We start from the raw sequence: 56,320 nt of genomic DNA, 5'->3' as shown, positions 1-56,320 counted from the left end.
TAGCGTAATACTATCGATTACGCTCTGGAGTCAGGAAATGAGCAGGAAAATTATGGTGGTCACCGCCGCGTATGGTGCGGATCAGGTGCGACAGGCAGGCGGTCAACGGGCAATGCTTCCCGTTATTGCCGGCGCAGGAGCTGATGGCGTTGAAATCCGCCGAGAGCTCTTCAGCCACGACGAGTTAATGGCCCTGCCTGCGCTGGGCGAGTCCATTGAACTGCTGGGTTTACTGGCGTGCTACTCCGCCCCGGCCCCCCTGTTTATGCCCGATGGAACCCTCAACCCGGATCTTCCACGCTACCTTAGCGAAGCCAGCGCACTGAACGCGCTGTGGCTTAAAGTCTCGCTGGGTCATTTCAGCGACAAACAACCGCTTGAAGCCCTGCGCGCACTGCTGGATGAAAGCGGCATGACGCTGGTGGTGGAAAACGACCAGACCGACTGCGGGCAGCTCGCGCCGATGCAGCGCTTCAAAGCCGCCTGCCGGGTAATGGCGCTGCCGGTCACACTGACGTTCGATATGGGCAACTGGCTGTGGGTTGGCGACTCCCCGGAAGAGGCTGCACGTCAGCTGGCTCCCGCCGTGAGCTATATTCATGTGAAGGCCGCAGTCCCGCATAAGGCGCAGTTCCGCGCCGTCGCGCCGGATCAGACCGATTCTCGCTGGCGGGATCTGCTTAATCAACTGCCTGCCGACGCGCCGCGCGGTATCGAATTTCCGCTCGAAGGGACGGATCTCACCGCCGTCACCCGCCATTACGTCAACCTGCTGCGCGAGGAGTAAACCATGCACAAGACGCTGGACGTTATCACTATCGGCGAGGCCATGGCGATGTTTGTCGCCACCGAAACGGGCGAGCTGAGCGCAGTGGAGCACTTTATCAAACGCGTGGCAGGCGCCGAATTGAATGTCGCTACCGGCCTTGCGCGGCTGGGGCTGAATGTCGGCTGGGTGAGCCGCGTGGGCAATGACAGCTTTGGCCATTTCGTTCTCGACTCGCTGAAAAAAGAGGGCATTGATGCCGCAGGCGTCACGCTCGACGGACGCTTCCCGACGGGCTTTCAGCTGAAATCTAAAGTTGAAAATGGAACCGATCCCATCGTGGAGTATTTCCGCAAAGGCTCAGCGGCAAGCCATCTCTCCGTGGATGATTATCACGCCGCGTATTTCTCCTCCGCGCGCCACCTGCACCTGAGCGGCGTGGCGGCGGCGCTCTCGGCCAGCTCGTACGATTTACTCGATCACGCGGCTTCGGCAATGAAAGCGCAGGGCAAAACGATCTCCTTTGATCCGAACCTGCGCCCGGTACTGTGGAAAAGCGAAGCAGAGATGGCTGAGAAACTCAACCGACTGGCGTTTCAGGCGGACTGGGTTCTGCCGGGCATAAAAGAGGGAATGATCCTCACTGGCGAAAGCACGCCCGAAGGCATTGCTGATTTTTACCTCAACAGAGGGGTAAAAGCCGTGGTGCTGAAAACCGGTGCCGACGGCGCATGGTTTAAAACTGCCGACGGTGAGCAAGGCGCTGTCGCTGCGGTAAAAGTCGACAACGTGATCGATACCGTGGGCGCGGGCGATGGGTTTGCCGTCGGGGTCATCAGCGCCCTGCTGGAGGGCAAACCGCTGTCGCAGGCCGTGGCGCGAGGCAACAAAATTGGTTCGCTGGCGATTCAGGTGCAGGGCGACAGCGAAGGATTACCAACACGAGCAGAGCTCGGCGTCTAAATTCCCTCTCCCCGTGAGAGAGGACCAGGGTGAGGGCAGCAATCCGCACCAGATAATTAAGCCACCGTGTACCCTACAGACAACGGCGGCAACAACCTCAACAACAGAGGCAAGCCTATGAACAGTTCGACCAATGCAGTAAAACGCTGGTGGTACATCATGCCAATCGTGTTTATCACGTACAGCCTGGCGTACCTGGATCGTGCCAACTTCAGTTTCGCATCCGCCGCCGGGATCAACGAAGACCTCGGGATCACCAAAGGGGTCTCGTCCCTGCTGGGCGCCCTCTTCTTCCTGGGGTATTTCTTCTTCCAGATCCCCGGCGCGATTTACGCTGAACGCCGCAGCGTGCGAAAGCTCATTTTCATCTGCCTGATCTTATGGGGTGCCTGTGCGTCGCTTACTGGCGTGGTGAATAACATTCCTGCTCTGGCGGCTATTCGCTTTATTCTCGGCGTGGTTGAGGCGGCCGTCATGCCAGCAATGCTGATTTACATCAGCAACTGGTTCACAAAATCGGAGCGTTCACGTGCTAATACGTTCCTGATACTCGGTAACCCGGTCACCGTGCTGTGGATGTCGGTGGTTTCCGGCTATCTGATCCAGTCCTTCGGCTGGCGCGAGATGTTCATCATCGAAGGGGTTCCCGCGATTATCTGGGCCTTCTGCTGGTGGGTGTTGGTGAAAGATAAGCCAGCCCAGGCGAAATGGCTTTCTGAAGACGAAAAAGCCGCACTCCAGGCGCAGCTGGATAAAGAGCAGCAGGGGCTTAAAGCGGTGCGTAACTACGGCGAAGCCTTCCGCTCCCGGAACGTTATTCTGCTGTGTGCACAGTATTTTACCTGGAGTATTGGCGTGTACGGTTTTGTGCTGTGGCTGCCGTCGATTATCCGCAGCGGCGGTGAAAACCTTGGCATGGTGGAAGTGGGCTGGCTGTCATCGGTGCCTTACCTGGCTGCGACCATCGCGATGATTATCGTCTCTTGGGCATCGGACAAGCTGCAAAACCGTAAGCTGTTCGTCTGGCCACTGCTGCTGATCGCTGCTTTTGCCTTCATTGGCTCCTGGGCCGTAGGCGCGAACCACTTCTGGGTCTCGTACACTCTGCTGGTGATTGCGGGTGCGGCCATGTATGCCCCGTATGGTCCGTTCTTTGCCATCATCCCGGAAATGCTGCCGCGTAACGTCGCAGGGGGCGCGATGGCGTTGATCAACAGTATGGGTGCGCTGGGTTCGTTCTTTGGCTCGTGGTTTGTGGGCTATCTTAACGGTGCCACCGGCAGCCCGTCGGCCTCTTACATCTTTATGGGGGTGGCGCTTTTTGCCTCGGTATGGCTTACTCTGATTGTTAAGCCTGCTAATAATCAACAGCTACCCGTCGGCGCACGCCACGCCTGAATCCTTTTAAAATCAACGGAGATTAGCATGAAGCCGTCCGTCATTTTGTACAAAGCACTGCCTGAAGATCTGCAAAAACGCCTGGAGGAACACTTTACCGTTACCCGGGTAAAGAACCTCAGCCCGGAAACCGTGGCACAGCACGCCGACGCGTTTGCCAGCGCCGAGGGCCTGCTGGGTTCGAGCGAAAAGGTGGATGCAGCGCTGCTGGAGAAAATGCCGAAGCTTCGTGCTACCTCAACCGTTTCGGTGGGATACGACAATTTCGACGTGGATGCGCTAAACGCGCGCAACATCCTGCTGATGCACACGCCCCATGCCCTGACGGAGACCGTCGCCGACACGCTGATGGCGCTGGTGCTTAGCACCGCCCGTCGTGTAGTGGAAGTGGCCGAGCGCGTAAAAGCGGGCGAATGGACCAAAAGCATTGGCCCGGACTGGTTCGGCGTGGACGTTCATGGCAAAACGCTGGGGATTGTTGGGATGGGCCGTATCGGTCTGGCGCTGGCACAGCGCGCGCATTTTGGCTTCAACATGCCCATTCTGTATAACGCGCGCCGTCACCACAGTGAAGCTGAAGAACGTTTCAACGCCCTTTATTGCGAGCTTGATACGCTGTTGCGGGAAGCCGACTTTGTCTGCCTGATCCTGCCGCTGACGGATGAAACGCGTCATCTCATCGGCAAAGCGGCGTTTGAAAAGATGAAGAAATCGGCCATTTTCATCAACGCGGGTCGTGGTCCGGTGGTCGATGAGAAGGCGCTGATTGAGGCACTGCAAAACGGTGAGATCCACGCCGCTGGTCTGGACGTGTTTGAACAAGAGCCGCTGCCGGTGGATTCTCCGCTACTGACCATGCCGAACGTCGTCGCCCTGCCTCACATCGGCTCTGCAACTCATGAAACACGCTACAACATGGCGGCGACCGCCGTGGATAACCTGATTGCCGCGCTCGGCGGTAAAGTGGATAAGAACTGCGTTAACCCGCAGATACAACAGTAGAAACGAAAAAACCCGCCAGAAGGCGGGTTTTTGAATTTAGTGCTACTGGGCTGGAAGCTTACAGGCTTACAACGTTACCAGCTGCTGGGCCTTTAGCGCCGCTTTCGATGGTGAAGGAAACTTTCTGACCTTCATCCAGAGATTTGTAGCCATCGTTCTGGATAGCAGAGAAGTGTACGAACACGTCTTTAGAGCCATCGTCAGGAGTGATGAAGCCGAAACCTTTATCAGCGTTGAACCATTTTACCAGACCAGTCATTTTAGCAGACATAGAAATTACCTTATTAACAAATATATTGTGCCTTCCGGCTTGATGGATTGCGTTACAGATTTTTAAGCGATGAAGGAAGGGTCACTACGAAGGGTATCTATGGATAACAATCTGGACTGCTTTACTAAACTGCTTTAGGTCTGTGTAACAAACCGACGAACATAGTTATACCGATGTGGTAGATGAATGACAAGCGTTATTTTCATCAAGCATAAAAAAACCCCGCCGAAGCGGGGGTTTTTCTTATTCCGTAGCAGCGACCGCTGCGCTCCAGGCCTGGCTAAAGGCCTGATGCTGGGACGCGAGCGGACCGATCAGCGCGTTATACTGGCTCGCCTGCTGGGAGGTCGGGAACTGGATACCGTTAGAGACAAAGCTCACCTGCGTACCTTGTTCACTAATAAAGTCACCCACCTGGACCAACTGCTGAGTAAAGACCTGCGCCGCCGGGATCAGCGGTTGCAAAGCGTTTGACGGCTTGGTCACGACTTTCTCATACACCTGGTCATAGACCGGTTTAAGATCCTCGCCCTGCTTCAACGCGGAACGCGACGCATCAGCCTGCATTTTGGCATTTTGCAGCTGCTGGCTCAGTACCCCAAGCGCGCCATTTGACTGGCGTAGCGGTTCGCGCTGGGTCATATAATCCTGTGGAACACGGATGGCATTCACGCTATCCACTACCGGGCGAAGACCGGAATCCATCGCCTGGCTTACCTGCTGTGAATAGCCATACAGAATGGCGTAATCCGACACGAATGGACCAAACTGTTTTTTCTGATCCGCAGTCAGCGTTGGTAAACGCTCGCCGCTACGCATCACTGTATTCTGTAGAAAATCGATAAACGCTTTGCGCTGATCGCCTTCTTTATCGAAACACCCACTCAGGCTAACAACCATCAATAACGCCGCAATAGGCGCAAACCAGCGAGAGCAGGACTTTCCTGTCGCCATTTTATTACTCCTTTCACCCAAAAAGCGCACACCGGCACACGCGTGCCCAACGCTGACAAGGATAGTCCAGGTCAGCCTTGCAAGATAGAGTTTTCATGCAAAACGGGTATTCCCGTTTTTGTACTGACTATTTACAAAAAAATACCTGTGCATCCCTACATATGACTAATCAGGTAATTAGCATAACTATCCATATAGCTGAAACGTGTAAAGCGATCGTTATCGCACAATTAATCACAGCCGTGACGATCCTGTGTCTGGTTTAGGGACTATTCTTAACAGGCTCTCTGATGTTCATGATCCCGATGTGTGATTTATGAGGAGTTCTCAATGGAATTAAAAGATCCTGAGTTTGAGCTGCTGAGCAGCCTGGAACAGATTATTTTTAAAGATGTACCGCCGACGGTTACCCTGAATCAAAAGTCCAATCCTTTTAGTGAATTTGAGCGTTTACGCAAAGGATCGGGCCTGAAAACAGATGAATTCGCAAGAGCGATGGGTGTCAGCGTAGCAATGGTGCTGGAGTGGGAGTCAAAACGTGAAAAACCTACCCCAGCCGAGCTAAAGCTGATGCGCCTGATCCAGGCAAACCCTGACCTTCGCAAGCAGTTAGCCTGATGAAGTTTGTTTGCCCCCGCCCTTGCGGGGGCTTGTGTTTACAGGCTTTCACATCGCCATCCCGTCTCTTCCCACACCAGTTCATGCGTCAGCTTCAGCCCTGCCAGAAAAGCTTCATCGTGCGACACCACCAGCAGCGCTCCGGGGTAATCGGCTAAGGCCGCTTCAATGGCCTGAACAGAGGCCAGATCAAGATGGTTGGTCGGCTCATCCAGAAGCAACAGCTGCGTTGCCGCTTCACGCCACAATACGCAGGCCAGCGCGGCCTTCAGGCGCTCGCCGCCACTCAGTTCGGCCAGTGGTAGTGTCACTTTCTCTGCGCCCAGTTGAAGCTGCGCTAAACGGGTACGCAGCGCCCCCTCTTCGAGCGGCGTATTGCCCAGGCTAAGGTGAGTCATCACCGACTGCGACAGATCCAGCCGGGAAAGATGCTGATCGAGATAAGCACACCTGACAGAGACCTTACAGGTTCCCGTAACAGGGGCGGTTTCGCCCAATATCACTTTCAACAGCGTGGATTTTCCACAGCCGTTCGGCCCGCGTAGCGCCACGCGCATCGGGCCATCCATTCGCCAGTTTATCGGTGGGACAGGCACGTGCGGAAGCACCAGTTCTTCCAGCACCAGCACCTGTTTCCCTTCCGGGATTTCACTGCCCGGCAGGGTAAACATCACCGCATTATCCTCTTCAACCCGCTCGCGTGCCTGGTTGACCGCAGCGTTCAAAGCATGGTTTTGATCGCTATGCTGTTTTTTCCAGGAACCAATACGCTCTTTCGCCGCCCCTTTGTATTTGACCCGTTCAAACGAGGCGATGTTAAGGCTGTCGACCGTGCGAAGCGTTTTGGCTGAACGCCGCAGGCTGTCGTCATGCTCTTTATGCATACCGGCGCGGGTACGCTTGCGCTCGGTGGCAGCATGCTCCAGCGCGGCGCGGGCAGCCAGCTGTTCAGCATCACGCTGGGTTCGATAGTCAGCATAATTCCCACCGTAGCTGCGCAAGCCCAACGCGCTCAGTTCAAGGATTCGCGGTACCTGGGCCAGCAACTCACGGTCGTGAGAGGCCACCAGCACCCCGCCCTGATACCTGGAAAGCTGCTCGTAGAACCACTTGCGGCCTTGCCTGTCGAGGTGGTTGGTCGGTTCGTCCAGCAGCAGGTAGTGAGCATCCGCGGTGAATGCGCTGCACAGCAAGGCACGAATGCGCTCGCCACCGCTCAACTCTGCCGCGCGTTTACTCGGGTCAAAAGGGGGAAGTTTTGCAGCGATAAAAGCCTGGCTCAGCCGTTCAGCCAGATCCCAATAACCGTCGAGCGTGTCGAGATCGTCGGGTTCATAATGACCGCTGTCGATGCGCGTGCGCGCCGCAAAGATCGCGTCGTAACCAAGCAGTTCGGCAAACGTGGTATCCGCAGAAATATCCTGCTGCTGCGCCACGTAGACGTGTGTACCAAAGCGTTCAATATGACCGCTGGCGGGTTCATCAACTCCTGCCAGCAACCGGAGAAGGCGTGTTTTACCGCTGCCGTTGCGGCCAACCAGCGCGCACACTGACGCATCCAGAGAAAGATTCAGTGGACCAAAAAGGATATCGCCCGTCGCAAACTGACAGGTGACCTGATGCAAAATAAAAGAGGGGGACTGCGCAAAATGAGCCATAAGCACTCCTGAATGAAATCAAAACATCCCCTGCCGACGCGATGCGTTGAGCAAGGATCGAAATTCATCAGTCGTGTTTGTTCATTTTTGGGGGGCGCTCCTGAGGGCGAAATTTAACGGGAACAAGAATAACGGCAATGCGCCGCCCATTTCAAGGTTAAATTTTCACCAGGCTATTGCCCGAGCATAAAAAACCCGCCGAAGCGGGTCTCTCAATCAGATAAACGCAAACGCATCGCCAAACAGACGATCTTCCCGCGCGTCACGCTCGTTGCAGAACAGGTCGCGGGCAATTTTTGCCATTTCAAAGCGACCGGCAATGTAGATATCGTGCCCGGCCAGCGTCCCGTGATCCTGCAATACCGCAGTCAGCACCGTACCGCTGCGCCCGCGCCAGCCCTCTTCCGGCTGCTCGACAACCGGCTCAATGCGCAGGTTTGGATGATTTACGCTCAGCGCCTCCAGCTCAGACAGATCGTAAAGGTGCTTCTCTTCACGGCCGCCCCAGTAGATGGTGATATCGCGATTTGGATTACGCGCCAGCGCCGTCAGCAGAATAGAGCGGACATAGGAGAAGCCCGTGCCACCGGCAATCAGGATCAGCGGACGGTCTTCGTCTTCACGCAGCCAGGCCTCGCCATGAGGAATATCGACCACGATTTCACGCTCTTTCAGGATGCGGTCCATCACGGCCATCGCGTACAGGTTAAGCTCAGACGCACCAATATGCAGCTCAATAAATTCCTTCTCTGCTGGCGTTGAGGCCATAGAGAAAGGACGCTTATCACGCTCGTCCATCACGACCATCAGGTACTGACCGGCACGGAATGAGAATGCCGCTTCAGGAACCAAACGGACGCGATATACGGTGTCGGTAATAGCATCTACCGACGTCACTTTACAGCTTAAGGTTGTCATTCGCTCTCTCTGTCGGGAAGTCTATAGGGCTAAACGGTTTTATTCTGCCTTACCGTTATTCATTATGGCCAGCTCGTCCCAGATCGCGTCAATTCGCGCGGTCACGGCAGGATCTTTTTCGATCGGGCGACCCCATTCACGGTCGGTTTCGCCAGGCCATTTGTTCGTGGCATCCAGTCCCATTTTTGAGCCAAGTCCGGAAACCGGCGAGGCAAAATCCAGGTAATCAATCGGCGTGTTTTCCACTAACACCGTATCACGCGCCGGATCCATACGCGTGGTGATGGCCCAGATAACGTCATTCCAGTCGCGGGCATTGACGTCATCATCGCAGACAATCACAAACTTGGTATACATAAACTGGCGCAGGAAAGACCATACGCCCATCATCACGCGCTTAGCGTGACCGGCATACTGCTTCTTCATCGTCACCACCGCCAGGCGATACGAACACCCTTCCGGCGGCAGATAAAAATCAACGATTTCCGGGAACTGCTTTTGCAGGATCGGCACGAACACTTCGTTCAGCGCCACGCCCAGTACCGCCGGTTCGTCGGGTGGACGGCCGGTATAGGTGGAGTGATAGATGGCATCTTCACGCTGGGTAATGTGGGTGACGGTGAACACCGGAAAGTTATCCACTTCGTTGTAATAGCCGGTGTGGTCGCCGTACGGCCCTTCGGGTGCCAGCTCGCCCTGTTCAATGTAACCTTCCAGCACAATCTCTGCGCTGGCCGGTACTTCCAGGTCATTGGAGATGCACTTCACCACTTCGGTTTTGGTGCCGCGCAGCAGTCCTGCAAAGGCATATTCAGACAGCGTATCAGGAACAGGCGTCACCGCGCCCAGGATGGTTGCCGGATCGGCACCCAGCGCGACGGAAACCGGGAAACGTTCGCCCGGATGGGCCGCGCACCACTCCTGGAAATCCAGCGCCCCGCCGCGATGGGACAACCAGCGCATGATGAGCTTATTTTTGCCAATCAGCTGCTGGCGGTAAATGCCGAGGTTTTGACGCTCTTTATGCGGCCCACGCGTCACGGTGAGGCCCCAGGTGATCAGCGGTGCGGCATCTTCAGGCCAGCACTGCATGATGGGAATTTTGGTCAGATCCACCGCATCGCCTTCCAGCACTTTTTGCTGGCACGGCGCACCGCGCAGGCGTTTGGTGGGCATATTCAACACCTGCTTAAACTGCGGCAGTTTGTCGAACAGGTCGCGGAACCCTTTTGGCGGCTCCGGCTCTTTCAGAAAGGCCAGCAGTTTGCCCACTTCACGTAACGCCGTGACATCTTCCTGCCCCATCCCCAGCGCCACGCGGCGAGGTGTGCCAAACAGGTTGCACAGCACCGGCATGGTGTAGCCTTTTGGGTTTTCAAACAGCAACGCCGGGCCGCCCGCGCGCAGGGTGCGGTCAGCGATTTCTGTCATTTCCAGATACGGATCAACAGGAAGCGTAATGCGTTTGAGTTCGCCCTGCTTTTCCAGCAGCGCCAGGAAGTCGCGTAGATCGTGGTATTTCATGCAGTTAATCATGGCCTCTCTGTAAGCGCTTCATTATACGGCGTAAGACCGCGTGATGCTGTAATTTTGTTAAATTAGCGTGAACTTCCACGACTTACTCTCTTTTTCGCCATTATAATCACCTTAGCGATCCCGCCAGGGTTTTGGTATGCTTGCGCCCCGAACAATGGGAAGAGTGATTATGCAGGCCTGGTATTTACTGTATTGCAAACGCGGGCAACTTCAGCGCGCGCAGGAACATCTTGAACGTCAGTCTGTGAACTGCCTGACACCCGTGATCACGCTTGAAAAAATGCAGCGTGGAAGACGCACGACCGTCAGTGAGCCTCTGTTCCCGAATTACCTGTTCGTCGAATTCGACCCCGAAGTGATCCACACCACGACGATCAGTGCCACACGCGGCGTCAGCCATTTTGTGCGTTTTGGCGCCCATCCGGCAAGAGTACCGTCATCGGTTATTCATCAGCTTTCTGTCTACCAGCAGCCTGAAGATATTACCGATCCGGAAACCCCTTATGCTGGCGACAGCGTGGTGATCACCGAAGGCGCCTTTGAAGGCTTACAGGCCATCTTCGCTGAGCCGGACGGTGAAGCGCGCTCCATGCTGCTGCTCAACCTGCTGAACAAAGAGGTGTTGCAGAGCGTGAAAAACACCGATTTCCGCAAAGTTTAGAACTGCACGCCGAACAGACGACGCACGTTATCATCGGTTTGTGCTGCCAGCCACTGCGCATCTTCTCCCCGCCAGTGCGCCACTCGCTCAGCAATATGCCCCAGGTAGGCCGGTTCATTACGTCGTGATGGCGGTTTGGGCTGCATATCACGGGGCAACAGATACGGCGCATCCGTTTCCAGCAGCAAACGATCGGCCGGGATAACGGGTAACAGCTCACGCAGTTCCAGCCCACGACGCTCATCGCAGACCCAGCCCGTGATACCCAAATAAAGCCCGCGGTTCAGGCAATCCAGCGCTTCCTGACGGGAGCCCGTAAAGCAGTGCAACACCGCACCGGGCAGCTTCTCCAGCCAGGGTTCCAGCAGCGCCAGAAAACGTTCATGCGCATCGCGACAGTGCATAAACACCGGCATCTCCAGCTCTGCTGCCAGCGCAAGCTGGGCGGTAAATGCCTTCTCCTGCTCTTCAGGCGTCGAGAAGTTACGGTTGAAATCAAGCCCGCATTCGCCAATGGCAACCACTTCTGGCGTTTGTGCCAGACGATGAAGCGCCTCAGCGCTTTCATGCGTCCACTGGCTGCTGTCATGAGGATGCACGCCTGCGGTGGACCAGCAGTGTTGATAGCGTTGCGCCAGCTGCCGTGCCTGCTCACTCTCATGCAGATTTGTTCCCGTCAGTAACAGCCCGTTCACGCCGGCGGCAAAGGCGCGCGCCACCACCTCATCGTGGTCTTTCGCAAACTGGGCGCTGGTGAGGTTAAGCCCGATATCAAACATACGTATCCCCATATGACAACCGCCCTGACGGGCGGTTGGTTTTATTCTTTAGTAGTCTCTTCAGACGGCTCGTCTTCTTCGTCCCGGGTACGCCCCTTTCCGACGTAGAAACGAGCGAAGAACACGCCGACTTCAAACAGGCAGTACATCGGTATCGCCAGTAAGGTTTGCGAGAAGACGTCCGGTGGCGTTAACAGCATACCTACAACAAATGCCCCCACCAGGATGTACGGGCGCTTCTTACGCAGATCGTCAGGCGTGGTCACCCCTACCCAGCAGAGCAGGACAATCGCTACGGGCACCTCGAAGGCGACACCAAAGGCCATAAACAGCGCCATCACGAAGCTGAGGTAGCTGGCGATGTCCGTCGAAACCTGTACCCCTTCCGGCGCGGTATGCGTCAGGAAGCCAAAGGCCAGCGGGAAGACAACGAAGTAGGCGAACGCCATGCCGATGTAAAACAGCAGCGAACTGGACACCAGCAGCGGAATAACCAGCTTGCGTTCATGCCTGTACAGCGCGGGCGCCACAAATGCCCAGACCTGATACAAAATGACCGGTGCAGATGCAATCAACGATACCCAGAAGGTCAGCTTGATGGGGGTAAAGAACGGTGAAGCAACGTCCGTTGCAATCATCGTCGCGCCCAGCGGCATCTGTTTAATCAGCGGCGCGGAAACCACCTGATAGATATCGTTGGCGAAATAGACCAGACATAAAAAAATGAGGAAAACCGCAATAATGCAGTTTAACAGGCGCTTACGCAGCTCAATGAGGTGCGCAATCAGCGGTTGAGTATCATCTACTGCCATGTTTACGCTTTATCACTCGACGAGGGGGATGATTCGGAAACAGGCGCGGCGGGTTTTACCTCAGCCGTTTTGACCACGAGCTCTTCCGGCGGCACCTGCTTTTTCACTTCGGGCTCCTGCGGCGATTGCTCTGGCGAAGCGGCCTGATGCTCCGCGCTGGAAGGCGTCACACCCTCGCGCTGCTCTTCGCTGCCCTTCACCACCGGATTATGGATGGTGTTTGCTTCATCGCTCGCCTTCTCAGGATCGTTAATGCTGTATGAGCGCTTCATGGATTCAGCCGCTTCGCGTAACTCATCCATTGATGCTTTCAGCTCCGGCGTCAGGTTATCCATGCTCGCCTTTTCAACCTTTTTCAGGCTGTCCTGAAATTCCTGAAGCTTCAGCTCCTGTGCCAGCTCGTTCTGCACGGTAGTTGCCAGCGAGCGAAGTGCCCGCACCCAGCCCACGACGGTTTTCACCGCAACGGGTAAACGCTGCGGCCCCAACACAATCAGACCAATCACAAAGACCAGCAGTAACTCACCAAAACCAATGTCGAACACGAATTACACCTGCTCTTTATCGTGACGTTTAGCCTCTTCCTTTTTGGCTTCGTCCTGCTTATCGGCGATGGATTTAGCGGTAAAATCAGCATCCTGACTGGTTTTTTCCTGCTTATTCTCATCATCGCTCATGGCTTTCTTGAAGCCTTTGATTGACGCGCCCAGGTCGGAACCAATCGATCCGAGTTTTTTCGTGCCAAACAGCAGCACAACGATGACGGCAATGATCACTAACTGCCAGATACTGATACCACCCATGCGTGTTCCCCAGTGATAGATGATTAATTAGTCAGATCGCATTATACGTATGCAATCTCTCGATAGCGACGCTAATTCAGCGCGTTTTTCGCCAGCCAGCAAGCCAGACAACCACACCGGCAGCCATAATCCAGGCTGGCATCATTTCCCAGTCCGGACGATTGATCAACAGCAACGTGCCGCTTATCAGCAGCGTCGCGCCAATTCCGAAGAGATAGCGGGACTGCCCCTGACGCACGCGACTGGATTGAAGCTCGTGCGCGATTTTATCCATGCTGTGCTGAAGGTTCTTGCTCTGACGCAAACTGTCGTAAACCAGTTCAGGAATTTCAGGCATTTTTTCAATCCAGAACGGGCCTTTCTCTTTAAGCGAGCGAACCAGGGCTGGAATACCGACCTGATCCTTAATCCAGGATTCGAGGAACGGTTTCGCGGTTTTCCACAAGTCTAACTGAGGATAGAGCTGGCGGCCTACGCCCTCAACGTAAAGTAATGTTTTCTGAAGTAAAACTAATTGTGGCTGCACTTCCATATTGAAACGGCGTGCGGTGTTGAACAGGTTGAGCAGGACGTGTCCGAAAGAGATCTCCGAGAGCGGCTTTTCAAAAATCGGCTCACAGACGGTGCGGATCGCAAATTCAAACTCTTCCACGTTGGTATCTGGCGGAACCCAGCCTGAATCCACGTGCAGCTCGGCCACCTTACGGTAGTCGCGATTGAAGAAAGCGATAAAGTTCTCGGCGAGATAACGCTTATCCTCTTTATTCAGCGAGCCGACAATACCGCAGTCGATGCCGATGTATTTAGGATCTTCCGGGTGCTCATAGCTGACAAAAATGTTGCCCGGATGCATGTCAGCATGGAAGAAGCTGTCGCGGAAAACCTGAGTAAAGAAGACCTGCACGCCACGTTCGGCCAGCAACTTCATGTTGGTGCCCTGTTTTTCCAGCGCCGTCACGTCCGAGACCGGAATACCGTAGATACGTTCCATCACCATCATGTTCTGACTGCAATAGTCAGAATAGACTTCAGGAACATACAGCATCGGGCTGTCTTCAAAGTTTCGACGCAGCTGAATGGCGTTCGCCGATTCACGCAGCAGGTTAAGCTCATCAATCAGCGTTTTTTCGTATTCCCGTACCACTTCCAGCGGACGCAGACGGCGGCCATCCGGCAACAGACGCGGCACCCAGCGAGCCAGGCGATAAATCAGCTTCATGTCTGCTTTGATAACCGGCAGGATATCCGGACGAATCACTTTAATGACCACCTCTTTGCCATTTTCCTTCAGGCGCGCAGTATGAACCTGCGCAATAGAGGCAGAGGCCAGAGGCTGAATATCGAAATCATCAAACCAGGTCTCGATGGGGATATTGCCCATCGCTTCTTCGATTTGTTTCTTCGCTCTCTCTCCGTCAAACGGAGCGACGCGATCCTGCAATAGTGCGAGCTGATCGGCAATCTGCGGTGGAAAAAGGTCGCGACGTGTTGAGAGCATCTGCCCAAACTTGATCCAGACCGGTCCCAGCTCCTGCAACGCAAGACGCAGGCGTGCGCCCAGCTCCTGATCCTTATGGCGATTCGGCATCCAGAACAGCGTGCGACGCCAAAGCCGAAGCGGCAGAGTGATACGCATTCTGGGGATAAGCTCGTCGAGCCCGTAGCTCAAAAAGGTGCGAACGATAAAATAGAGGCGCCGAATTTCACCAGGCGTCATTTGCCCTCCAGTTTTTCCAGCCGTTTGGTTAACGCATCAACTGCGCGCTCAACTGCCGCGGTCTCTTCTGCAAACCAGGCGACTTCTAAAGGCCCCGGCGCCATACGCCACTCTTCGGTCAGCACCTCGGCAGCATAGCGCTGTTGACGGAGCAGACCTTTACGCAGGAAAGCGGAACCCGTGCGCAGCGTTTTGCTTATCCCTTCAGCCGCGATGTCGCCGATATAGGGCGCCAGCAGTTCCGCCGGGTCGAATTCAGCCTGATCGCTGAGTGCAACGAAGTTCTGTACCACCTGAATATCGCCTTCGACCTCCAGCTCACCGCTGCGAATAAGCGCCGTCATCTGCTGACGGTCACGCAGTTTTGGTAAGACGCTCATGTGCGTAATTACCGAGCAATCAGCTTCGCCTTCCCACTCCCCCAGAACGTCAAGCTGACGTTCGCTGAAGACCAGCACAAGCGGCGTCGAGAACTCCTTTAACACGATGCGCAGCACCTTTCCGTTAAGCCGCTGACGTGCGGTTTTCAGCGCCGGAGCGCGATACAGAAAGGCATTCAGTACATTCTCGATGCCTGCGGTGACTAAGGGTTTAATGGGCACGGGAAACCTCCACTCAGAACTTGTAACCACGATGCAGCGCGACGACACCCGCCGTCATATTGAAGTATTCCACGTTTTCAAACTCGGCATCCTGCATCATCGCTTTCAGCGTGTCCTGATCCGGGTGCATTCGGATGGATTCGGCCAGATAACGGTAACTTTCTGCATCGTTTGCCACCAGCTCGCCGATGCGCGGCAAAACGTGGAAGGAATAGGCATCGTAAGCTTTGCTCAGCGGGTCGATAATCGGTTTAGAAAACTCGAGAACCAGCAGTCGGCCGCCCGGTTTCAGCACGCGGTACATGGAGCGCAGCGCTTTATCTTTATCGGTCACGTTACGCAGACCGAAAGAGATGGTGATGCAGTCGAACGTATTATCCGGGAACGGCAGCGCTTCGGCGTTGGCCTGAACATATTCAACGTTGCCTACCACGCCGATGTTACGCAGCTTTTCGCGTCCCATTTTCAGCATGGAGTCGTTGATATCCGCCAGCACCACGCGGCCGGTTTCGCCAACCAGACGGGAGAATTTAGCGGTCAGATCCCCTGTGCCTCCGGCTAAATCCAGCACCGTTTGTCCACGGCGCACGCCGCTGCAATCAATAGTGAAGCGCTTCCACAAGCGATGAATGCCGAATGACATCAAATCATTCATCACATCGTACTTCGCCGCCACGGAATGAAATACGTGGGCCACCATGTCAGCTTTCTGCGCTTTGGCGACAGTCTGAAAGCCAAAGTGCGTTGTGTCTTGTGAATCGTCAACCATCTCAGAGCCTGCTAATCAGTCAAATGTTCGTGAAGTGTAACAGATTGGGCGCATTTGCCCTACGTTTCAACCACCGTGAAAGAAACGTGCCGGCTGCGCTTCGGGGGATAAACTCGCCGCTAAACCGTTGTCTTCATTGCGGCTATTTTGCTCACCGTCGCCTTCACGCAGACGAAACTCTTCGTCCTGAGCGGTAGCCTGCTCCACCAGTTCCGGATTAATCTCGCGTTTAACTTCCACCCCCAGGCTGCGAAACGCCTCCGCCTGCGCCAGCAAATTGCCACGCCCGGAGGAGAGTTTTTTCATCGCCTGGCGGTAGTTATCCTGCGCGCGATCCAGGCTTTGCCCCACCGAGGACATATCGTCCACAAACAGCCGCATTTTGTCGTACAGCTTGCTGGCGCGATCGGCAATCTGCTGCGCGTTACGGCTTTGGTGCTCATAGCGCCACAGGTTGGCAATGGTACGTAACGCCACCAGTAGCGTGGTGGGGCTGACCAGCATAATGTTATTTTTCAGCGCTTCGGTGATCAGTTCGGGCTGTCTGTCGAGCGCCAGCAGGAAGGCTGGCTCAACCGGAATGAACATCAGCACATAATCCAGCGATCGCAGCCCCGGCAACTGCTGATAATCTTTTCTGCCCAGCAGACGGATATGGTTACGCACGGAGGCGATGTGCTCCTGCAACGCTGTTTCGCGGGTGTAGTCATCTTCCGCGTTGAAGTAGCGCTCATAGGCCACCAGCGTCATTTTGGCGTCGATAACCACATCTTTGCCCTGTGGCAGACGAACAATGACATCCGGCTGCATCCGCGAGCGCGCATCGTTTTCAATGCTGACCTGCGTTTCGTATTCGTATCCTTCGCGCAGGCCAGAGGCCTCCAGCACGCGCGTCATGACCACTTCGCCCCAGTTTCCCTGCGCTTTGTTATCACCTTTCAGTGCGCGCGTCAGGTTAACCGCCTCCTGCGCCATCTGCGCATTCAGCTGCTGGAGATTACGAATTTCATGCGCCAGCGTGTGGCGCTCGCGGGCCTCCTGACCAAAGCTGTCCTGTACCTGACGTCGAAAGCCGTCCAACTGCTCACGCAGGGGCGTCAGCAGGCTGTTCAGGCTCTGACGGTTCTGCTCATCCACGCGGCGATTGCTGTGCTCAAAAATGCGGTTCGCGAGGTTCTCAAACTGCTCGCTAAGACGCTGCTCGCTGTTGATCATCTGACGGATTTTGTCTTCGGCGTGCAGTTGGGTGGACTCAAGACGGGTGGTCACTTCACGGAGATCGGCCTCCAGCGAGGTATTGATATCACGCAGATTGCGCAGTTCGTTATTGAGCAGTTCGCACTCGTCGCGCCAGTGGTCACTCAGCGCAAGCTGTTGTTTCGTTGCGCTGAGTTCGGCGACGATCTCTTCGCGCTCTGCCAGCTGTTCGGCTTTCTGCTGCGCATGCTGGTAGCCGGAAATGAGCCAGCCAATCCCCACGCTCACCAGCGCAACTACCGCATAAACCAGGATTGAGATATCCACAATGCCCCCTGCATCCACGTCTAACCCGCACAAAATAGAATTGTGCTGTATGAACGTCCAGTTTGAAAGGGTTTTCCTGCGAGGCGTTACGCAAAAAGAAAAGGCCGAGCATGTCGGCCTTTTAGCACTGAAGAGAGAATTAGATCAGGCGGCGCGCCGCTTCAACCACGATTTTCACCGCATGGCTTTCAGTCTGCTTCATGGTTTCAGCGTTCGGGATCTCCTGTTGGGTACGGTTGACGATAACGCCCGCCACCATACCGGCACGCAGACCCTGGCTCGCGCACATGGTCAGCAGCGTCGCAGATTCCATTTCGTAGTTCATGACGCCCATCGACTGCCACTCTTCCATGGAGCCTTTGAAACGGCTCACCACGCGACCAGAGAAGGTGTCGTAACGCTCCTGGCCCGGGTAGAAGGTATCGGAAGAGGCAGTTACGCCCACGTGGGTGGTGGCGCCCACGGATTTCGCGGCTTCAACCAGCGCGGTGGTGCATTCGAAATCAGCCACTGCCGGGAATTCCATCGGTGCAAAGTGCAGGCTTGCCCCGTCCAGACGCACGGATGCGGTGGTAACCAGCACGTCGCCCACGTTGATGTGCGGCTGAATGGCGCCTGTGGTGCCGATGCGCAGGAAAGTACGAATGCCCAGCTGCGCCAGCTCTTCAACGGCGATAGAGGTAGACGGGCCACCAATACCGGTAGAGCACACGATCACCGCTTTACCGTCCAGCTCTGCGCGCCAGGTGGTGAATTCGCGATGCGCTGCCAGCTTAACCGGCTTATCCATCAGCGCGGCGATCTTTTCCACACGCTCTGGATCGCCAGGGACGATAGCAAGCGTAGCCCCTTGTAAATCGTTTTTAGTGAGGCCGAGATGAAAAACATCAGACTTAGACATAGGTGACTCCTCTGTGGGTCGGTTTGTCAGAAGAAGTAAAACGGTACTTTACAGAAGCAATGTGCATTATTTCGTGACACACCTCACCATGAATGAAAATGATTGCAGCTAATTTCCATAAAACAGTGATTCACATCACATTAACAAGTTATATCGCCGGGTGCTGCACAAAAGATAGACGCTATAAGGCACTGTGGGTTGTTAACCTGGTGTCTATATTTATCTTTGCGCTAATCCATTCATTGGTACGGAGAATGCCATGACTGAAAAAATCGGTTTTGCACCTGCTGCGGCCCCGCACGCTTCAACCATCGTCTCAACCCCTGAAGAAGCCATTACCGCAGGCGAGACCTCCATTCCCTCCCAGGGAGAGAACATGCCAGCGTACCACGCGCGGCCAAAATCTGCCGATGGCCCGCTGCCCATCGTGATCGTGGTGCAGGAAATATTTGGCGTTCATGAACATATTCGCGACCTCTGCCGCCGTCTGGCGCTGGAAGGTTACCTGGCCGTTGCGCCGGAACTCTATTTCCGTCAGGGCGATCCGAATGATTACAGCGACATCCCGACGCTGTTCAGCAACCTGGTCAGCAAAGTGCCGGACGCGCAGGTACTGGCCGATCTCGACCACGTTGCCAGTTGGGCGGCGCGCAACGGTGGCGACCCGCACCGTCTGATGGTGACCGGCTTCTGTTGGGGTGGACGCATTAGCTGGCTGTATGCCGCGCACAATCCGCAGTTGAAAGCGGCCGTGGCCTGGTACGGCAAACTGGTGGGCGAAAAGACGCTGAACTCGCCGAAACATCCGGTTGATATCGCCACCGATTTAAATGCCCCGGTGCTAGGGCTGTATGGCGGTCAGGATACCGGCATTCCGCTTGATACCGTCGAGACCATGCGCCACGCGCTGCGGGCGGCAAACGCGAAGGCCGAAATCGTGGTGTACCCGGATGCGGGACACGCGTTTAATGCCGATTATCGTCCGAGCTATCACGCGGAATCCGCGAAAGATGGCTGGCAGAGAATGCTGGCGTGGTTCAGCCAGTACGGCGGGAAGAAAGCGTAATACCAAAAGCCCGGTGGCGGCTACGCCAACCGGGCAATCCAGCACCACTACGCCTGACGCAAATTCTGCGCCGCCTGCACCATGTTCGCCAGCGCCGCGCGGGTTTCAGGCCAGCCGCGAGTTTTCAGGCCGCAGTCCGGGTTTACCCACAGACGTTCCGCCGGGATGCGCTGGGCCGCTTTTTGCAGCAGCGATTCAATCCACTCCACGCTTGGCACGTTAGGGGAGTGAATGTCATACACGCCCGGCCCGATTTCGTTCGGGTAGTCGAACTCTTCGAACGACTCCAGCAGCTCCATGTCTGAACGCGAGGTCTCGATGGTGATCACATCGGCGTCGAGCGCGGCAATGGAGTCCATGATGTCGTTAAATTCGCAGTAACACATGTGGGTGTGGATCTGCGTGTCGTCCTTCGCGACGGCCGCGTTGAGGCGGAAAGCCTCCACGCCCCACTGTAAGTAAGCATCCCAGTCGCTGCGACGCAGCGGCAACCCTTCACGCAGCGCCGGTTCGTCGATCTGAATGATGCCAATCCCCGCCGCTTCCAGATCCGCCACTTCATCACGCAGCGCCAGGGCGATCTGTTTGGCGATGGTTTCCCGGGATACATCTTCACGCGGGAACGACCAGCAGAGAATGGTCACCGGCCCCGTCAGCATGCCTTTTACCGGTTTGTCGGTCAGAGACTGGGCATACTTCGCCCACTCCACGGTGATCGCTTCCGGGCGGCTGACGTCGCCGATCACCACCGGCGGCTTCACGCAGCGGGAGCCGTAGCTTTGCACCCAGCCGTTCTGGGTAAAGACAAAGCCGTCCAGGTGTTCACCGAAGTATTCCACCATATCGTTACGCTCGGCCTCGCCGTGCACCAGCACGTCCAGACCCAGACGTTCCTGCTCGACGATCGCCTGTTTGATGTGTTCCGCAATGCCGGTGCGGTAGTGATTCGCATCCAGATTGCCCTTTTTGAAGTCCAGGCGCAGGCCGCGGATCTCGGTAGTCTGCGGGAAGGAGCCGATGGTTGTGGTCGGCCACGCGGGCAGGTTAAAGCGCGCACGCTGGGCTTCGGCGCGCACTTCATACGGGCTCTGGCGCTGGCTGTCCCGGGCAGTGATGGCCGCCAGACGTTTTTCCACCGCCGGGTTATGCACGCGCGTCGAGTGACGGCGCGCCTGGATCGGAGCGCTCCAGTGGGTAATCGCTGCCGTGTCGCCGCTGTTCAACGCGTCGCGCAGCAGAGCCAGCTCCTCACACTTTTGCAGGGCAAAGGCAAACCAGCTTTTCACCTCAGGGTCGAGTCGGGTCTCTACGCTCAGGTCGATCGGGCTGTGCAGCAGGGAACAGGAAGAGGCTACCCACAATTCACGTTTACCGACAATGTCCTTAATTTGTGCATATTTCTCGGTGAGATCGGCACGCCAGACGTTACGACCATTCACCAGACCGGCAGAGAGCAGCCACTCCGCAGGCAGACGCTTGTGCAACTCTGCCACATCGTCTTTGCCGTGAAAGAGATCAACATGCAGACCCTGAACCGGCAGCGCAGTAATGGTGTCGAGGTTAGGCGTTACGCCCTCGAAATAGGTGGTCAGCAGCAGCTTCACCTGGCCCGTGAGCGCGTCATACGCCGGTTTGAAGGCATCCAGCCACGCCTGCGGCAGCTCAAGCACCAGCGCCGGTTCATCGATTTGCACCCACTGAATACCGCGCTTACCCAGCTCAATCAGCACCTGCTTATAAACCGGCAGAATATCGTTCAGCAGGCTGAGGCGGTCGAACTGCTCACCTTTCACTTTGCCCAGCCACAGGTAGGTGACCGGCCCCAGCAGCACGGGTTTCACCTGGTGACCCAGCGCCAGCGCTTCGTCCACTTCATCCAGAAGCTGGGTCCAGGTCAGTTTGAACTGCTGGCCCTTAACGAACTCCGGCACCATATAGTGATAGTTGGTGTTAAACCACTTGGTCATTTCCGCCGCTGCCGCTGGCTCACCCGTTGGCGCGCGGCCACGGCCGATGCGGAACAGGGTATCGATATCCACCGATCCATCGTTGTTCTGATGACGAGCCGGCACGTTGCCAAGCAGCAGGCTGGTGGTCAGAACATGGTCGTACCAGGCGAAATCGCCCACCGGCAGCAGGTCTACGCCCGCCTGTTTTTGCTGATCCCAGTGACGCGCGCGCAGCTCGCGTCCCACCGCCAGCAGTTCTTCGCGGGTGGCGTTACCCGCCCAGTAGCTTTCTTGCGCTTTTTTCAGCTCGCGACGCAGACCAACGCGAGGGAAACCGAGAGTGTGAGTGCGGATTGTCATGGCATACCCCTTGTAGAAATTCGTTATTTAGACGTCCAGATGTTTACACTTCTATAATTGGCAGGTACTGTATATTCCTCAAGCGCAAAATGTTCATGCCGAAGTGAAGGACTTTCATGATCGAGATTAAACACCTGAAAACGCTACAAGCGTTGCGGAACTGCGGTTCTCTTGCGGCGGCAGCGGCCACGCTGCACCAGACTCAGTCTGCCCTTTCTCACCAGTTCAGCGATCTGGAACAACGCCTCGGCTTTCGTCTTTTTGTGCGTAAGAGCCAGCCTTTGCGCTTTACGCCGCAGGGCGAAATTTTGCTTCAGCTGGCGAACCAGGTGCTGCCGCAGATTGCCAGCGCGTTGCAGTCCTGCAACGAGCCGCAGCAGACCACCCTGCGCATCGCCATTGAGTGTCACAGCTGTATTCAGTGGCTGACCCCCGCGCTTGAGAACTTCCGCCAGAAGTGGCCGCAGGTGGAGATGGACTTCAAATCCGGCGTCACGTTTGATCCGCAGCCGTCGCTTCAGCAGGGTGAGCTGGATCTGGTGATGACCTCAGATATTCTGCCACGCAGCGGTCTGCACTATTCGCCAATGTTTGATTTTGAGGTGCGTCTGGTGCTGGCCCCGGACCATCCGCTGGCCGCCAAAACGCGTATCACGCCGGAAGATCTGGCAACGGAGACGCTGCTGATTTACCCGGTACAGCGCAGTCGTCTGGATATCTGGCGCCATTTCCTGCAACCCGCGGGCATCAGCCCACAGCTGAAAAGCGTGGATAACACGCTGCTGTTAATTCAGATGGTGGCGGCCAGAATGGGGATTGCGGCGCTGCCGCACTGGGTGGTCGAGACGGTTGAACGCCAGGGTCTGGTGGTTACCAAAACCCTGGGTGAAGGACTGTGGAGCCGGCTGTACGCCGCCGTGCGCGATGGCGAGCAACGTCAGCCAATTACGGAAGCGTTTATTCGCTCAGCGCGGAACCACGCGTGCGACCATCTTCCGTTTGTGCGGAGCGCGGAGCGACCCAGCGGCGATGTACCCACAGCGAAGCCAGGATCACCGTTCCCCCAATAAGGAAACTCGGCCAGTGCGGCTGTTCCTGCCAGATGGCGAGGTTCACCAGTAGCCCCGCCGGCACGTGTACATTGTTCATGATCCCCAGCGTTCCGGCGTCTACCTGCGTCGCGCCGTAGTTCCACATAAAATAGCCCAGCCCCGAGGCCACCACGCCCAGCCAGACCAGAACGCTCCACTGTACGGGGGTGGTCGGCAGCTTTTGCGGGTTGCCGAGCATAAACCATGCCGCAATCGCGACAATCGCCGCGCCCATATAAAACCACGCAAACGCGTTATGCTGCGGCATCGGGCGGGTCTCCATCAGGCGTTTGTAACCCACCATCCCGATGGCAAAGCTGATATTAGCGAGCTGGACGAACATCAGCCCGGTCCAGAAGTGATCGCTTACCTTGTCATAGCGAATAATCGCCGCGCCAATGACTGCCAGCGCAGCGCTCAGCAGATATCCCCAGCGCAGGCGGCGCCTGCTGAGCAAGTCATAAATCAGCGTGATGTAGAGCGGCGTCAGCACGGTGAAGAGCAGAAATTCCGAGACGGACAGGTAAACGTAGGCCCGGAAGCTGAACAGGTACATGATGCCGAGCTGCATCGCGCCTACCAGCATGTACAGCAGAATAGTTTTTAGCGACTGCCCGCGGGTACGCAGGAACGGCAGGAACACCAGCGCCGCCAGCCCCACGCGCATCAGCACCGAAAAGTAGCTGTCGACCGATCCGGCAAGGTATTCGCCAATCAGACTAAAGGAGAAGGCCCACAGGATAGTGGTGATAATGAGTAGCGCCACAATGCTTGTCTCTCAAAAAGAAGGAGAGGCATTGTAGCGAACTCTTTAGTTGACATCTGAACAATAAACAATCAAATGAAGATTATTCAAGGAACAGTTTGCGCAGATACTTAGGTACCGCGTTGTCTGCGTTCGTGCCAATCACTTCCAGCTCCGGGTGCAGATCTTTCAGGCGCTGGTGCGCGTTCTGCATGATGCAGCCTTTACCCGCCATGGAGAGCATCTCGGCATCGTTCATGCCATCGCCAAAGGCGATACAGTCTTTCAGATCAAAGCCCAGACGCTTCGCGACCGCTTCCAGCGCGTGACCTTTGGACACCCCGCCCGCCATCACTTCCAGACAGGTCAGCGTGGAGAAGCTCACGTTCACGCGGTCGCCCCAGCGGGCGTTGATCGCCTGCTCCAGCGGAAGCAGCGCTTCGTGACTTTCGCAGGTAAAGAACACCTTGCTGATCCCTTCAGGATCCAGCAAACCCGGCTCATACAGGGAGTAGTTGAAGACGGCTTCCTTGAAGAAACGCATTTCGTCCGGGCGATGACGGTTCATAAACCACTCGTCGTCGCGGTAAACGTTAGTCACGATATCCGGGTTGTTATGCACAATGCCGAACAAATCAGTGGCGATGTCACGATCGAGATTATGGGTAAAAATCAGGTTGCCGTCCGTGTCATGTACGCGCGCACCGTTAGAGGTGATCATGTACGACTTGATCTCTAGGTTATCGCGGATCTGCCCCACGTCCACGTGGTGGCGACCGGTGGCGAACACGAAGTTCACGCCACGGGCAGTCAGGAGTTTTAGGGTCTCTTTCGCATAAGGCGACAGGGTGTGGTCGGGGGAAAGCAGCGTGCCATCTAAATCAGATGCAACAACCTGGTACATAGGGATTTCAACCTCTGGTGGAAAACAATAATCAGTTATGCCTGTTGAAAAATTCAACAATGGCGTTGAGCGCGACTGAGCGCATAGCGTCCTTTTCAAAAAGGATCTCATGGTACGCACCGTTGATGACCAGCGGTTTACCCCCTTCACAGGGATGGCCCGCAGCGGCGCGAAGTTCACAATAGCGGTCATGCATGCGGTTATCCACCACACGCTCTTCTTCCGCCTGGATCAGGAGCGTCGGCGTGTCATCATCGCCTACGCCTGCCAGCACCTGTTCACCGGCATGAATACCTTCCCGCACCCAGTGCCAGGTGGGGCCGCCGACCCGCAGACGCGGTTCATCGGCATAAAAACGCAGGTTGCGCCGATAACGCTGCCGACTGTGGGTTAACACGTTGATGGCAAACGGTAACGCCCGCCAGCGTCCTGTTCCGATGGCATAGCCTTCTCGAATGCGCTGATGGCCCTCAGCCCAGTCGAGAAGATGGCGCACCATCCAGTCAGGAAAACGTATCACAATGCCGTACATCGGCGCGGTCAGCGCAATGGCGTCGCACTGGTGCTTATGGCGCTGCAAAAACAACGTCGAGATCGCGCCCCCCATGGAGTGGGCAAGAATATAACGCTTGCGCCACGGCCCGGGCTGCACTTCCTGCTGCCAGAACGCGGCCAGATCGTCGACGTAATCGCTGAAGTTATCCACGTGGCCGCGATGGGTATCCGGCAACATCCGGCCGGAAAGCCCCTGCCCGCGATGGTCGATAATTAACACATCAAAGCCCAGATGGAACAGGTCATACGCCAGCTCGGCATATTTGATATAGCTTTCGATGCGCCCGGGGCAGACTACAATCACCCGGTCATTTTTTTCATCACGGAAACGAACGAAGCGTACCGGGATTTCCCCGACGCCCATAAACTCATCTTCCTCACGCTGGCGCCAGAAATCGGTCAGCGGCCCCATGGAGAAAGCAGCAAATGCGTTTTCTCGTGTTTCCCAGTCCTTTTTCTGCTGAAACATTGGGTTTCCACCCCCCGTAATTCAGGGAATATCGTTTTTTTCGTCACCGGTCACAAAATGACTCAACAATAGCGTATTGTGGCATAAAAACAGACGATCCGGGAGTTTCAAATGACCTTCGAGTGGTGGTTCGCCTACCTGCTGACATCCATCATCCTCAGCCTTTCACCTGGCTCGGGCGCAATCAACACCATGACCACCTCAATTAATCACGGCTATCGCGGCGCGGTGGCGTCAATCGCCGGTTTACAGACCGGGCTTGGCATTCATATTGTGCTGGTGGGGATTGGTCTGGGCACGCTGTTCTCCCGTTCGGTGCTGGCCTTCGAGGTGCTGAAATGGGCTGGCGCAGCGTATCTTATCTGGCTGGGCATTCAGCAGTGGCGCGCCGCTGGCTCGATTGATCTGCATACGCTCTCCCGGACGCAAACACGCGGCCACCTGTTTAAGCGCGCGGTGTTCGTTAACCTGACCAACCCGAAAAGCATCGTGTTCCTCGCCGCCCTGTTCCCGCAGTTTATCGTGCCGCATCAGCCACAGGTGATGCAGTACGTGGTGCTGGGCGCAACCACCATTATTGTCGATATCATTGTGATGATTGGTTACGCGACGCTGGCGCAGCGAATTGCGGCGTGGATCAAAGGGCCTAAGCAGATGAAGGCCCTGAACAAAGTCTTTGGTTCGCTGTTTATGCTGGTTGGCGCGCTGCTTGCGTCAGCGCGTCATGCTTAGCGAGAAATGATGAGATGAATGCCGAAGCCGGCGAACAACGCGCCGGCGAAGCCGTCGATCCACTTCGCGATGCGCTGGTAGCCGCGACGCATCGCCGGTAAGGCAAACAGGCTTGCCACAACGGTAAACCAGGCGAACGTTTCCACAACGATCAGCAGGAAGATCCCCCAGCGCGCGCCCGCGCCGACGTTATCCCCCACAAACAGCGAGAATACCGAGCCGAAGTAAATAATTGCTTTCGGGTTCGCCAGGTTGGTCAGCAGCCCTTTCACAAAGCTACGGCCGCCCGTTGCCAGCTCAACCTTTGGCTCTTCCGGCTTGTTCTCTTCTTTCTTCAGCGCCCCGCGCAGCATCTGGTAGCCCATCCAGCACAGGTACAGACCGCCGCCAACCATAATGATGTTATGCAGCCACGCCATTTTCGCCAGGATCAGGTTCAGACCGAGCAGCGCAACCGCCGCCCAGACCATGACGCCCATGGTAATACCGAGCACACCCATCATCGCCTCTTTGCGGGAGCGGCTGACGGCCGTTTGAGACACGAAGAAAAAATCAGGGCCTGGGCTCATCAGCGCAACGATGTGCACTAACGCCACGGTGAGAAATAGCATTAACATAATTAGCTCGCGGGGAAATAATACAGTGAGTCACCATCCTGGCACTTTTTCGCCCGGCTGACTACTCCTCATCATCACCATCAGCGTGGGAACGGATGAGCGCCATAAACTCTTTACCGAAGCGCTCCAGCTTGCGCGTGCCGACGCCGTTGACGCTGAGCATCTCGCTGGCGCTGAGCGGCATTTGCTCGGCCATCTCGATCAGCGTCGCGTCGTTGAACACCACGTATGGCGGGATGTTCTCTTCATCGGCAATAGCTTTACGCAGCTTACGCAGCTTGGCGAACAGCTTGCGGTCGTAGTTACCGCCGTAGGATTTTTGCATCACGCGCGGCTTCAGGGCGACGACGCGCGGAACGGCGAGCTTCAGTTCAACCTCGCCACGCAGGACAGGTCGCGCCGCTTCGGTCAGCTGAAGCGCAGAATGCTGGGCAATATTTTGCGTGGCAAAGCCGAGGTGGATCAACTGGCGGATAATACTCACCCAGTGCTCATGGCTCTGGTCTTTCCCGATGCCGTAAACCGGTAGCTTGTCGTGACCCATATCGCGGATACGCTGGTTGTTAGCCCCGCGCAGCACTTCAACGACGTAGCCCATCCCAAAGCGCTGGTTCACGCGTCCGATAGTCGAGAGCGCTTTGCGCGCGTCCATCAGGCCATCGTACTGCTTCGGCGGGTCGAGGCAGATATCGCAGTTGCCGCACGGCGCCTGACGCCCTTCACCAAAGTAGTTGAGTAACACCAGACGGCGGCAGGTTTGCGCTTCGGCGAAGGCCCCCATCGCGTTAAGCTTGTGGCGTTCGATATCCTGCAACTGCCCCTGCGGTTTCTCTTCCAGACAGCGGCGCAGCCACGCCATATCCGCCGGGTCGTAAAACAGCATCGCTTCCGCAGGCAGACCATCACGCCCGGCGCGGCCGGTTTCCTGATAGTAGGATTCGATATTGCGCGGAATGTCGAAATGCACCACAAAGCGCACGTTGGGCTTGTTGATCCCCATCCCGAACGCCACCGTTGCGACCACGATTTGCAGGTCGTCGCGCTGGAATTTTTCCTGCACATCGGCGCGGATGTGGTTCTCTAACCCGGCATGGTATGCCGCCGCGCTAAAGCCGCGATTTTGCAGACGCGCAGCGGTGTCTTCCACCTTTGCGCGGCTGTTGCAGTAGATGATGCCGGACTTGCCGCGCTGCTCCTGCACGTAGCGCAGGAGCTGATCCAGCGGCTTGAACTTTTCCATCAGCATATAGCGGATGTTCGGGCGGTCGAAGCTGCTGACCTGAATATACGGGTCGTTCAGTCCCAGCAGGCGAACGATGTCCTGACGCGTGGTGTCGTCCGCCGTGGCGGTAAGCGCCATAAACGGCAGCTCGGGGAAGCGCTGACGAAGCTGGCCGAGGGCGGCGTATTCCGGGCGGAAATCGTGCCCCCACTGGGAGATACAGTGCGCTTCATCCACCGCCAGCAGCACCGGGTTCCAGTGCGCCAGGTGGTCGAGGAAGTTGTCCAGCATCAGGCGCTCTGGCGCGATATACAGCAGGCGAACCTGTCCGGTGCGGCACCCGGCCATCACCTCTTGCTGCTGCTCGCGAGTTTGCGTTGAGTTAAGACAGGCCGCCGCCACGCCGTTGGCGAGCAGCTGGTCGACCTGGTCTTTCATCAGGGAAATAAGGGGTGATACCACAACCGTCAGGCCATTAAGCACCAGCGCGGGCACCTGATAGCAGAGCGATTTACCGCCGCCGGTCGGCATGACCACCAGGCAATCGCGGCCTTCCAGCACGGTTTCAATGATGGTTTCCTGGCCAGGACGGAACTGCTGGTAGCCAAAGGTTTCATGCAAAACCTGTTTAGCCAGCGATTCCTGATTCAATACTTCCGCCTGCGCCACGTTAACCCCATATGCCAGAAATGAAACAGGCGCTATTTTCAGCGCCTGAGAGAGAAACTTCAACGTTTAACGCAAAAACATTCGAGCAGCTTAGAAAATATCGTTCAGCATGACGCCCACACCGACGCGGGTCTGGTTGAAGTTGTAGTCGATCAGCGATTCGCCGTAGCCGCTATACACCTGGGTATAGAGACGCACGTGTTTCGTTACCGGGTAGCTCAGGCCCAGCTCTGCACCGCCGTAGCCGGTATTCCAGTTGTACTGGCCTTTGGCGCTCAGCACCGCGTCACCCAGCTGATAGCCCACCTTAAGCTGATAGTATCCCATGTATTTGGTGATATCCGGGTTGTCATCGGTGCTGCCTACTACGTACCACGGCTTCACTTCCACCATGAAATTGCCGTTCTGCGCCATCAGACGCGTATAGATGCGGTTCCAGCTGCGTGAGGTTGGGTCGGAACGACCGTTGGAATCGTGGTTATAGCCCACCTCCACGTCTCGCAGCGTCCAGCCTGCAAACTCATAATCGGTGGCGAAACCGAGGAACAGCTGCGGTTCATAGTTGGTTTCGCGGAACGGTGATGACTCCCCGCTGTTGGAGAGTTGCCACCATGACTTCTGCGTGTAGGACGCGCCAAGTACCGAGTTCGGCCCCAGGATGCCGCGCCAGAACGGGAAGGCGAGGCTGAGCTGGAACTTCACCTCATCTTTACGCGCATTATCAGACCAGTTATAGGAGCTTATCGCCTCTTTGTTGAGATCGCTGGTCTGGGTGTAGATCACGTAGTTTGTGTCATACGGGTACAGCGTGAACGGATTGTCATGCTCCTGAAGCATATTGGCGATGATGCTGCCCTTAACGGCAGGTTTATCATGCACCTCTTTGATCGTCGCTTCCTGCGCATATGCTGTGAGGGGCAGCGCAACCGCCGCCAGTAACCAACCCAGATACGTCCGCATCGGTGGTGTTCTCCTGAAATGGTGACATTTAATGAATAGTTTTGTCCGGGCATTCTACAGACTTCTGCGATAACTTCCGCTTCCTCGTTTCTTAAAGTGGCATTCCTTTATCCTGAAGCATAAAATCAACATTTTGTTAACAACAAGGATGCCACGTCAGATGTCAGCCACACTCACCGCCGAAGAAACCTTAAAGCTCGTGGGCGAGATTTTTGTGTACCACATGCCGTTCAACCGTGCACTGGGTCTTGAGCTGGAGCGATACGAAAAAGACTTCGCTCAGCTGAGTTTCAATAATCAGCCAATGATGGTCGGTAACTGGGCGCAAAGCATTTTGCACGGCGGGGTAATTGCCTCCGCGCTGGACGTGGCGGCCGGTCTGGTGTGCGTGGGCAGCACGCTGACGCGCCACGACACCATCAACGAAGATGAGTTACGCCAGCGCCTGTCGCGCATGGGCACCATCGATTTACGCGTCGACTACCTGCGCCCAGGACGCGGAAACCGCTTCACCTGTACCAGCAGCCTGCTGCGCGCCGGGAATAAAGTTGCCGTCGCCCGCGTTGAGCTGCATAACGAGGAGCAGGTTTATATCGCCAGCGCAACCGCCACTTATATGGTGGGTTGAGACGGCAAATTCGGGTAAAATTACTTCACTTTTTTGTAACGGATTTTCCCGATGGATGCTAAACAGACGCGGCAGGGCGTTTTACTCGCCCTTGCCGCTTATTTTATTTGGGGTATAGCACCGGCGTACTTCAAACTTATCGCCTATGTCCCGGCGGACGAGATCCTCACTCACCGCGTCATCTGGTCGTTTTTCTTCATGATTGCGCTGATGAGTATCAGCCGTCAGTGGTCAGGCGTCAAAACGCTGCTGAAAACCCCGAAGAAGGTCTTCCTGCTCGCCCTCTCTGCGGTGCTGATTGGCGGAAACTGGCTGCTGTTTATCTGGGCGGTGAATAACCATCACATGCTCGAAGCCAGCCTGGGCTACTTTATTAACCCGCTGGTCAATATTTTGCTGGGGATGATTTTCCTCGGCGAGCGCTTTCGCCGGATGCAGTGGGTGGCAGTGATTCTGGCCTTCTGCGGCGTGCTGGTACAGCTGTGGACCTTCGGCTCACTGCCGGTTATCGCCCTGGGGCTGGCGTTCAGCTTTGCCTTCTACGGCCTGGTGCGTAAAAAAATCGCCGTGGAAGCGCAGACGGGAATGCTGTTTGAAACCCTGTGGCTGCTGCCTGTCGCCGCGATCTACCTGTTCGGTATTGCCGACAGCGCCACCAGCCATATGGGCAGCAACCCATGGTCGCTGAACCTGATGCTGATGGCCGCGGGCGTGGTCACGACGATACCCCTGCTGTGCTTCACCGGCGCGGCAACGCGTCTGCGCCTCTCCACGTTGGGCTTCTTCCAGTACATTGGCCCGACGCTGATGTTCCTGCTGGCGGTGGTGTTTTACGGCGAGGTGCCGGGTGCGGATAAGATGGTGACGTTCGCCTTTATCTGGGTGGCGCTGGCCATCTTTGTTGCGGATGCGATTTATACCCAGCGCAGGGTGCGCAAAGGGCTGTGATGTTGCCCTCACCCTAACCCTCTCCCACAGGGAGAGGGAATTCGATCGTAGGGCGGGTAAGCGCAGCGCCACCCGCCAGATTTTTACAGCCAGTTCCGGCGTTTAAAATAGAGATACGGCGCCAGCCCGGCGAGGATCATAAAGATAATCGCCCCCGGGTAGCCAAAGCTCCACTTCAGTTCCGGCATAAACTCGAAGTTCATCCCGTAGCTGGAGGCTACCAGCGTCGGCGGCAGGAACACCACGGACACCACCGAGAAGATCTTGATGATGCGGTTCTGCTCGATGTTGATGAAGCCCATCGCCGCCTGCATCAGGAAGTTGACCTTCTGGAACAGGGATTCGTTGTGCGGCAGCAGGGATTCGATATCGCGTAAGATCTCACGCGCCTGCTCCAGCTGACCGCCCGGCAGACGCGCCTTGCGCACCAGGAAGTTCAGCGCGCGCTGGGTATCCATCAGACACAAACGCACCTTCCAGCCGATATCTTCCAGCTCAGCCAGCGTGGACAACGCTTCGTCGTACTCATCGCCCTGATGGCCTTCCATGATCACGCGGCTCAGCTTTTCCAGGTCGCTGTAGATGTTTTCGATTTCATCCGCCAGCTGTTCGATTTTGGTTTCGAACAGATCCAGCAGCAGCTCATAGGCGTTACCGTCCATCATCGCCTGGCTGCGGGCGCGCATACGGTAGAGACGAAACGCAGGCAGTTCGCGCTCGCGCAGGGTGAACAGGCGGCCATCGCGAATGGTAAACGCCACGGTGGAGTTCCCCGCGTGGTCTTCGGCATCTTCGAAGAAGAAGAAGGAGTGAATGTGCAGGCCGTCTTCGTCTTCAAAAAAACGGGCGGATGCTTCGATGTCTTCCAGTTCCGGGCGCGTTGCCAGGCTTTGCCCCAGCTCAGATTGTACGCGAAGGCGCTCATCGTCGTCCGGCTCGACCAGATCCACCCATACGGCATCAATGAGGGGCTGTGACTCTTCGGCTTCAAGCCGAGTCAGTCGGTTATTTTCGAGTTGAAATGCGCTCAACATGACCGGGACTCCCAATGCAAAAAATATCGGACAGTTCGGTGGGCACACAGAAACAAATTGGGTTTCAGACCATTAAACAGCCTGACTCAGCGCGACGGGAATGATGCAGTCGCTGACAACCACTAAGGCCATCAGCAAGAGGAGATAGCCTTAGGAGTTGTTCCTGGATGACAGGGAATTGAGCCAGTATCTACTGGGTGTGTCCAAGGCGAATGTCCTCTTAGCGTAATCGTGCGCGCATGTTACGCCAGCAATAACTGTGGCGTCAACACGCAACGGAACGCTGAAGGGCATTAATTGACCTTCAACGTATAAGGCTAGCAGATTATTACAAAATAGTGATATTTTTCTGAAAGTTACACACTTTCCAGCTTGGCATAGGCTGCCACCAGCCATTTGATCCCCTGCCCCTGGAACGCTACCTGCAAACGGCTGTGCTCGCCGCTGCCTTCCAGGTTGACGATGGTGCCTTCGCCAAACTTCGAGTGGCGCACGCGCTGGCCCAGCTTGTAACCGGTGTCGGTTTCAGAGATCGGCGAGCCCATACGCTGATGGCTGACCGGACGGCTGATGCTGGCGCGCAGGCGCACCTCTTCCACACACTCTTCCGGCAGTTCGCCGATAAAGCGCGACGGACGGTGATACACCTCTTTCCCGTACAGGCGGCGGGTTTCCGCGTAGGTCAGAGTCAGTTTCTGCATCGCACGGGTCACACCCACGTAGGCCAGACGACGCTCCTCTTCCAGACGCCCGCCTTCATCCAGCGACATCTGGCTCGGGAACATCCCCTCTTCCATCCCGACGATGAACACCTGCGGGAACTCCAGACCTTTCGCGGAGTGCAGGGTCATCAGCTGAACCGCATCCTGCCAGGTATCGGCCTGCCCTTCACCCGCCTCCAGCGCGGCGTGAGAGAGGAATGCCTGCAACGGCATCAGGTCTTCGTCTTCTTCGTTGTAGCTGAACTGGCGCGTTGCCGTCACCAGTTCCTCTAAGTTCTCAATACGGGTCTGGCCCTTCTCGCCTTTTTCCTGCTCGTACATGGTGCGCAAGCCGGAATCTTTAATCACCCGGTCGGTCTGGACGTGCAGCGGCATGTCGGCCGTTTCCTGCGCCAGTGCGTCGATTAACTCCAGAAAGCGTTGCAATGCGCTGGCGGCGCGCCCGGCGAGGGCTTTTTCCTGTAACAGCTCGCGGCATGCCTGCCACAACGTGAGCTGACGATCGCGCGAGGCCTGACGCACCACGTCCAGCGTACGATCGCCGATGCCGCGCGTCGGCGTGTTCACCACGCGCTCAAATGCCGCATCGTCGTTACGGTTGGCAATCAGACGCAAGTACGAGAGCGCATCTTTGATCTCCTGACGTTCGAAGAAGCGCATACCGCCATAAATGCGATACGGCATGCTCACCTGCAATAGCGCCTCTTCCAGCACGCGCGACTGGGCGTTGCTGCGATAGAGAATGGCACACTGCTCCAGCGCGCCGCCGTTCTCCTGCCAGGTTTTAATGCGGTTCACAACGAAACGGGCTTCGTCGAGCTCGTTGAAGGCGCAGTAAATCGAAATCGGTTCGCCGTCGACGCCATCGGTCCACAGCTTTTTACCCAGGCGCCCGTTGTTGTTCTCAATCAGGGCGTTGGCCGCGCTCAGAATGTTGCTGGTAGAACGGTAGTTCTGTTCCAGACGGATGGTTTGCGCGCCGGGGAAATCGTTGAGGAAGCGCTGGATGTTCTCCACCTGCGCGCCGCGCCAGCCGTAGATAGACTGGTCGTCATCGCCTACGATCATCACCTTGCCGGTATCCCCGGCCAGCAGGCGGATCCAGGCGTACTGGATGTTGTTGGTATCCTGGAATTCGTCCACCAGGATGTTGGTAAAGCGTTCACGGTAGTGTTGCAGGATATGCGGTTTGTTCAGCCACAGCTCGTGGGCACGCAGCAGCAGTTCGGCGAAATCCACCAGACCGGCGCGATCGCACGCTTCCTGATAGGCCTTGTAGACGTTCTGCCAGGTCTGCTCGACCGGGTTACCGAAGCTCTGAATATGATGCGGACGCAGCCCTTCGTCTTTCTGACCGTTGATGTACCACATCGCCTGACGCGGCGGCCACTGCTTCTCGTCGAGGTTCATCGCCTTGATCAGCCGTTTCAGCAGGCGCAGCTGATCTTCGCTGTCGAGGATCTGGAAATCCTGCGGCAGGTTAGCGTCCATATGGTGCGCGCGCAGCAGACGGTGCGCCAGGCCGTGGAAGGTGCCAACCCACATGCCGCCCTGGCTGGTGCCCATCAGCTGTGCGATACGGTGGCGCATCTCCGCCGCCGCCTTGTTGGTGAACGTCACGGCCATAATCGAGTACGGCGAACAGTTCTCCACGCTCTGTAGCCAGGCGATACGGTGAACCAGCACGCGCGTCTTACCACTGCCCGCTCCAGCCAGTACCAGCAGGTTTGTACGCGAGGCGGCAACCGCGTCACGCTGTTTATCATTAAGGCTGTCGAGCAGGTAAGAAACGTCCATTGGCACCGTCACGTCATGGCGGGCAGGCAAATGTTTCCATTCGCCAAAACCCTGTTAATTTATACAGAACAATTGATGATTATATCAGCGTCGTGAGGGATGCCAACCGTGAAATTTCCACGTGCGGCAGAAGACGGCTATCCGGGGTAGTCATCAGATCGGCATTTTCCGGCTTGATCCAGCAGGCCTGCATGCCGCAGCGGATCGCCCCGGCGACGTCCGTGGTCAGGTCGTCGCCCACGTGCAGGATCTCACCGAGCGGCAAATCCAGTTTTTCCGCTGCCAGATGATACATATCGTTGAACGGCTTCGAGCGTCCGTGCGGGCCCGCGCGCAGCACGAACTGAAAATAGTTCCCCAGACCAAACAGTTCAGGCTGAGCGTTGCCGTTGGTGATGGCCACCAGCGGCCACTTTTCGGCGAGCTTCGCCAGCGTGTCGTGGGTCTCCTGCGGCACGTCGATCCGACTGCGCCATTTGGCGAAGTTTTCCATGGCCGCTTCGGCACCCGTGGCCGCGTCCTGCGCGCTCAGGCCGGCATTGAGCATCGCCTGCTCAACCGCACGGCGGCGCCATTCGGTCACGTCATGATAAATTTCCGGCTCGGTTTCCCGCAGGGACTGACGCAGCTTCTGGAAATCTTTGTTCTGCATTGTTTTCAGCGCAGGATGGTAGTTCTGCACAAACGCCAGCGACTCCTGCTCGGTACGCAGGATCACCGGACGATTGTCGTAAAGGGTGTCATCAAGATCAAACGTCAGGGCTGAGATCTGACCGAGTGGGCGGTAAAAACGCATTATTTCCCCCGTTTGGCGCGTGGATGCGCCGCGTCATACACCGAGGCAAGGTGTTGGAAGTCTAAGTGGGTATAGATTTGGGTGGTCGACAGATTCGCGTGACCAAGCAGCTCCTGTACGCCGCGCAGGTCGCCGCTTGATTCCAGCATGTGCGTCGCAAAGGAGTGGCGCAGCTTGTGGGGGTGAACGTGGCTGTTCAGCCCCTGCTTAATGCCCCACTCCGCAAAGCGCTTTTGCACGTTACGCGCCGAGATCCGCTTGCCGAGTTTCGACAGGAACAGCGCATCTTCGTCGGCGCCAAACAGCCCGCGAAGGTCCAGCCAGTGCTCAATCCAGGAGACCGCATTGCGGCCGATCGGCAGGCGGCGCTCTTTGCTGCCCTTGCCCATCACCCACACCTCGCCGGATTCCAGATCGAGGTGCTTCAAGTCGAGGTTCACCAGCTCAGAGAGACGCAGGCCCGCGCCGTACATCACCTCCAGCATTGCGCGGTCGCGAACGGCCAGCGGATCGTTAAGATCGATATCTAGCAGGCGGTTTACGTCGTCGACGTCGATATTTTTCGGCAGATGACGCGGGGCTTTCGGCGTGGCGATCCCTTTCGCCGGGTTGGCTTTCAGACCGCCCTGACTGACCAGCCAGTCGAAGAAACTGCGCAGGGCAGAGAGTCGGAGCGCCAGGCTCGCCGGGCTTAAGTTTTTTTTACGGCTACGCACGACGAACCCGCGTACCGTGGCGGCGTCACATTGTTGCCAGCTTTTCAGGCCGATTTCATCGGCAATCTGCATGATGGCATCAAGCTGACGCTGATAGTTGAGCAGCGTAATAGGGCTGAGCTGGCGTTCTACGCCCAGATAGCGCAGAAAGCGGGTGACGTCAGTGGCGAGCAGTCCGTCCGTCATACGCGCTCAATCCAGCGCTCCAGCAACTCAGGCAACATCAGGGCGATCTCCTGCAACAGTTGCGTACCCTGCCCCTGTTCATAGTGATGCGCGTCGCGGCTGGTAAATAACATCACGCCCAGGTCACCATCGCGCCCCATCAGCGACATCGCCACCGAGCCGATAGCTTTGGCTTCCGGCAGCACCACCAGCAGTTCTGGCCCGTTGAGCGGCCCCAGATAATGGTGCTCATGGCCCAGACGCTGAATGCGCAGCGGCTCAAACGCCTGACGGCTCAGCGCCAGATGGGTAAACCCGGACGGCGCGCCAATGCGCCAGCGGTCAGGGAAGAGACGGATCGTCGCGCCTGCCAGCCCCAGCTCGCGCGCCCAGCGGTGGAAGCGGTTGAGGAACTCTTCGAGACTGTGTGCGGAAGCCAGACGCGCCTGAAGGTGTAGAAGACGGTAGAACAGGCTTTCGTTATTGCTGGCCTGCTCCATCAGCAGCGTCATGTTCTCTTCGAGCTGATTGATGTGGTTGCGCGAGCGCGCCATGTGCCATTCAACCAGCGACACGGTCTCGCGAACCGGATGCGGCACGCGCATCCGTTCGACGACGCGTGCATTGCGGATAAAAAACTCAGGATTGTGCAGCAGATAATCCACAACAGTGCTGTCGTCCAGCTCTGTTACAGGTTCCCGCAGTTCTTCCCCTGGTTGCTTCATAGATGGATAAACCCGTCATAAACATGTGTCGCCGGGCCAGTCATGTACAGTGGATGACCCGCTCCTTTCCAGGCGATATCAAGCCGACCGCCTGGTAATTCCACGCGAACCTCTTCTGCCAGTAACCCCTGTGAGATACCGACGGCCACCGCCGCACAGGCACCGCTTCCGCAGGCCTGGGTTTCGCCCGCGCCGCGCTCGTAAACCCGCAGGCGAATATGTTCACGCTTCACCACTTGCATGAAACCGATGTTCGCCCGCTCCGGGAAGCGCTCGTGGCTTTCCAGCACCGGGCCGAGCGTTTCAACCGCCGCGGTTTGCACATCATCCACCTGAATCACGCAGTGCGGGTTACCCATTGAGACGACGCCGCACAATACTGTCTGCTCGGCGGCACGCATGATATAGGTCTTTTCCGCTTTGTTGGCGCGAAACGGCACGGCAGAGGGTTCGAAGTTCGGCTCTCCCATGTTCACGCGCACCAGTTCGTCGTCGGTGACGCTGAGCACCATCCGGTCATTGGCGGTGCTGACGCGGATATCGCGCTTGTTGGTCAGCCCTTTCAGCCGAACAAAGCGGGCAAAACAGCGCGCGCCGTTGCCGCACTGGGAAACTTCGCTGCCGTCGGCGTTAAAAATGCGATAGTGAAAGTCCAGGTCAGGATCGTAAGGCGGCTCCACCACCAGCAGCTGGTCAAACCCCACGCCCACGTGTCGATCCGCCAGACGACGGATCAGTTCCGGGGAGAAAAAGACATTCTGCGTTACCGCGTCGACGACCATAAAGTCGTTGCCAAGGCCATGCATTTTAGAGAACTGCATCATTTGCTCCATTGCGCGGGTACAGAACGTAATTGTCAGAGATTGACCTGAGTCGGGCCGCCGTTATTGCCGCGATCGTTGGTATCCGGCGTAGATGACTCGATACCACTTTGCACCGGTTTTGTCGGCGGTGGTGCGTTTTTATCCTCTGGCGGGAAGTACAGTGGTCCCTTCAGTCCACAGCCGGTCAGGCTAAACAGAGTGACAAGAACGACAAGCGTTCGGAAGACGTTTTTCATGTAGAGGTTGCCCGTAAGTTCAAATCTGTTTCTATCATCGCAGGAGAAGACACAAAAGCAAGAGTTTGCCGCTTTCCTGCAACGGGAATTATTTAGCGTTATACTGCCGCCATCACGAAAAACAGGAATAAAACCATGAACGACAGTGAATTTCATCGCCTTGCCGATACCCTGTGGATGACCATCGAAGAGCGTATCGACGACTGGGACGGCGACAGCGATATCGATTGTGAAATCAACGGCGGGATCCTGACCTTAAGCTTCGAAAACGGCAGCAAGATTATTATTAACCGTCAGGAGCCGCTTCACCAGGTGTGGCTGGCGGCGAAACAGGGCGGCTATCACTTTGATCTGAAAGGTGACGAGTGGGTCTGTGACCGCAGCGGCGAAACGTTCTGGGATCTGCTGGAGCAGGCAGCGACCGCGCAGGCGGGTGAGGACGTGAGTTTCAGGTAGTTTTGTTGCCCGGTGGCGGCTACGCCTTACCGGGCCTACAACGGCTCGGACCGTAGGCCGGGTAAGCGATAGCGCCACCCGGCGAAAAGCCTCAGGAAAAATACTGCTGCAACAGCGGCGCAGTTTCCTGGTTAGCGGGCGCCGCAGGGGTAATCGCCTGCGTACGGAACGGGATCACCTGCGCTCGCCCATCCACATTCACAATCTGGTAGAACTGCGGCAGGTTGAAGTTGATAAAGCTTGAGCCGTAGGTAAAGCGATCGTGCGAAGACGAATAGAAGCGGCTGACGTCGCGCACCAGCTCCTCTTTGCTGCCTTCACAGTGGTGATACACCTCGGCACGGTTGGTTTCATCCAGAATGTAGATGTTAAACCCGGCATTATCGCCCGACTCTTCGAAGAAGAACTGAATAATCCCTTCACTCGCAAAGCCATCTACCACCTGCGGCAGCTTAACGTGATTGGTTTCCACCTGAACCGACAGGCCATGCAGTTTGTTGTGTGAAATCGCGCCGTAGAATTCAATGGCGTTCTCCAGCTTCTGCACCGACACGTTCAGGCGCTCAAAGAACAGGCCCCAGGTCTGGCCGGAGACGCGCAGCGCTTTAAAGCGCCCGGTTTCCTGACGGGTGCTGGAGAGACGCAGTTCGATGCACTCAGACACCAGCTGCTGCACGCGGGTACGAATCAGGCCGCGCAGGTGCTGGCTGTAGCAGAACACCTCCACGCTGTCCGGGGGTGCGGCATCCTGGTGCATCTTGCCGAGGATCGTTTTCAGCGCCTCGATCATCGCCTGCTCGCCGTTAAAGTGTAAGGTACGCACTTCGTTCCACGAGTTGCGGTACAGCAGATCCACGCTACCCACCAGGCAGTTTTGCTGCTCGCCGAAGCTAAAGACGTCCAGCTTGCGGAAGTCAAAGTGAACCACCTGATTGCGGAAGGCCGCCGTCGGGTCGTATTCCAGGTTGACGATGATCGCCAGATGGCGGATCTCACACGGGCTGTAGAGCGCCTTTGGCGTCGGCGCAGGCAGACGCAGTGGGAAGTGGTGCGAGACATCCGCCACCATCTCCTGCAACTTGGCTAAATCGACCACCTCGTTACCCTTGATAAACAACCGGGTGCGTGAGGTGAGAAGGCCGTTAAACCAGGCCCAGGCCACCAGCTTGTTCAGATAGCGGTTATATTCCAGCGGCTGATGGCTGATGATCGAATCCATGCTTGGCGCACGGTTGTACAGATACCACCCGGTGCGGTTTGCGCGGCCCGGCGGCACGTAGATAAAGGTCAGATTCGGCTCAGACAGGTCAGGCGAAATCTGTGGGTTAACCAGCGTAACCTTGCCCGGCAACGCTTCAAACGCGGCGTACAGTTTACGGGTCAGCACCCCGATATCCTGTGGGCTGGCAGAAACGCTAAGGTTGTTACGGCGGGCAAAGCGGATCAGGTTGCGGTAGCTCTGCATCATCGCATCAAGCAGCTCGTTGTGCGCCTCGCGCACCTGATCGATCTTCCAGTTGGCGCGGTTGTCCAGCATGGCGAGACGCGCATCGTCCCATCCCCACTCTTTGACTAACTGGCTGACGACTTCACGACGCCAGCCCACGCAGGCGCGTTCGCGGCTCAGTTTTTCACAAACTTTGAGATAGAAACATCGACGCACCAGGTCAAGACGCGTGGCGTCCTCAATGGCGGTCAGGTATTCGGTGACGCGTTCCAGCATCATGCAGTAGGCATCAAGCCCGTAGGAGACGATCTCCCCGTCGTGCAGACGCTGTTTAATATCTTTCGCCAGCAGGCGCGGCGTGGGGTATTCCCAGGAGTAAGCTTCCAGCAGCAGGGTTTTCAGCACCGCTTTGTACGGTGAATCAATGCTCTTATAAAGCTGCCAGAGGCTTGCGCCAAAGTACTCTTCGGCGGACAGGGAGCTCAGGCCGCCCAGATCCAGCCACTCGTTTGGCGTCAGAACGCCCTGCGAGTAAAGCGACATGACGTAGTCGTCATAATTCTCTTCTTCATCGCACGGCACCATATTCCACAGAATACGTTTCCCGGCCAGGCGAACGGCAGTACGGTAAAACTCATCCAGCAACAGGATGTGCTGAGTCGAGCCGCAGTCTTCACCACCCAGACTGCCGCTTTCGTTATGGCGGAAACGGTTTTCATCAATCAGGAAGAAGCTCACTTCCACGCCGAGCGACGCCGCCCAGCTCTCCAGCAGGCTGCATTTACGCTGCAACAACTGGCGCTCTTCATTGTCGAGCCAGGACTGATGGCAGACCCAGATATCCAGGTCAGAAGAGCAGCTTTGCCCAACCGATGATGTGCTGCCCATGGAGTAAACCCCGGTAATCGGCAGCTCGCCTTTCGGCGAATCCTGCGGCGGCATACCACGGTAGAGTTCAAGTTCAGTCAGGTAATGCTGTTGGGTTTCATCAGGCGTGAAGAGGCAAATGCCCTGGGGAACGTTACCATCGAGGTAACCCGGCATTAGCGGATGGTGATAGTGCAACAATGTCGGCAGAAGACTGTATACCTGCTGGAAAGCAGGGCCCATGGCAGCAAGCGCGCGATCCACGCGCAATTGATTGATGGCATCCAGTCTCTGTTTCAGAGTCTCAATATAGAGGTACAAGACGTATCGCCTGATGTTTCCGGGTGTCGCATGCCAGTCAGAACAGAAAAAGCAGCGGACCCGCAGTATTTCAAAAAATAACCGTTACCCTTTTTTCGCCTTTTGCTTTTCTGGTGGTACAGACGAAAAAATGGTCTAAAACGTGATCAATTTAACACCTTGCCGGTTGACCGTAAAGAAAGATGCGCTACATACAAGTGTAGCACCGTTCTGTACGTGTAAATTCCTGAATACGGCGATGGCTGACGAATACGCCGCCCTGTCCCTCTCACTCTTCATCAACCGTAAAACTGCCATCCGAGTGTCAACAATGTTAGGATGGTTAGCGATTGATAATGACGGTAACAAGCATGTTAGACAATGTTTTGAGAATTGCCACACGCCAAAGTCCTCTAGCACTCTGGCAGGCACATTATGTTAAGCAGCGCCTGGAAGCCTGCCACACCGGATTACGCGTTGAGCTGGTGCCAATGGTTACGCGTGGCGATGTCATTCTGGATACGCCGCTGGCCAAAGTGGGCGGAAAAGGTCTGTTTGTCAAAGAGCTGGAGCTGGCATTGCTTGAGAACCGCGCCGATATCGCCGTGCATTCGATGAAGGATGTGCCCGTTGAGTTCCCGGAAGGGCTGGGGCTGGTGACCATCTGCGAGCGCGAGGATCCGCGCGATGCGTTTGTCTCTAATCGATATGACTCGCTCGATGCGTTGCCGGCAGGCAGCGTGGTCGGCACGTCAAGTTTACGCCGCCAGTGTCAGCTGGCTGAACGTCGCCCGGATCTGGTGATCCGTTCGCTGCGCGGGAACGTCGGCACACGCCTTGGCAAGCTGGATAACGGCGACTACGATGCCATTATTCTTGCGGTTGCGGGCCTGAAACGCCTGGGGCTGGAAGAACGTATTCGCGTGGCGTTGCCGCCGGAGCTGTCGCTCCCCGCCGTCGGCCAGGGCGCCGTCGGCATTGAGTGTCGTCTGGATGATGTGCGCACTCAGGCACTGCTGGCGCCGCTGAATCATGACGATACCGCCGTTCGCGTAAAAGCCGAGCGCGCGATGAATACACGCCTCGAAGGAGGCTGTCAGGTGCCAATTGGCAGCTATGCTGAATTAACTGACGGTGAACTGTGGCTGCGTGCGCTGGTTGGCGCGCCGGACGGCTCGCATATGGTTCGCGGTGAACGTCGCGGCAAACCGCAAGATGCCGAGGCGCTTGGCGTATCGCTGGCGGAAGAGCTGCTGAATAACGGCGCACGTGAAATTCTGGCCGAGGTCTATAACGGAGAGCCCCCTGCATGAGCATACTTGTCACCCGCCCTTCTCCCGCAGGAGAGCAGTTAGTGAGCCGTCTGCGCGCACTGGGGCAGGTGGCCTGGAGTTTTCCGCTGATTGAATTCTCCCCCGGTCGCGAGCTGCCTGAGCTCGCTGACCAGATGCGTCTCTTGCAGGAAGGCGATCTGCTCTTTGCGCTGTCGCAGCATGCCGTGGAGTTTGCCCATGCGCAACTGCAACAACAGGGCGTTCGCTGGCCTCACGCCCCCCGCTATTTCGCCATCGGGCGCACTACGGCGCTGGCCTTACATACCGCGAGCGGAATCGATGTTCGTTACCCGTTAGATCGGGAAATCAGCGAAGTCTTGCTACAATTACCTGAATTACAAAACATTGCCGGAAAGCGCGCGCTTATTTTGCGCGGCAACGGTGGCCGCGAACTGCTGGGCGAGACGCTGCGCGAACGCGGCGCAGACGTGACGTTTGTGGAGTGCTATCAGCGCTGTGCAAAACACTATGATGGCGCGGAAGAAGCAATGCGCTGGCACGCCCGCGGTATTAATACGCTGGTGGTCACCAGCGGTGAAATGTTACAACAGCTTTGGTCGCTGATTCCGCTTTGGTATCGCGAAAACTGGTTACTCCGCTGTCGGCTTCTGGTCGTCAGTGAGCGTCTGGCGAACCACGCCCGGGAACTGGGCTGGCAGGATATTCGGATCGCTGAAAACGCCGACAACGATGCGCTGCTGCGCGCATTACAATAACTCTCAAATGGGAAGCCATAATGACGGAACACGAAAAATCCTCCGCCGTGGTTGAAGAGACCAGGGAGACTGTGGACACCACGTCACAGCCAGAGACGACAGACACAACCGTTGAGAAGAAAAACGGCAGCAATAAAACCAGCCTCACGCTGAGCGTGATTGCCATCGCGATTGCGCTGGCCGCAGGCGTGGGTCTCTACGGACTGGTGAAGAAACAAGGCACCAACCAGACGGCCACCAGCGACGCGCTGGTTAACCAAATCACTGCCCTACAGAAAGCGCAGGAGACGCAAAAAGCTGAGCTGGAAGGTGTGATCAAACAGCAGGCTGCCGCCCTCGCCGACGCGAACAGCAAACGTGAAGAGTTGACCAAACAGCTGAGCGAAGTGCAGGAAAAAGTCGCCACAATTTCGGGAACCGATGCCAAAACCTGGCTACTTTCACAGGCCGATTTTCTGGTGAAACTGGCCGGGCGCAAGCTCTGGAGCGATCAGGATGTCACCACCGCCGCCGCGCTGCTGAAAAGCGCCGACGCAAGCCTGGCTGATATGAACGATCCGAGCCTCATCAACGCACGCCGCGCTATTACGGAAGATATCGCCAGCCTGTCCGCGGTTTCTCAGGTCGACTACGACGGTATCATCCTTAAGGTGAATCAGCTCTCGAACCAGATTGATAACCTTCAGCTGGCCGATAACAACGACGATGACTCTCCGATGGATTCCGACGGTACCGAGCTGTCCAGTTCCCTGAGCGAATGGCGTATCAACCTGCAAAAGAGCTGGCAGAACTTTATGGACAGCTTTATTACCATTCGCCGCCGCGATGAAACTGCCGTGCCGCTGCTGGCACCGAACCAGGACGTCTATCTACGCGAAAACATTCGTTCCCGCCTGCTGGTCGCGGCGCAGGCCGTGCCGCGTCACCAGGAAGAGACCTACAAACAGGCGCTGGATAACGTTTCAACCTGGGTACGTGCTTACTACGATACCAATGATGCAACCACGACCGCGTTCCTTGAGGATATCGACAAGCTGAGCCAGCAAAACATCACCATGAACGTACCGGACAAGCTGGAAAGCCAGCCGATTCTGGAGAAGATCATGCAGACGCGCGTGCGTAACTTGCTGGCCCAGCCGGGCGTTCCGGCAGAGCGTCCGGCTGAAGCACCTGCCGCCGCGCCAGCGCCTGAAAGCGCGCCGCAAGGAGAGTAATGATGCTAAAAGTCTTCTTACTCTTCATCCTGCTGATCGCCGGGATTGTACTGGGGCCGATGCTTGCGGGTCACCAGGGTTACGTATTGATCCAGACCGATAACTACAACATCGAAACCAGCGTAACAGGGCTGGTGATTATCCTGATCCTGGGTGTGGTCGTTCTGCTGGCAGTGGAGTGGCTCCTGCGTCGTATTTTCCGTACCGGCGTACATACGCGCGGCTGGTTCGTTGGCCGTAAGCGCCGTCGCGCCCGTAAGCAGACCGAGCAGGCATTGCTGAAGCTGGCCGAAGGCGACTATCAGCAGGTTGAAAAGCTGATGTCGAAAAATGCCGACCATGCAGAACAGCCGGTTGTTAACTATCTGCTGGCCGCTGAGGCGGCGCAACAGCGAGGCGATGAGGCCCGCGCCAATCAGCATCTTGAACGCGCGTCTGAGCTCTCTACTAAGGATCCGATTCCGGTTGAGATCACCCGCGTTCGTCTGCAACTGGCGCGCAATGAAAACCATGCCGCACGTCACGGCGTTGACCGTCTGCTGGAAATTACCCCTCGTCATCCGGAAGTGCTGCGTCTTGCTGAGCAGGCATATATTCGGACCGGTGCATGGGGCTCGCTGCTGGACATTATCCCTTCCATGGCGAAAGCCGACGTGGGTGATGATGAACATCGTGATGAACTTCAGCGTCTGGCCTGGATTGGCCTGATGGATCAGGCGCGCGCCGATCTCGGCAGCGACGGCCTGAAAACCTGGTGGAAAAACCAGAGCCGCAAAACGCGCCAGCAGGTTCCTCTTCAGGTTGCGATGGCAGAACATCTGATTGAGTGTGACGACCATGACACCGCGCAGGAGATCCTCCTCGACGGTCTCAAGCGACAGTATGATGACCGCCTGGTGATGGTCATCCCGCGTCTGAAAACCAACAATCCGGAACAAATTGAAAAAGCACTGCGCCAGCAGATCAAAACCGTGGGCGATCGTCCGCTGCTGTGGAGTACGCTGGGCCAGTCTCTGATGAAACACGGCGAGTGGCAGGAGGCGAGTCTCGCCTTCCGCGCCGCGCTGAAGCAACGCCCGGACGCATTTGATTACGCCTGGCTTGCTGATTCGCTGGACAAGCAGCACAAGCCGGAAGAGGCCGCAGCTATGCGCCGTGATGGGCTGTTATTGACGTTGCAAAATAACGGAACGCAGCAGTAATTAAAAGGAGGCCAGATGGCCTCCTTTTTTTATCTCATTTCTCCTGCTACATTCTTTTAACACTCACCTGCAAACGAACCCGCCAATGTAACGATGTCTTCTCCTTAACCTTTTTTGCACACGCGCTTACCCGCGTGGAATAAACCGTTTCTGAAAGGATATCGTCATGAACTCGCTTTTATATGCGCTTTTCGAAGCGCTGCGGTGCCATCGCTGGCTCCGCCTGCTGGCCTGCGCCTTTATCTTTAGCTCCCTGGGTAATGGCTTAACTCAGGTTGTTGTTTTCGGATTATTGTTACAGTGGTCAGCCCCGTCAGCGCTGTTAACCCTCGCCTTCCTTTTTGCTACGGTGCCCAGTTTTATCGGCAGCCTGATTGGTGAAAAGCTGTGCCAGCGGTTTTCACCTCTCTACCTGTTGATGCTGACCGAATGGCTGGGCTTGCTCGCCCTGCTCTTTCCCCTTTCAGGCGCACATTACCACAGCATACCGGCGCTGCTTGCGGTGCAATCCACAGAAGCGTTGCTGAGCGGGATGAGCTGGCCTGCGTTAACGCTTCTGTTTAAACGCGGACTGCATGAGGCAGAACTGCCTGCGGCAACGTGTCTGGAAAATGTGATTTTTGCCTCCCAGGTTTTGTTAGGAACCGGGCTGGGTGTAGTGTTGTTCCAGCGCATCCCGGTCTTCGCCTTACTGGTCATCGACGCCGCCAGTTTTATGGGATCGCTGGTCATGCTATTTCTCGCAGAACGCCAGTATGTAGCGCGTCCAGCACCGTTGCCTGTCGGGGACCCTCAACCTGTGGCATTGCGCTGGCAAACTCTGACCCTTCGACAAAAACGCAGTTTGCTGATTTTGCCTGCCCTTGCTGCCGTAGGCTCGCCTGCAATGGCGTTGCTGCCAGCACTGGCGCAGCAGATCAACCCCGAGAATGCCGCTGGGCTTGCGCTGCCCTTGCTTTTTGCCAGAAGCCTGGGACAGCTTTGTGGCCCCTTGCTGCTCAGAAAAGAGAGTCTGACGCGCTTTGCAGCAAGATCGCCTTTGCTACTTAGCTGTCTTGCTCTTTTTCTGGCAGCCTATGGGTTGCTTCCGTTTTTATCCGCATGGGTCGTGCTTGCGCTGGGGATGATCTTTATCGCGCATCTGGCGTCGAATATCGTTTTTGCGGCGGGTACGTTTGGGGTACTGAGTAATTTTCAGGCTATACAGATATCCGCTGCCAGCGGTAAGGCCTGGCGCTGGCAAACGTTGAGCGCTTCCCTTTTTACGGGCCTCGCCGCAATGACGGCGACGATATTGGAAGCGGCTCAGACGCTATATGCTGTCTCTGCTATCGCACTGCTGTTGGTGGCGCTGGTCCTGGCCCATTATCGTGAATAAGGCATAAAAAAAACGCCTGCTATAAAAGCAGGCGTTAAAACAGGTCTGTAAGACAACATATTTGGTGCTTCACTCAACGTTGTGTCCATGGTGTCTGATGAGGCCGAAGCGACATCTGTCAGTGGACGATAAGCACCGTAAACGGCTCTGCGTCATTCCTGAGTTTATGAGGCCTTAAGGCGAACATAAGAGATGGAATGAGCATCTACACGCATATTATTGCATGTAATGTGCCAGGTTTACACGCAGAACTTTTACATCGCGCAACATTTTAAGATAAAAGGAAATTATGCTGTTAAGAACCGCCTGAAGCCATACAACATCGCGCTAAAGTCGGTGATCTGTCGCCACAAGGAGACAGGTTAAGAGGTAAAATAATAAATACTTAAATATTAATGGTTTATATGTCGCTGAATCGCGACAAGGATGTGGGGTGTTGTCGGGAAATGACTACAGGATAAAAAAACGCAGAAAACAAAAAACCCCGCCGAAGCGGGGTTCAAAATTGGTCGGCGAGAGAGGATTCGAACCTCCGACCCACTGGTCCCAAACCAGTTGCGCTACCAAGCTGCGCTACTCGCCGATGTACTGCTTTTTTGAATTTTTAGTTCAACTCATTAAAAGTCGTGGTGCGAGGGGGGGGACTTGAACCCCCACGTCCGTAAGAACACTAACACCTGAAGCTAGCGCGTCTACCAATTCCGCCACCTTCGCAATTCACAACTCTTTCAATAATGGGGTGGCTAATGGGATTCGAACCCACGACAACTGGAATCACAATCCAGGGCTCTACCAACTGAGCTATAGCCACCACTGTATTCTTTCACGCGGTTCTGACTACTTCTCAGACCACCGCAGCTCTAGCGCCGGGACTAAAATGGCGCGCCCGACAGGATTCGAACCTGAGACCTCTGCCTCCGGAGGGCAGCGCTCTATCCAGCTGAGCTACGGGCGCTTAGCGCCGTTGCGGGGCTGGATATTACGTACCTCCGTCCCCGCTGTCTAGTGCTTTTTTGAAAAAAATGCGCGTTTGGTTATGGTTTGCACATTTTGCCGCTTATTCCTCCACTTTATGGGCGGAGCCACGGCGACCCAGGCCAAAAAGTTTATATGCAGCTGTGACGGCAGCCAGGAAGATCATCCCGACAAACAGCGACATGCGGGTATCTTCATTAAAGTACATTCCAATTAATACGCAAATCAGGAACGCCATCGTCAAATAGTTCGCATACGGGAACAGAATGGAGCGGAACGGATGGCTGGCGATCGCTTTTTTGTGCGCCTGCCGGAAACGCAACTGGCTAATCAAAATGACAAACCACGGTACCATCCCCGGCAGCACGCTGGCGCTATAGACGTAAACAAACACGCGCTGCGGATTTGGGATGATGTAGTTCAGGCAAGAGCCAATCAGCAAAATCACAATCGACACCGCTACGCCCGCCACCGGTACACCTACGCGGGAGACTTTGCCCATCACAGCCGGCAGCTGTTTGTTTTGCGAGAGCGCGTAAAGCATACGCCCACAGCTGTACATTCCGCTGTTACAGCCGGAAAGCGCCGCCGTCAGTACCACAAAGTTGATAATGGCGGCTGCCGCCGTGATGCCAATCTTAGCGAAAGTTAAGACAAACGGGCTGCCGGTGGTGCCGATCTCGTTCCATGGGAAAATGGTCACGATAACGAAGATCGCGCCCACATAGAAAATCAGGATACGCCACAGCACCTTGCCTACCGCGCTACGCAGTGTGACCTGCGGGTTTTTCGCCTCACCGGCGGTAATGCCGATCAGCTCAACGCCCTGATAGGAGGCGACAACGATACAGAGCGCCGTCAGAAAGCCCTTCCAGCCACCCGCAAAGAAGCCGCCGTGCCCGGTCAGGTTACCGAAACCGACAGCGTGCCCGCCGTTACCGAAGCCAAAGAAGATGACACCCAGACCCACAACAATCATCACGATGATGGTGGTAACTTTGATCATCGCAAACCAGAATTCGATTTCACCGTAAAGACGAACGGCGGCAAGGTTCGCCAGCGCCACTAGCCCTACGGCAATAAGCGCGGGTATCCACTGGGCCATCTCCGGGAACCAGAACTGCACGTAGACCCCGATGGCGGTGATCTCCGAAATCCCGACGGCCATCCACATAAACCAGTACGACCAGGCCGTGAGATAACCAAAGAACGGGCTCATATACCGGTGGGCGTAAACGGCGAAAGAGCCCGTTACCGGCTCCAGGAACAGCATTTCGCCCATTGAGCGCATGATGAAGAAGACGAACAGTCCGGCAATAATATACGCCAGCAGGACGGAAGGCCCCGCCCATTTCAGCGTGCTTGCCGAGCCCATAAACAGGCCAACGCCGATAGTCCCGCCTAGCGCGATCAATTCAATATGTCGAGCTTCCAGCCCACGCTGAAGCTCCGGTTTTTTCTCTGCCATAATTCCTCGGTTGTGTTTGCTGTTTCCCGACTTATTGCCGGGTATTGTTTTTGAGGGGTACTGAAATACGGAGCGAATGGTTTCTTAAATTCTGGCAAATGGCAAACAATGCATTAAAAAAATGAATGCATTGCACAGAAATTCAGCAGCTTTGCAGGGGGCGTTGCAGCGCGAACAGCAGATCGCGCTGCATATTGATTACATTTTCCCGGTGTAGTGCCAGGCGAGGTAGCGCAGAAGACGAATCTGTCGTTTGATACGCGTCGGTTGAGAGAGCAGGCGGTAGAGCCACTCCAGCCCCAGGTTTTGCCAGACTTTGGGCGCACGCTTAACGTGGCCGGTAAAGACGTCGTAGGTGCCGCCGACGCCCATATAGAGCGCATCCGGGCTGACCAGACGGCAATCGCGCATCAGAATTTCCTGCCGCGGCGACCCCATGGCGACAGTGACAATTTTCGCCCCGCTGTCGCGCACGCGCTCATATAACGCCTGGCGATCTTCCGGCCTGAAATAGCCATCCTGACTGCCCACGATGTTAACATTCCACTGGTTACGCAGCTTTTGTTCGGTCTGCGCCAGCACCTCTGGCTTGCCGCCGATCAAAAATACCGGTGTGCCTTCAGCGCCTGCGCGTTCCATAAGCCGCTCCCAAAGGTCAGCTCCCGCCACGCGAGACACATTAGCGTCTGGAAACTTTTTACGAATTGAACGCACCACGCTAATACCGTCTGCGTATTTAAACTCCGCGGCTTCAATCAGGCTTTTCACTTCCGCATTATCTTCAACCGCCAGCATTTTTTCTGCGTTGATGGCCACAAGCGTGCCCGATTTCATCTGCCCGTCCGCGAACAGGAAATCCAGCGCGTGCTGCATGTCTCGCCAGCCAATCAGCTGTAGCCCGCGCAGCGCATAACGCGGGGCTGAAGTTGTATCCGTCATGATAATCCCTACTCAGACTTGCGACAGCGTTGTGCTGTCCTGTGGCTCACGTCTGTGCACAAGCCCTGCACTGTCAAACAACCAGTACAGCAGTTTTGCCAGCAGCAGACAGAGTCCGAAAACGACCATAAAGAACACCACGCGTGAGACGAATGAATCCAGCCCCTCGCGCGCCAGAACGATCATATTGAAAATGGCACCGAAACAGAAACTGTGCAAAACAGCGGCTTTGTAGCGGTTGGTCTCTTCGTTACCCAGCGTATATAGCCAGTCGAACCATTTTATTATCAGCCCGACCGCGATCGCGCCCGGCAGGATAAACCACGTTCCGCCCATCACTACCAGCGAGCCAATCAGGGTTGGGGAAATCGCCAGGCCCGAATGGTTGTTCAGCACTTCCCAGGTAAAGTAGTTCGCCGTGTTCAGGACAATACCGGGACGGTCGGGCCACAGCCACGTCGGTATAAAGACATAGAAATCGCGAACAATCGGCGCCAGCCCCTGGAATTCGATTTTGTCGTAGTTTTGCAGCAGTAAAGCCAGGTTTTCCCACGGCGAGAAGGTATCGCGCGTCAGATACAGGAAGGTATAAAACGCTTCGTCGCCGGCCACGTTCAGTCCGTAGCGCTTCAGCGCCAGCCAGAACATCCCCACAATGCCAAAGACGCCTGCCGCCGCCAGCATCCACAGCGAGATCCAGCCGCGAATAATGCCGATAAACAGGAAAATCGCGAAGGCGATAATGATGTTGGCGCGGGTGCCGCCGACGATCATGTAGGTCAGAATGCCAAATGCGACGGTGCTGACCAGGAAGAACAGCCAGGCTTTGCTGTCCTGACGCAGGAAAAAGACCACCAGCATCGCCGGAATGAAGAAATAGAAGAAACGCTTGAGCGCGACACCAGAGACTTCGGCGGAGAAAATCTGGCTATAGGACTGCAACTTAAACAGTAAAAAGCCGTTATGCATGAAGAAAATCGCCACGCTGACGAGGGCGATGGTCATCAGCATAACCCACGTCAGATGGGTTTCTACCCGGTTCATGGTAAACAGCGGACGACGGGGTGCGGTGTCTTTCGCCGCGCGCAGGCGCGTTTTATAGGTGACGTAATACACCGCGTAGAAGCAGGTCGCAGAGAGCAGTGCCTGCAACAAGATTTCCGGCGGAGCGACGCCAACATCAAAGCGGAACACGAGGATGCTGGTCAGCGGGAAGCCAAAGAAAAAGGTCAGCAAAAACAGCAGCGAGAAGAAAACGTTGAAGTTAAAACGTACGCGCCGGAACTCAAACCAGGTGAGCGTGGCGATAAACAGCGTGCTCAGCAGCCAGACCACCAGCAAGCCGCTAAATTGCAACTGGCTCATGCGTTGTCTCCTGAAGCAATACGCAGCGCGTGGTGCCACGGCGTGAGGTAGTTCGGGCTGAAAAAGTCGATGCTATTTTTATCCACCAGCGTGAGCTGACGCTGCGCTTCCCGTACTACCTCGACATTAAGCGTGTCAGAGGTAAACAGCACCGGAATATGCTGTTCGGCCATGTCCTGCCAGAACGGGTTTTCGCGGTTGAGCACGCACGGTACGCCCGCCTGAATCAGCAGACACAGCGTACCAATCCCCTGCTGACGGGCAAAGATGAAATAGCCCAGATCGCATTTTCGCAGGAGCGCGAGATAGTCATCAAATTCCAGCTTATCGTTGAGAATGTGCAGATTTTCCGCGCTAAACAGCGCAAGCCCCTGCTGGCGAACGTCATTGATGTAGGCGTCGTTATTGGCGGGATAGCCCATCGGCACCACTACGTTCACCGTATCGCCAAACTGCTGATGCACCGCCCGCAGCGCCGCGACATGCTCGTTACTGCGATCGCCGGAATTTCCCACCAGGATGGTCAGTTTGCCCTCACGAACCGCGTCATTCGCCAGGGTGTTCAGCGCAGGATCCATACGGGTCGGAAAATAGAGCAGCTCCCCGCGAACCTTCGGGTGCTGTTTAGCAAAATAGTTGAGATCGCCACGGGTAGCAAAAACGCAGCCCACGCGCGCCTGCGCCAGACGACGCAGCGGATAGAAAAGACGGAATTTCCAGCCACGGGAGACTTCGTAGAGATCCGCTCCCCAGATATGCCAGCTGAACTGGGAAGGTTTTATCCCGCCGCTTAACAGCGCCAGCCACAGGCCAGTATTGAACTGTCCGTGGAAGAAGAAACGCTGGCTTCGGTCCGCTTTAGCTTTCGCGACAACGGCTTTGGTCAGCGCCGCTTTGTCTGGCCAGAAGGTGATGTGCAATGCCGGACACGCCGCGCTCAGACCGTTATCGCGTCCAACGACCATAAACTCGCGCGCATCGGGCGTGCCGGATGCCAGTTCATCATTGAAGAAACGTAGAACGGTCTGGTTGTGATGCGGGATATCCGATCCCAGTATGTGTATCAGTGCAGTCATGCGCGTTTACGCCAAAGTAAAAATACGCCGCAACAGGCAGCGAAATAAACGATATAAGTTGCCATATAGGCCTGAGCCGCCCCCAGCGCACCGTGGGTGGGGATCAGCCAGTGAGAAAATGCCGTCAGCAGCGCAAACTGGCCGATCTCTGCCAGGATATACAACCGCAGCGAAGCCTTCGCAATCACCAGATAGCCGAAAACGTATGCCCCCACTTTCAGCACATCGCCGACCAGTTGCCAGGCAAACAGATCGCGCATGGCGGTAAACTTCGCCGAAAACAGCAGCCAGATGGCGAAATCACGCAGTAACCAGACGGTAAAGCTGGCGATCGCAACCGCCGGCAACACAAAACGCAGGGAGCGAAAAATCTCGCGGGTAATATCCTGCCTGGAAGTCAGGCGCGATAAGGTTGGCAGCAAATAGACGCTAAAGGAAGCCGTAATAAATTGGAGGTAAGCATCTGAAATACTGCTCACGCCCTGCCAGATCCCCACTTCATCCCAGCTGTAATGCGCTGCCAGCAGGTTTCGCATCATCACGTAGGCAACGGGAAGCGTTACCGAAGTGATGAGCGCCATCAGGGTAAACTTACCGAGCTGCCCCGCCAGTATCTTGTCCCACTGCGGTTTCAGGTAACTCAGCGGGACATTGCCTCTGCGCATCAGCATAAACGCAGCCGGAATGACAACGAGCGCAGGCACCAGCGCCAGCCCCAGCAGCGCGCCTTCATAGCCGCCCAGCCGATAGCAAAAGTAGTAGGCGATAACGCCGATGATGCTGCCGAGGATCAGCGCCAGCGCATTCCCGGCGGCATCACGGAAGCCTTTCATCAGCGCCAGCAGCAGGTTTGCCCAGGCGATCCCCATCTGAACGAGCGCCACCAGGCGCACCAGCCCCTGATAATGCGTGTGTCCGAACAGCCCCTGGCTGATGGGTGCCGCCGCCAGCAAAAAGACGACGGCCAGCAACGTAGAGAAGCCCAGCACCATAGCCGAGGAGGTGCCCACCACCGTGCGGAGCTTTTCGGCATCGTCATGATGCTGCGCGACGTATTTGGTGACGCCATTGAATATCCCGGCTCCCGCCAGCACGCCAAGCACCGTGACCAGCTGGCGGAAGTTCCCTGCCAGCCCAACGCCTGACGGACCAAATGAGACGGCCAGCAGCTTGACGACCAGTAACCCGGCGCCAATTTTTACTAGCGTGGACGCTGCCGTCCACACCGACGCTTTTGCCAGAGACATATCAGGCGAAATAACTCAGAAGCGAATTGATCACCGTACGCTGGTTCACCGGCGCGAGGTTGTAGAACAGGGGCAGGCGGAGCAGACGTTCGCTCTCTTTGGTGGTGTAGCGGTCTTCACCGGCAAACATCCCGAAGGCTTCGCCAGCCGGGCTGGAGTGCAGCGGAATATAGTGGAATACCGCCATAATTTCCGCCTCTTTCAGCCAGGCAATCAGCTTGCTGCGATCGTCGTTATCGCGCAGCTTGATGTAGAACATGTGAGCGTTGTGGATACAGTCTGCCGGAATAGTCGGCAGTTCAATACGTCCGGCTTTTGCCAGCGGCTCCAGCGCGTCGTAGTAGGTTTGCCACAGGGAGAGGCGTTGCAGATTGATTCGCTCTGCCGCTTCCAGCTGCGCCCAGAGATACGCGGCCTGCAAATCCGCCATCAGGTAGCTTGAGCCGATATCGCGCCAGGTGTACTTATCCACCTGACCGCGGAAGAACTGGCTGCGGTTGGTCCCTTTTTCACGGATCACTTCCGCACGCTCCACCAGGGCACGATCGTTAATCAGCGTCGCGCCGCCTTCGCCGCCTGCGGTGTAGTTTTTGGTTTCGTGGAAGCTAAAGCAGCCGATATGACCGATGGTGCCCAGCGCGCGCCCTTTGTAGGTGGACATCACGCCCTGCGCGGCGTCTTCCACCACAAACAGGTTGTGCTTTTTGGCGATGGCCATGATGGTGTCCATCTCACAGGCCACGCCCGCGTAATGCACCGGCACAATCGCCCGCGTTTTGTCAGTGATCGCCGCTTCAATCAGCGTTTCGTCGATGTTCATGGTATCCGGACGGATATCCACAAACACGATTTTCGCCCCGCGCAGGACAAACGCGTTCGCCGTGGAGACGAAGGTGTAGCTCGGCATGATCACTTCATCGCCAGGCTGGATATCCAGCAGCAGCGCCGCCATCTCGAGCGATGCGGTACAGGACGGCGTCAGCAGCACCTTGGCACTGTGAAAACGTTGCTCCATCCACTGCTGGCAGCGGCGGGTAAAACCGCCGTCGCCACAGAGCTTGCCGCTGCCCATAGCCGACTGCATGTAATCAAGTTCAGTGCCCACAACGGGAGGCGCGTTAAATGGAATCATCTTGTCACCTGTATAACCAGTAGGCGGTGGCGTCGATGCTGGCACCACTCGCAATATAACGTTTAAGCGCAGCGGTGTTGCCCATCTGGGTTGCGACCCGCAGCGTCGATACCTGTTGTTGCTCCGCCCAGTGCAGCGCCGCCTGCATGAGTTTCTCGCCCATGCCGCGCCCGGCTAACAGTCCGATGCGCGCCTCGTGCTCGGTGAGCCTGCGAAGCGAAACAAAACCCTGAATCTGTCCCCCGTCAGTACGGAACACCAGACATACGTGGTCAAACGTGCCTTTGACCGCATTCTCTATCCACTGAGCATAAAAGCGACCGCTGTCATCGGGCGCATACCAGGGCGCCCGGAAACGGCTCTGAGCGAAGGCCAGCGCCGCCATCTTGCGCAGCGTGGGGATATCCTGCTCCGTTGCAATTTCCGCGCCCGGTGAGGCGTAGCGAGCCACGGTAACAGAGAGATCAACCTCGCCCTCGACCAGCCGGAATCCGTGCTGCTGGAGGGCGTCCAGCAGATCGGCGCGGTCCGCCGGGATCTTAGCCTGTACGCGCTGCCAGGCGCTGAAGTCTGCATCCTGCAACGCAGGGGCATTGTCGCGCAGACGCACTATCGCTGAGGG

54 protein-coding genes and 4 tRNA genes (1 of these 58 cut by a window edge) are annotated in these 56,320 nt (G+C 56.3%); 17 read left to right on the top strand and 41 right to left on the bottom strand.

The features are described 5' to 3' along the window. Positions 1-37 precede the first annotated feature (37 nt). The 4 genes from BFV63_RS01115 (at position 38) to ghrB (ending at position 4,129) form a co-directional block, all read left to right on the top strand. Positions 38-787 carry a sugar phosphate isomerase/epimerase family protein gene (locus BFV63_RS01115; RefSeq protein WP_032608229.1) on the top strand — a complete coding sequence of 250 codons (750 nt, stop codon included), beginning with the start codon at positions 38-40 and terminating at the stop codon, positions 785-787. Between the two features lie 3 nt (positions 788-790). Beyond that, a complete protein-coding gene (locus BFV63_RS01110; protein WP_022650188.1) occupies positions 791-1,729 on the top strand; it encodes a sugar kinase in 939 nt (312 codons plus the stop codon). Between the two features lie 117 nt (positions 1,730-1,846). Continuing rightward, positions 1,847-3,127, top strand: a complete 1,281-nt coding sequence (locus BFV63_RS01105; protein ID WP_017694735.1) for an MFS transporter — start codon at positions 1,847-1,849, stop codon at positions 3,125-3,127. 27 nt (positions 3,128-3,154) lie between these two features. Next, positions 3,155-4,129, top strand: coding sequence for a glyoxylate/hydroxypyruvate reductase GhrB (ghrB, locus tag BFV63_RS01100; protein WP_023315194.1), 975 nt, complete (start codon positions 3,155-3,157; stop codon positions 4,127-4,129). Between the two features lie 58 nt (positions 4,130-4,187). Here ghrB and cspE read toward each other — a convergent pair whose 3' ends face one another. After that, entirely contained in the window at positions 4,188-4,400 is a 213-nt protein-coding gene (gene cspE / locus BFV63_RS01095) for a transcription antiterminator/RNA stability regulator CspE (protein ID WP_003860775.1), read from the bottom strand. Positions 4,401-4,643: 243 nt separating this feature from the next. Continuing rightward, complete coding sequence (locus tag BFV63_RS01090; RefSeq protein ID WP_045332942.1) at positions 4,644-5,354, bottom strand: DUF3053 domain-containing protein; 711 nt, start codon at positions 5,352-5,354, stop codon at positions 4,644-4,646. Positions 5,355-5,684: 330 nt separating this feature from the next. On the opposite strand from BFV63_RS01090, the gene BFV63_RS01080 reads away from it, so the two are divergent. Then, a complete protein-coding gene (locus BFV63_RS01080) occupies positions 5,685-5,972 on the top strand; it encodes an HTH-type transcriptional regulator (protein WP_003860776.1) in 288 nt (95 codons plus the stop codon). A gap of 38 nt (positions 5,973-6,010) precedes the next feature. Here the strand turns inward: BFV63_RS01080 and BFV63_RS01075 are convergent, their stop codons facing one another. From BFV63_RS01075 to ubiD, 3 genes are all read right to left on the bottom strand, one after another. After that, complete coding sequence (locus BFV63_RS01075; protein WP_048241556.1) at positions 6,011-7,630, bottom strand: ABC-F family ATP-binding cassette domain-containing protein; 1,620 nt, start codon at positions 7,628-7,630, stop codon at positions 6,011-6,013. A 216-nt stretch (positions 7,631-7,846) separates the two neighbouring features. After that, a complete protein-coding gene (gene fre / locus BFV63_RS01070) occupies positions 7,847-8,548 on the bottom strand; it encodes an NAD(P)H-flavin reductase (RefSeq protein ID WP_003860778.1) in 702 nt (233 codons plus the stop codon). Positions 8,549-8,587: 39 nt separating this feature from the next. Then, positions 8,588-10,084: a 4-hydroxy-3-polyprenylbenzoate decarboxylase gene (gene ubiD, locus BFV63_RS01065; RefSeq protein ID WP_022650184.1), complete on the bottom strand. Its 1,497-nt coding sequence runs from the start codon at positions 10,082-10,084 to the stop codon at positions 8,588-8,590. A 169-nt stretch (positions 10,085-10,253) separates the two neighbouring features. On the opposite strand from ubiD, the gene rfaH reads away from it, so the two are divergent. Then, complete coding sequence (gene rfaH / locus BFV63_RS01060; protein ID WP_003860779.1) at positions 10,254-10,745, top strand: transcription/translation regulatory transformer protein RfaH; 492 nt, start codon at positions 10,254-10,256, stop codon at positions 10,743-10,745. Here the strand turns inward: rfaH and tatD are convergent. The 9 genes from tatD to udp all read right to left on the bottom strand — a co-directional run bounded on the left by tatD (position 10,742) and on the right by udp (position 18,652). Continuing rightward, the gene (tatD, locus tag BFV63_RS01055; RefSeq protein WP_047653587.1) at positions 10,742-11,524 is read right to left on the bottom strand and encodes a 3'-5' ssDNA/RNA exonuclease TatD; all 783 of its coding nucleotides are present in this window, start codon (positions 11,522-11,524) and stop codon (positions 10,742-10,744) included. The two genes, rfaH and tatD, sit on opposite strands and share 4 nt — an antisense overlap. A 41-nt stretch (positions 11,525-11,565) precedes the next feature. Beyond that, positions 11,566-12,336, bottom strand: coding sequence for a Sec-independent protein translocase subunit TatC (gene tatC / locus BFV63_RS01050; protein WP_023315191.1), 771 nt, complete (start codon positions 12,334-12,336; stop codon positions 11,566-11,568). Between the two features lie 2 nt (positions 12,337-12,338). Next, a complete protein-coding gene (gene tatB / locus BFV63_RS01045; protein ID WP_048241557.1) occupies positions 12,339-12,881 on the bottom strand; it encodes a Sec-independent protein translocase protein TatB in 543 nt (180 codons plus the stop codon). Between the two features lie 3 nt (positions 12,882-12,884). After that, positions 12,885-13,139 carry a Sec-independent protein translocase subunit TatA gene (tatA, locus tag BFV63_RS01040; RefSeq protein WP_003860787.1) on the bottom strand — a complete coding sequence of 85 codons (255 nt, stop codon included), beginning with the start codon at positions 13,137-13,139 and terminating at the stop codon, positions 12,885-12,887. A 76-nt stretch (positions 13,140-13,215) separates the two neighbouring features. Then, positions 13,216-14,856 carry a ubiquinone biosynthesis regulatory protein kinase UbiB gene (gene ubiB / locus BFV63_RS01035; protein ID WP_022650180.1) on the bottom strand — a complete coding sequence of 547 codons (1,641 nt, stop codon included), beginning with the start codon at positions 14,854-14,856 and terminating at the stop codon, positions 13,216-13,218. Next, complete coding sequence (gene ubiJ, locus BFV63_RS01030) at positions 14,853-15,458, bottom strand: ubiquinone biosynthesis protein UbiJ (protein ID WP_003860788.1); 606 nt, start codon at positions 15,456-15,458, stop codon at positions 14,853-14,855. Before ubiJ ends, ubiB begins: the two co-directional genes overlap by 4 nt. Before the next feature lie 13 nt (positions 15,459-15,471). Continuing rightward, complete coding sequence (gene ubiE / locus BFV63_RS01025) at positions 15,472-16,227, bottom strand: bifunctional demethylmenaquinone methyltransferase/2-methoxy-6-polyprenyl-1,4-benzoquinol methylase UbiE (protein ID WP_003860790.1); 756 nt, start codon at positions 16,225-16,227, stop codon at positions 15,472-15,474. Positions 16,228-16,293: 66 nt separating this feature from the next. Next, positions 16,294-17,751, bottom strand: coding sequence for a DNA recombination protein RmuC (gene rmuC, locus BFV63_RS01020; RefSeq protein WP_023315189.1), 1,458 nt, complete (start codon positions 17,749-17,751; stop codon positions 16,294-16,296). Between the two features lie 139 nt (positions 17,752-17,890). Next, positions 17,891-18,652, bottom strand: a complete 762-nt coding sequence (gene udp / locus BFV63_RS01015) for a uridine phosphorylase (RefSeq protein WP_003860792.1) — start codon at positions 18,650-18,652, stop codon at positions 17,891-17,893. Between the two features lie 259 nt (positions 18,653-18,911). On the opposite strand from udp, the gene BFV63_RS01010 reads away from it, so the two are divergent. Further along, entirely contained in the window at positions 18,912-19,718 is an 807-nt protein-coding gene (locus BFV63_RS01010; protein WP_023302906.1) for a dienelactone hydrolase family protein, read from the top strand. Positions 19,719-19,765: 47 nt separating this feature from the next. Here the strand turns inward: BFV63_RS01010 and metE are convergent, their stop codons facing one another. Further along, positions 19,766-22,027: a 5-methyltetrahydropteroyltriglutamate--homocysteine S-methyltransferase gene (metE, locus tag BFV63_RS01005; RefSeq protein WP_048241559.1), complete on the bottom strand. Its 2,262-nt coding sequence runs from the start codon at positions 22,025-22,027 to the stop codon at positions 19,766-19,768. Between the two features lie 116 nt (positions 22,028-22,143). Here metE and metR point away from each other — a divergent pair, with 116 nt between their 5' ends. After that, positions 22,144-23,097: an HTH-type transcriptional regulator MetR gene (gene metR / locus BFV63_RS01000; RefSeq protein ID WP_015570000.1), complete on the top strand. Its 954-nt coding sequence runs from the start codon at positions 22,144-22,146 to the stop codon at positions 23,095-23,097. Here metR and BFV63_RS00995 read toward each other — a convergent pair. The 3 genes from BFV63_RS00995 to pldB form a co-directional block, all read right to left on the bottom strand. Beyond that, on the bottom strand, positions 22,985-23,884 hold the full coding sequence (locus tag BFV63_RS00995) for a carboxylate/amino acid/amine transporter (protein WP_003860795.1): 900 nt from the start codon (positions 23,882-23,884) through the stop codon (positions 22,985-22,987). The two genes, metR and BFV63_RS00995, sit on opposite strands and share 113 nt — an antisense overlap. Positions 23,885-23,966: 82 nt before the next feature. Beyond that, positions 23,967-24,767: a sugar/pyridoxal phosphate phosphatase YigL gene (yigL, locus tag BFV63_RS00990; protein ID WP_023299050.1), complete on the bottom strand. Its 801-nt coding sequence runs from the start codon at positions 24,765-24,767 to the stop codon at positions 23,967-23,969. A 31-nt stretch (positions 24,768-24,798) separates the two neighbouring features. Next, a complete protein-coding gene (pldB, locus tag BFV63_RS00985) occupies positions 24,799-25,791 on the bottom strand; it encodes a lysophospholipase L2 (RefSeq protein WP_015570002.1) in 993 nt (330 codons plus the stop codon). A 111-nt stretch (positions 25,792-25,902) separates the two neighbouring features. Here pldB and rhtB point away from each other — a divergent pair, with 111 nt between their 5' ends. Beyond that, a complete protein-coding gene (rhtB, locus tag BFV63_RS00980) occupies positions 25,903-26,523 on the top strand; it encodes a homoserine/homoserine lactone efflux protein (RefSeq protein WP_003860798.1) in 621 nt (206 codons plus the stop codon). Here rhtB and rhtC read toward each other — a convergent pair. The 3 genes from rhtC to pldA all read right to left on the bottom strand — a co-directional run bounded on the left by rhtC (position 26,520) and on the right by pldA (position 29,991). Beyond that, complete coding sequence (gene rhtC, locus BFV63_RS00975) at positions 26,520-27,140, bottom strand: threonine export protein RhtC (RefSeq protein ID WP_023323988.1); 621 nt, start codon at positions 27,138-27,140, stop codon at positions 26,520-26,522. The two genes, rhtB and rhtC, sit on opposite strands and share 4 nt — an antisense overlap. 61 nt (positions 27,141-27,201) lie before the next feature. Continuing rightward, a complete protein-coding gene (gene recQ / locus BFV63_RS00970; protein WP_003860800.1) occupies positions 27,202-29,031 on the bottom strand; it encodes an ATP-dependent DNA helicase RecQ in 1,830 nt (609 codons plus the stop codon). 90 nt (positions 29,032-29,121) lie between these two features. Continuing rightward, complete coding sequence (gene pldA / locus BFV63_RS00965) at positions 29,122-29,991, bottom strand: phospholipase A (protein ID WP_003860803.1); 870 nt, start codon at positions 29,989-29,991, stop codon at positions 29,122-29,124. Positions 29,992-30,151: 160 nt separating this feature from the next. Here pldA and yigI point away from each other — a divergent pair, with 160 nt between their 5' ends. Both yigI and rarD read left to right on the top strand, forming a co-directional pair. After that, positions 30,152-30,619, top strand: coding sequence for an acyl-CoA thioesterase YigI (gene yigI / locus BFV63_RS00960; protein ID WP_006812366.1), 468 nt, complete (start codon positions 30,152-30,154; stop codon positions 30,617-30,619). 51 nt (positions 30,620-30,670) lie between these two features. After that, positions 30,671-31,567: an EamA family transporter RarD gene (gene rarD, locus BFV63_RS00955; RefSeq protein WP_017694744.1), complete on the top strand. Its 897-nt coding sequence runs from the start codon at positions 30,671-30,673 to the stop codon at positions 31,565-31,567. 83 nt (positions 31,568-31,650) lie between these two features. Here rarD and corA read toward each other — a convergent pair whose 3' ends face one another. The 8 genes from corA to lptM form a co-directional block, all read right to left on the bottom strand. Further along, positions 31,651-32,601, bottom strand: a complete 951-nt coding sequence (corA, locus tag BFV63_RS00950) for a magnesium/cobalt transporter CorA (protein WP_032608220.1) — start codon at positions 32,599-32,601, stop codon at positions 31,651-31,653. A gap of 150 nt (positions 32,602-32,751) precedes the next feature. Then, positions 32,752-32,808 carry a YsgD/CorL family protein gene (ysgD, locus tag BFV63_RS23300; RefSeq protein WP_212743980.1) on the bottom strand — a complete coding sequence of 19 codons (57 nt, stop codon included), beginning with the start codon at positions 32,806-32,808 and terminating at the stop codon, positions 32,752-32,754. Between the two features lie 149 nt (positions 32,809-32,957). Next, the gene (gene uvrD / locus BFV63_RS00945; RefSeq protein ID WP_017383586.1) at positions 32,958-35,120 is read right to left on the bottom strand and encodes a DNA helicase II; all 2,163 of its coding nucleotides are present in this window, start codon (positions 35,118-35,120) and stop codon (positions 32,958-32,960) included. 79 nt (positions 35,121-35,199) lie between these two features. Beyond that, a complete protein-coding gene (yigB, locus tag BFV63_RS00940) occupies positions 35,200-35,916 on the bottom strand; it encodes a 5-amino-6-(5-phospho-D-ribitylamino)uracil phosphatase YigB (protein WP_003860811.1) in 717 nt (238 codons plus the stop codon). Next, positions 35,916-36,818, bottom strand: coding sequence for a tyrosine recombinase XerC (xerC, locus tag BFV63_RS00935; RefSeq protein WP_022650173.1), 903 nt, complete (start codon positions 36,816-36,818; stop codon positions 35,916-35,918). Before xerC ends, yigB begins: the two co-directional genes overlap by 1 nt. Next, the gene (locus tag BFV63_RS00930) at positions 36,815-37,522 is read right to left on the bottom strand and encodes a DUF484 domain-containing protein (RefSeq protein WP_003860814.1); all 708 of its coding nucleotides are present in this window, start codon (positions 37,520-37,522) and stop codon (positions 36,815-36,817) included. The genes xerC and BFV63_RS00930 overlap by 4 nt, the downstream gene beginning before the upstream one ends. Further along, positions 37,519-38,343 carry a diaminopimelate epimerase gene (gene dapF, locus BFV63_RS00925; protein WP_069597424.1) on the bottom strand — a complete coding sequence of 275 codons (825 nt, stop codon included), beginning with the start codon at positions 38,341-38,343 and terminating at the stop codon, positions 37,519-37,521. Before dapF ends, BFV63_RS00930 begins: the two co-directional genes overlap by 4 nt. Before the next feature lie 35 nt (positions 38,344-38,378). Next, positions 38,379-38,582, bottom strand: coding sequence for an LPS translocon maturation chaperone LptM (gene lptM / locus BFV63_RS00920; RefSeq protein ID WP_003860815.1), 204 nt, complete (start codon positions 38,580-38,582; stop codon positions 38,379-38,381). Positions 38,583-38,717: 135 nt separating this feature from the next. On the opposite strand from lptM, the gene cyaY reads away from it, so the two are divergent. Then, the gene (gene cyaY, locus BFV63_RS00915) at positions 38,718-39,038 is read left to right on the top strand and encodes an iron donor protein CyaY (protein ID WP_003860816.1); all 321 of its coding nucleotides are present in this window, start codon (positions 38,718-38,720) and stop codon (positions 39,036-39,038) included. Positions 39,039-39,129: 91 nt separating this feature from the next. Here the strand turns inward: cyaY and cyaA are convergent, their stop codons facing one another. Continuing rightward, positions 39,130-41,673 (bottom strand): class I adenylate cyclase, encoded by a 2,544-nt coding sequence (gene cyaA, locus BFV63_RS00910; protein WP_045350340.1) that lies wholly within the window; start codon positions 41,671-41,673, stop codon positions 39,130-39,132. A gap of 350 nt (positions 41,674-42,023) precedes the next feature. Between cyaA and hemC the strand changes: the two genes are divergently transcribed. The 5 genes from hemC (at position 42,024) to BFV63_RS00885 (ending at position 47,496) form a co-directional block, all read left to right on the top strand. Further along, entirely contained in the window at positions 42,024-42,965 is a 942-nt protein-coding gene (gene hemC, locus BFV63_RS00905; RefSeq protein ID WP_032628002.1) for a hydroxymethylbilane synthase, read from the top strand. Next, positions 42,962-43,702: a uroporphyrinogen-III synthase gene (hemD, locus tag BFV63_RS00900; RefSeq protein ID WP_003860818.1), complete on the top strand. Its 741-nt coding sequence runs from the start codon at positions 42,962-42,964 to the stop codon at positions 43,700-43,702. Before hemC ends, hemD begins: the two co-directional genes overlap by 4 nt. A gap of 20 nt (positions 43,703-43,722) precedes the next feature. After that, positions 43,723-44,916, top strand: a complete 1,194-nt coding sequence (gene hemX, locus BFV63_RS00895) for a uroporphyrinogen-III C-methyltransferase (RefSeq protein ID WP_006812379.1) — start codon at positions 43,723-43,725, stop codon at positions 44,914-44,916. Between the two features lie 2 nt (positions 44,917-44,918). Next, the gene (gene hemY, locus BFV63_RS00890) at positions 44,919-46,118 is read left to right on the top strand and encodes a protoheme IX biogenesis protein HemY (protein ID WP_026080629.1); all 1,200 of its coding nucleotides are present in this window, start codon (positions 44,919-44,921) and stop codon (positions 46,116-46,118) included. A gap of 166 nt (positions 46,119-46,284) precedes the next feature. Next, positions 46,285-47,496 carry an MFS transporter gene (locus tag BFV63_RS00885; protein ID WP_048241561.1) on the top strand — a complete coding sequence of 404 codons (1,212 nt, stop codon included), beginning with the start codon at positions 46,285-46,287 and terminating at the stop codon, positions 47,494-47,496. A 506-nt stretch (positions 47,497-48,002) separates the two neighbouring features. Here the strand turns inward: BFV63_RS00885 and BFV63_RS00880 are convergent. The 11 genes from BFV63_RS00880 to rffC form a co-directional block, all read right to left on the bottom strand. Beyond that, positions 48,003-48,079, bottom strand: a tRNA-Pro gene (locus BFV63_RS00880). A 44-nt stretch (positions 48,080-48,123) separates the two neighbouring features. Next, positions 48,124-48,210: transfer RNA gene (locus tag BFV63_RS00875), tRNA-Leu, on the bottom strand. A gap of 21 nt (positions 48,211-48,231) precedes the next feature. Beyond that, positions 48,232-48,307, bottom strand: a tRNA-His gene (locus BFV63_RS00870). 67 nt (positions 48,308-48,374) lie between these two features. Continuing rightward, positions 48,375-48,451: transfer RNA gene (locus BFV63_RS00865), tRNA-Arg, on the bottom strand. A 102-nt stretch (positions 48,452-48,553) separates the two neighbouring features. Next, a complete protein-coding gene (gene thrP / locus BFV63_RS00860) occupies positions 48,554-49,939 on the bottom strand; it encodes a bifunctional threonine/serine APC transporter ThrP (protein WP_023315180.1) in 1,386 nt (461 codons plus the stop codon). A gap of 198 nt (positions 49,940-50,137) precedes the next feature. Then, on the bottom strand, positions 50,138-50,878 hold the full coding sequence (gene wecG, locus BFV63_RS00855; protein ID WP_022646653.1) for a lipopolysaccharide N-acetylmannosaminouronosyltransferase: 741 nt from the start codon (positions 50,876-50,878) through the stop codon (positions 50,138-50,140). A gap of 12 nt (positions 50,879-50,890) precedes the next feature. Then, positions 50,891-52,243 (bottom strand): ECA oligosaccharide polymerase, encoded by a 1,353-nt coding sequence (gene wzyE, locus BFV63_RS00850; protein ID WP_048241562.1) that lies wholly within the window; start codon positions 52,241-52,243, stop codon positions 50,891-50,893. Further along, the gene (locus BFV63_RS00845; protein WP_032608216.1) at positions 52,240-53,319 is read right to left on the bottom strand and encodes a TDP-N-acetylfucosamine:lipid II N-acetylfucosaminyltransferase; all 1,080 of its coding nucleotides are present in this window, start codon (positions 53,317-53,319) and stop codon (positions 52,240-52,242) included. The genes wzyE and BFV63_RS00845 overlap by 4 nt, the downstream gene beginning before the upstream one ends. Next, on the bottom strand, positions 53,316-54,566 hold the full coding sequence (gene wzxE / locus BFV63_RS00840) for a lipid III flippase WzxE (protein ID WP_003860821.1): 1,251 nt from the start codon (positions 54,564-54,566) through the stop codon (positions 53,316-53,318). Before wzxE ends, BFV63_RS00845 begins: the two co-directional genes overlap by 4 nt. Position 54,567: 1 nt before the next feature. Further along, positions 54,568-55,698, bottom strand: coding sequence for a dTDP-4-amino-4,6-dideoxygalactose transaminase (rffA, locus tag BFV63_RS00835; protein ID WP_032608214.1), 1,131 nt, complete (start codon positions 55,696-55,698; stop codon positions 54,568-54,570). Positions 55,699-55,702: 4 nt separating this feature from the next. Continuing rightward, on the bottom strand, positions 55,703-56,320 hold the 3' portion of the coding sequence (gene rffC / locus BFV63_RS00830) for a dTDP-4-amino-4,6-dideoxy-D-galactose acyltransferase (RefSeq protein ID WP_022650165.1). 60 nt of this gene lie beyond the right edge of the window; 618 of the gene's 678 nt are visible here — the last part of the coding sequence; its start codon lies off the right edge, out of view; it ends in the stop codon at positions 55,703-55,705.

It is taken from the genome of Enterobacter hormaechei subsp. xiangfangensis (assembly GCF_001729785.1).
Lineage (GTDB): Bacteria > Pseudomonadota > Gammaproteobacteria > Enterobacterales > Enterobacteriaceae > Enterobacter > Enterobacter hormaechei_C.
This window is presented reverse-complemented; position numbering and strand designations above follow the sequence as displayed.

Excerpts from the sequence above, each read along its gene's own strand:
- BFV63_RS01115 (WP_032608229.1), top strand. The coding sequence starts at position 38 with ATGAGCAGGAAAATTATGGTGGTCACCGCCGCGTATGGTGCGGATCAG.
- BFV63_RS01110 (WP_022650188.1), top strand. The coding sequence starts at position 791 with ATGCACAAGACGCTGGACGTTATCACTATCGGCGAGGCCATGGCGATG.
- BFV63_RS01105 (WP_017694735.1), top strand. The coding sequence starts at position 1,847 with ATGAACAGTTCGACCAATGCAGTAAAACGCTGGTGGTACATCATGCCA.
- ghrB (WP_023315194.1), top strand. The coding sequence starts at position 3,155 with ATGAAGCCGTCCGTCATTTTGTACAAAGCACTGCCTGAAGATCTGCAA.
- cspE (WP_003860775.1), bottom strand. The coding sequence starts at position 4,400 with ATGTCTGCTAAAATGACTGGTCTGGTAAAATGGTTCAACGCTGATAAA.
- BFV63_RS01090 (WP_045332942.1), bottom strand. The coding sequence starts at position 5,354 with ATGGCGACAGGAAAGTCCTGCTCTCGCTGGTTTGCGCCTATTGCGGCG.
- BFV63_RS01080 (WP_003860776.1), top strand. The coding sequence starts at position 5,685 with ATGGAATTAAAAGATCCTGAGTTTGAGCTGCTGAGCAGCCTGGAACAG.
- BFV63_RS01075 (WP_048241556.1), bottom strand. The coding sequence starts at position 7,630 with ATGGCTCATTTTGCGCAGTCCCCCTCTTTTATTTTGCATCAGGTCACC.
- fre (WP_003860778.1), bottom strand. The coding sequence starts at position 8,548 with ATGACAACCTTAAGCTGTAAAGTGACGTCGGTAGATGCTATTACCGAC.
- ubiD (WP_022650184.1), bottom strand. The coding sequence starts at position 10,084 with ATGATTAACTGCATGAAATACCACGATCTACGCGACTTCCTGGCGCTG.
- rfaH (WP_003860779.1), top strand. The coding sequence starts at position 10,254 with ATGCAGGCCTGGTATTTACTGTATTGCAAACGCGGGCAACTTCAGCGC.
- tatD (WP_047653587.1), bottom strand. The coding sequence starts at position 11,524 with ATGTTTGATATCGGGCTTAACCTCACCAGCGCCCAGTTTGCGAAAGAC.
- tatC (WP_023315191.1), bottom strand. The coding sequence starts at position 12,336 with ATGGCAGTAGATGATACTCAACCGCTGATTGCGCACCTCATTGAGCTG.
- tatA (WP_003860787.1), bottom strand. The coding sequence starts at position 13,139 with ATGGGTGGTATCAGTATCTGGCAGTTAGTGATCATTGCCGTCATCGTT.
- ubiB (WP_022650180.1), bottom strand. The coding sequence starts at position 14,856 with ATGACGCCTGGTGAAATTCGGCGCCTCTATTTTATCGTTCGCACCTTT.
- ubiE (WP_003860790.1), bottom strand. The coding sequence starts at position 16,227 with ATGGTTGACGATTCACAAGACACAACGCACTTTGGCTTTCAGACTGTC.
- udp (WP_003860792.1), bottom strand. The coding sequence starts at position 18,652 with ATGTCTAAGTCTGATGTTTTTCATCTCGGCCTCACTAAAAACGATTTA.
- BFV63_RS01010 (WP_023302906.1), top strand. The coding sequence starts at position 18,912 with ATGACTGAAAAAATCGGTTTTGCACCTGCTGCGGCCCCGCACGCTTCA.
- metE (WP_048241559.1), bottom strand. The coding sequence starts at position 22,027 with ATGACAATCCGCACTCACACTCTCGGTTTCCCTCGCGTTGGTCTGCGT.
- metR (WP_015570000.1), top strand. The coding sequence starts at position 22,144 with ATGATCGAGATTAAACACCTGAAAACGCTACAAGCGTTGCGGAACTGC.
- yigL (WP_023299050.1), bottom strand. The coding sequence starts at position 24,767 with ATGTACCAGGTTGTTGCATCTGATTTAGATGGCACGCTGCTTTCCCCC.
- pldB (WP_015570002.1), bottom strand. The coding sequence starts at position 25,791 with ATGTTTCAGCAGAAAAAGGACTGGGAAACACGAGAAAACGCATTTGCT.
- rhtB (WP_003860798.1), top strand. The coding sequence starts at position 25,903 with ATGACCTTCGAGTGGTGGTTCGCCTACCTGCTGACATCCATCATCCTC.
- rhtC (WP_023323988.1), bottom strand. The coding sequence starts at position 27,140 with ATGTTAATGCTATTTCTCACCGTGGCGTTAGTGCACATCGTTGCGCTG.
- pldA (WP_003860803.1), bottom strand. The coding sequence starts at position 29,991 with ATGCGGACGTATCTGGGTTGGTTACTGGCGGCGGTTGCGCTGCCCCTC.
- yigI (WP_006812366.1), top strand. The coding sequence starts at position 30,152 with ATGTCAGCCACACTCACCGCCGAAGAAACCTTAAAGCTCGTGGGCGAG.
- rarD (WP_017694744.1), top strand. The coding sequence starts at position 30,671 with ATGGATGCTAAACAGACGCGGCAGGGCGTTTTACTCGCCCTTGCCGCT.
- corA (WP_032608220.1), bottom strand. The coding sequence starts at position 32,601 with ATGTTGAGCGCATTTCAACTCGAAAATAACCGACTGACTCGGCTTGAA.
- uvrD (WP_017383586.1), bottom strand. The coding sequence starts at position 35,120 with ATGGACGTTTCTTACCTGCTCGACAGCCTTAATGATAAACAGCGTGAC.
- yigB (WP_003860811.1), bottom strand. The coding sequence starts at position 35,916 with ATGCGTTTTTACCGCCCACTCGGTCAGATCTCAGCCCTGACGTTTGAT.
- xerC (WP_022650173.1), bottom strand. The coding sequence starts at position 36,818 with ATGACGGACGGACTGCTCGCCACTGACGTCACCCGCTTTCTGCGCTAT.
- BFV63_RS00930 (WP_003860814.1), bottom strand. The coding sequence starts at position 37,522 with ATGAAGCAACCAGGGGAAGAACTGCGGGAACCTGTAACAGAGCTGGAC.
- dapF (WP_069597424.1), bottom strand. The coding sequence starts at position 38,343 with ATGCAGTTCTCTAAAATGCATGGCCTTGGCAACGACTTTATGGTCGTC.
- lptM (WP_003860815.1), bottom strand. The coding sequence starts at position 38,582 with ATGAAAAACGTCTTCCGAACGCTTGTCGTTCTTGTCACTCTGTTTAGC.
- cyaY (WP_003860816.1), top strand. The coding sequence starts at position 38,718 with ATGAACGACAGTGAATTTCATCGCCTTGCCGATACCCTGTGGATGACC.
- hemC (WP_032628002.1), top strand. The coding sequence starts at position 42,024 with ATGTTAGACAATGTTTTGAGAATTGCCACACGCCAAAGTCCTCTAGCA.
- hemD (WP_003860818.1), top strand. The coding sequence starts at position 42,962 with ATGAGCATACTTGTCACCCGCCCTTCTCCCGCAGGAGAGCAGTTAGTG.
- hemX (WP_006812379.1), top strand. The coding sequence starts at position 43,723 with ATGACGGAACACGAAAAATCCTCCGCCGTGGTTGAAGAGACCAGGGAG.
- hemY (WP_026080629.1), top strand. The coding sequence starts at position 44,919 with ATGCTAAAAGTCTTCTTACTCTTCATCCTGCTGATCGCCGGGATTGTA.
- BFV63_RS00885 (WP_048241561.1), top strand. The coding sequence starts at position 46,285 with ATGAACTCGCTTTTATATGCGCTTTTCGAAGCGCTGCGGTGCCATCGC.
- thrP (WP_023315180.1), bottom strand. The coding sequence starts at position 49,939 with ATGGCAGAGAAAAAACCGGAGCTTCAGCGTGGGCTGGAAGCTCGACAT.
- wecG (WP_022646653.1), bottom strand. The coding sequence starts at position 50,878 with ATGACGGATACAACTTCAGCCCCGCGTTATGCGCTGCGCGGGCTACAG.
- wzyE (WP_048241562.1), bottom strand. The coding sequence starts at position 52,243 with ATGAGCCAGTTGCAATTTAGCGGCTTGCTGGTGGTCTGGCTGCTGAGC.
- BFV63_RS00845 (WP_032608216.1), bottom strand. The coding sequence starts at position 53,319 with ATGACTGCACTGATACACATACTGGGATCGGATATCCCGCATCACAAC.
- wzxE (WP_003860821.1), bottom strand. The coding sequence starts at position 54,566 with ATGTCTCTGGCAAAAGCGTCGGTGTGGACGGCAGCGTCCACGCTAGTA.
- rffA (WP_032608214.1), bottom strand. The coding sequence starts at position 55,698 with ATGATTCCATTTAACGCGCCTCCCGTTGTGGGCACTGAACTTGATTAC.